39 protein-coding genes, 5 tRNA genes and 1 pseudogene (1 of these 45 cut by a window edge) are annotated in these 57671 nt (G+C 24.3%); 10 read left to right on the top strand and 35 right to left on the bottom strand.

The genetic code is table 11. The annotated features are described in order from the left end of the window. The 11 genes and pseudogenes from nusA to rplU form a co-directional block, all read right to left on the bottom strand. Positions 1–764: the 5' portion of a transcription termination factor NusA gene (gene nusA / locus ABNS14_RS02165; protein ID WP_348666071.1), read on the bottom strand. It extends 757 nt beyond the left edge of the window; the window shows 764 of its 1521 coding nt (coding positions 1–764); it begins with the start codon at positions 762–764; its stop codon lies beyond the left edge, outside the window. 638 nt (positions 765–1402) lie between these two features. After that, positions 1403–1479, bottom strand: a tRNA-Met gene (locus tag ABNS14_RS02170). 67 nt (positions 1480–1546) lie between these two features. After that, a tRNA-OTHER gene (locus ABNS14_RS02175) sits at positions 1547–1634 on the bottom strand. 51 nt (positions 1635–1685) lie between these two features. Next, the gene (secG, locus tag ABNS14_RS02180; RefSeq protein WP_348666073.1) at positions 1686–2030 is read right to left on the bottom strand and encodes a preprotein translocase subunit SecG; all 345 of its coding nucleotides are present in this window, start codon (positions 2028–2030) and stop codon (positions 1686–1688) included. A 282-nt stretch (positions 2031–2312) separates the two neighbouring features. Further along, positions 2313–3650, bottom strand: a complete 1338-nt coding sequence (gene glmM, locus ABNS14_RS02185) for a phosphoglucosamine mutase (RefSeq protein ID WP_348666074.1) — start codon at positions 3648–3650, stop codon at positions 2313–2315. A gap of 2 nt (positions 3651–3652) precedes the next feature. Then, on the bottom strand, positions 3653–4492 hold the full coding sequence (folP, locus tag ABNS14_RS02190) for a dihydropteroate synthase (protein ID WP_348666075.1): 840 nt from the start codon (positions 4490–4492) through the stop codon (positions 3653–3655). Positions 4493–4644: 152 nt separating this feature from the next. Continuing rightward, on the bottom strand, positions 4645–6534 hold the full coding sequence (gene ftsH / locus ABNS14_RS02195; protein ID WP_348666076.1) for an ATP-dependent zinc metalloprotease FtsH: 1890 nt from the start codon (positions 6532–6534) through the stop codon (positions 4645–4647). Positions 6535–7460: 926 nt separating this feature from the next. Beyond that, on the bottom strand, positions 7461–7937 hold the full coding sequence (gene greA, locus ABNS14_RS02200; RefSeq protein ID WP_348666077.1) for a transcription elongation factor GreA: 477 nt from the start codon (positions 7935–7937) through the stop codon (positions 7461–7463). A gap of 851 nt (positions 7938–8788) precedes the next feature. After that, positions 8789–9793, bottom strand: a pseudogene (gene cgtA, locus ABNS14_RS02205) (Obg family GTPase CgtA); the annotation flags it as partial. A 141-nt stretch (positions 9794–9934) separates the two neighbouring features. Then, positions 9935–10192, bottom strand: coding sequence for a 50S ribosomal protein L27 (rpmA, locus tag ABNS14_RS02210; protein WP_348666078.1), 258 nt, complete (start codon positions 10190–10192; stop codon positions 9935–9937). Between the two features lie 21 nt (positions 10193–10213). Then, positions 10214–10522, bottom strand: coding sequence for a 50S ribosomal protein L21 (rplU, locus tag ABNS14_RS02215; protein WP_348666079.1), 309 nt, complete (start codon positions 10520–10522; stop codon positions 10214–10216). 270 nt (positions 10523–10792) lie between these two features. Between rplU and ispB the strand changes: the two genes are divergently transcribed. Continuing rightward, a complete protein-coding gene (gene ispB / locus ABNS14_RS02220) occupies positions 10793–11782 on the top strand; it encodes an octaprenyl diphosphate synthase (RefSeq protein ID WP_348666080.1) in 990 nt (329 codons plus the stop codon). Positions 11783–11886: 104 nt separating this feature from the next. On the opposite strand, the gene ppa is transcribed toward ispB, so the two are convergent. After that, positions 11887–12417: an inorganic diphosphatase gene (ppa, locus tag ABNS14_RS02225; protein ID WP_348666081.1), complete on the bottom strand. Its 531-nt coding sequence runs from the start codon at positions 12415–12417 to the stop codon at positions 11887–11889. Between the two features lie 694 nt (positions 12418–13111). Here ppa and mdh point away from each other — a divergent pair. Next, complete coding sequence (mdh, locus tag ABNS14_RS02230) at positions 13112–14047, top strand: malate dehydrogenase (protein WP_348666083.1); 936 nt, start codon at positions 13112–13114, stop codon at positions 14045–14047. A gap of 137 nt (positions 14048–14184) precedes the next feature. Here mdh and sucD read toward each other — a convergent pair whose 3' ends face one another. The 13 genes from sucD to lpcA form a co-directional block, all read right to left on the bottom strand. Continuing rightward, on the bottom strand, positions 14185–15072 hold the full coding sequence (gene sucD, locus ABNS14_RS02235) for a succinate--CoA ligase subunit alpha (RefSeq protein ID WP_348666085.1): 888 nt from the start codon (positions 15070–15072) through the stop codon (positions 14185–14187). After that, positions 15072–16244, bottom strand: coding sequence for an ADP-forming succinate--CoA ligase subunit beta (gene sucC / locus ABNS14_RS02240; protein ID WP_348666086.1), 1173 nt, complete (start codon positions 16242–16244; stop codon positions 15072–15074). The genes sucD and sucC overlap by 1 nt, the downstream gene beginning before the upstream one ends. Before the next feature lie 136 nt (positions 16245–16380). Beyond that, positions 16381–17628: a 2-oxoglutarate dehydrogenase complex dihydrolipoyllysine-residue succinyltransferase gene (gene odhB, locus ABNS14_RS02245; protein WP_348666087.1), complete on the bottom strand. Its 1248-nt coding sequence runs from the start codon at positions 17626–17628 to the stop codon at positions 16381–16383. A 14-nt stretch (positions 17629–17642) separates the two neighbouring features. Then, on the bottom strand, positions 17643–20459 hold the full coding sequence (gene sucA, locus ABNS14_RS02250; protein ID WP_348666088.1) for a 2-oxoglutarate dehydrogenase E1 component: 2817 nt from the start codon (positions 20457–20459) through the stop codon (positions 17643–17645). A 1051-nt stretch (positions 20460–21510) separates the two neighbouring features. After that, entirely contained in the window at positions 21511–22257 is a 747-nt protein-coding gene (locus tag ABNS14_RS02255) for a Nif3-like dinuclear metal center hexameric protein (protein ID WP_348666089.1), read from the bottom strand. Positions 22258–22413: 156 nt separating this feature from the next. Then, entirely contained in the window at positions 22414–24045 is a 1632-nt protein-coding gene (gene pgm / locus ABNS14_RS02260) for a phosphoglucomutase (alpha-D-glucose-1,6-bisphosphate-dependent) (RefSeq protein ID WP_348666090.1), read from the bottom strand. A 607-nt stretch (positions 24046–24652) separates the two neighbouring features. Then, positions 24653–26209 (bottom strand): glutamate--cysteine ligase, encoded by a 1557-nt coding sequence (gene gshA / locus ABNS14_RS02265; protein ID WP_348666091.1) that lies wholly within the window; start codon positions 26207–26209, stop codon positions 24653–24655. 1030 nt (positions 26210–27239) lie between these two features. Next, positions 27240–27313, bottom strand: a tRNA-Arg gene (locus tag ABNS14_RS02270). Between the two features lie 50 nt (positions 27314–27363). Then, a tRNA-Ser gene (locus tag ABNS14_RS02275) sits at positions 27364–27453 on the bottom strand. 537 nt (positions 27454–27990) lie between these two features. Further along, positions 27991–28176: a carbon storage regulator CsrA gene (csrA, locus tag ABNS14_RS02280; RefSeq protein WP_348666092.1), complete on the bottom strand. Its 186-nt coding sequence runs from the start codon at positions 28174–28176 to the stop codon at positions 27991–27993. Positions 28177–28381: 205 nt separating this feature from the next. Continuing rightward, positions 28382–31009: an alanine--tRNA ligase gene (gene alaS / locus ABNS14_RS02285; protein ID WP_348666093.1), complete on the bottom strand. Its 2628-nt coding sequence runs from the start codon at positions 31007–31009 to the stop codon at positions 28382–28384. 1196 nt (positions 31010–32205) lie between these two features. Continuing rightward, positions 32206–32721 carry a nicotinamide-nucleotide amidohydrolase family protein gene (locus ABNS14_RS02290; RefSeq protein ID WP_348666094.1) on the bottom strand — a complete coding sequence of 172 codons (516 nt, stop codon included), beginning with the start codon at positions 32719–32721 and terminating at the stop codon, positions 32206–32208. A 446-nt stretch (positions 32722–33167) separates the two neighbouring features. After that, the gene (gene lpcA, locus ABNS14_RS02295; protein ID WP_348666096.1) at positions 33168–33755 is read right to left on the bottom strand and encodes a D-sedoheptulose 7-phosphate isomerase; all 588 of its coding nucleotides are present in this window, start codon (positions 33753–33755) and stop codon (positions 33168–33170) included. A 1147-nt stretch (positions 33756–34902) separates the two neighbouring features. On the opposite strand from lpcA, the gene gshB reads away from it, so the two are divergent. From gshB to ABNS14_RS02320, 5 genes are all read left to right on the top strand, one after another. After that, positions 34903–35865 carry a glutathione synthase gene (gene gshB, locus ABNS14_RS02300; protein WP_348666097.1) on the top strand — a complete coding sequence of 321 codons (963 nt, stop codon included), beginning with the start codon at positions 34903–34905 and terminating at the stop codon, positions 35863–35865. Between the two features lie 151 nt (positions 35866–36016). Continuing rightward, positions 36017–36580 carry a YqgE/AlgH family protein gene (locus ABNS14_RS02305; protein ID WP_348666098.1) on the top strand — a complete coding sequence of 188 codons (564 nt, stop codon included), beginning with the start codon at positions 36017–36019 and terminating at the stop codon, positions 36578–36580. Further along, on the top strand, positions 36580–37026 hold the full coding sequence (gene ruvX, locus ABNS14_RS02310; RefSeq protein WP_348666099.1) for a Holliday junction resolvase RuvX: 447 nt from the start codon (positions 36580–36582) through the stop codon (positions 37024–37026). Before ABNS14_RS02305 ends, ruvX begins: the two co-directional genes overlap by 1 nt. A 66-nt stretch (positions 37027–37092) precedes the next feature. Then, positions 37093–37776 carry a YggS family pyridoxal phosphate-dependent enzyme gene (locus ABNS14_RS02315; protein WP_348666101.1) on the top strand — a complete coding sequence of 228 codons (684 nt, stop codon included), beginning with the start codon at positions 37093–37095 and terminating at the stop codon, positions 37774–37776. 648 nt (positions 37777–38424) lie between these two features. Beyond that, the gene (locus ABNS14_RS02320; protein ID WP_348666102.1) at positions 38425–39012 is read left to right on the top strand and encodes a YggT family protein; all 588 of its coding nucleotides are present in this window, start codon (positions 38425–38427) and stop codon (positions 39010–39012) included. An 814-nt stretch (positions 39013–39826) separates the two neighbouring features. Here the strand turns inward: ABNS14_RS02320 and ABNS14_RS02325 are convergent. The 4 genes from ABNS14_RS02325 to mutY all read right to left on the bottom strand — a co-directional run bounded on the left by ABNS14_RS02325 (position 39827) and on the right by mutY (position 42583). Continuing rightward, positions 39827–39899: transfer RNA gene (locus tag ABNS14_RS02325), tRNA-Phe, on the bottom strand. A gap of 156 nt (positions 39900–40055) precedes the next feature. Continuing rightward, the gene (mltC, locus tag ABNS14_RS02330; protein ID WP_431603653.1) at positions 40056–41138 is read right to left on the bottom strand and encodes a membrane-bound lytic murein transglycosylase MltC; all 1083 of its coding nucleotides are present in this window, start codon (positions 41136–41138) and stop codon (positions 40056–40058) included. A gap of 128 nt (positions 41139–41266) precedes the next feature. Further along, positions 41267–41506 carry an oxidative damage protection protein gene (locus ABNS14_RS02335; RefSeq protein ID WP_348666104.1) on the bottom strand — a complete coding sequence of 80 codons (240 nt, stop codon included), beginning with the start codon at positions 41504–41506 and terminating at the stop codon, positions 41267–41269. 24 nt (positions 41507–41530) lie between these two features. Then, positions 41531–42583 (bottom strand): A/G-specific adenine glycosylase, encoded by a 1053-nt coding sequence (mutY, locus tag ABNS14_RS02340; RefSeq protein ID WP_348666105.1) that lies wholly within the window; start codon positions 42581–42583, stop codon positions 41531–41533. A 222-nt stretch (positions 42584–42805) separates the two neighbouring features. Here mutY and trmB point away from each other — a divergent pair, with 222 nt between their 5' ends. After that, entirely contained in the window at positions 42806–43525 is a 720-nt protein-coding gene (gene trmB / locus ABNS14_RS02345; protein ID WP_348666106.1) for a tRNA (guanosine(46)-N7)-methyltransferase TrmB, read from the top strand. Positions 43526–43737: 212 nt separating this feature from the next. On the opposite strand, the gene serS is transcribed toward trmB, so the two are convergent. After that, positions 43738–45033: a serine--tRNA ligase gene (serS, locus tag ABNS14_RS02350; RefSeq protein ID WP_348666107.1), complete on the bottom strand. Its 1296-nt coding sequence runs from the start codon at positions 45031–45033 to the stop codon at positions 43738–43740. Positions 45034–46008: 975 nt separating this feature from the next. After that, on the bottom strand, positions 46009–46197 hold the full coding sequence (locus tag ABNS14_RS02355; RefSeq protein ID WP_348666108.1) for a lipopolysaccharide assembly protein LapA domain-containing protein: 189 nt from the start codon (positions 46195–46197) through the stop codon (positions 46009–46011). 653 nt (positions 46198–46850) lie between these two features. Between ABNS14_RS02355 and ribA the strand changes: the two genes are divergently transcribed. Beyond that, the gene (ribA, locus tag ABNS14_RS02360) at positions 46851–47447 is read left to right on the top strand and encodes a GTP cyclohydrolase II (RefSeq protein ID WP_348666663.1); all 597 of its coding nucleotides are present in this window, start codon (positions 46851–46853) and stop codon (positions 47445–47447) included. A 945-nt stretch (positions 47448–48392) separates the two neighbouring features. Here ribA and cysB read toward each other — a convergent pair. The 3 genes from cysB to sohB all read right to left on the bottom strand — a co-directional run bounded on the left by cysB (position 48393) and on the right by sohB (position 53910). Continuing rightward, positions 48393–49367, bottom strand: a complete 975-nt coding sequence (gene cysB / locus ABNS14_RS02365; RefSeq protein WP_348666109.1) for an HTH-type transcriptional regulator CysB — start codon at positions 49365–49367, stop codon at positions 48393–48395. A 696-nt stretch (positions 49368–50063) separates the two neighbouring features. Continuing rightward, positions 50064–52664: a type I DNA topoisomerase gene (topA, locus tag ABNS14_RS02370; protein WP_348666110.1), complete on the bottom strand. Its 2601-nt coding sequence runs from the start codon at positions 52662–52664 to the stop codon at positions 50064–50066. Positions 52665–52887: 223 nt separating this feature from the next. Then, on the bottom strand, positions 52888–53910 hold the full coding sequence (gene sohB, locus ABNS14_RS02375) for a protease SohB (protein ID WP_348666111.1): 1023 nt from the start codon (positions 53908–53910) through the stop codon (positions 52888–52890). 896 nt (positions 53911–54806) lie between these two features. On the opposite strand from sohB, the gene gap reads away from it, so the two are divergent. Further along, positions 54807–55799: a type I glyceraldehyde-3-phosphate dehydrogenase gene (gap, locus tag ABNS14_RS02380; protein ID WP_348666112.1), complete on the top strand. Its 993-nt coding sequence runs from the start codon at positions 54807–54809 to the stop codon at positions 55797–55799. Between the two features lie 1406 nt (positions 55800–57205). Here gap and ABNS14_RS02385 read toward each other — a convergent pair. Further along, positions 57206–57538 carry a DMT family transporter gene (locus ABNS14_RS02385; RefSeq protein WP_348666113.1) on the bottom strand — a complete coding sequence of 111 codons (333 nt, stop codon included), beginning with the start codon at positions 57536–57538 and terminating at the stop codon, positions 57206–57208. Positions 57539–57671: the final 133 nt, after the last annotated feature.

Genomic DNA, 57671 nt, shown 5'->3' on the forward strand with positions numbered 1-57671 from the left:
CGCATCCCAACGCAAGCACCTATTGGATCAATACGTTTATCATTAGTTTTAACTGCAATTTTTGCTCGTGAACCAGGATCACGAGCAGCAGTTTTAATTTCAATAATTTCTTCGTTAATTTCAGATACTTCAATTCTAAATAATTCAATCAACATTTCAGTACGAGAACGGGTAATAAATAATTGCGCTCCTCTAGCTTCTGGACGTAAAGCATAAAGTACACCACGCAAACGATCACCAGGATGAAAATTTTCACGTGGTAACATATCTTCTTTTAAGATCACACCTTCTGCATTATGACCTAAATCTAATATAATATTGTCACGATTAACTTTTTTTACGACTCCAGTAATAATTTGACCTTTCCGTTCACGAAATTGCTCAATAACCATAGCTCTTTCAGCTTCACGAACTTTTTGAACAATTACTTGTTTTGCTGTTTGAGTGGTAATTCTATCAAAAATTACTGAAGCGATTTGTTCTTCTACATAATCTCCTAAGTTAATTTTTGAATTTTCAAATTTTGCAGCATCTAAAGTAATTTCAAGTGTTGGTTGAGTGACTTCATTTACTACTAACCAACGTCGAAATGTATCAAAATCTCCTGTTTTGCGATTAATATTAGTACGAACATCAATTTCTTGTTCATATTTTTTTTTTGTAGCTGTTGCTAATGCGGTTTCAAGTGCCTCAAATATCTTTTCACGAGGAAGAGATTTCTCATTAGAAACCGCCTCGACAACAGCTAGAACTTCTTTATTCATTCTAGTTGCCTCGAAACTTTATAAAAAGTTGGGTACTAAGTTCACTTTTTAGATATTATTTAATACAAATACTAACTTATGGTCATCTTACAATCATCTATACATAAGTGTAATCATTGCATTATTTAATAGATTTTAGAATATTTTGTCGTTCAAAGGAATGCCATATTACTATTCTAGTAGTATTTCTTTAGCAATAAAACGTTGATAATTTATAAGAGCAAAAAATGGATAACAAAAACTTAGTGCAAACACTTTAAAATCATGGATGACTAATATTATATCTTTGATATTGAATACTACACTTTACTTAATGATTAAAATAATTAACATGCATATGAAAAATCATTGAAAATGATATAATTTTTATGATTAAATATTATAAATAACGTAATGTTTAAATTTTTTTTATAATACGCTCTATAAATACAACAACAAAAAATTTTATCACCGATAATACAATTATGAATTCCATTTCTGCTATAATATATAAAAACCATCCTGTACCAGATAAACCATAAAAAAAAGGGCTATTAGCCCAGTTTTCTTTTGCATTATATTTCTAATAATAAATTTAATCAATGATTATATCATGCTTTAAGAACTACAAATTTTTTCAAAAATTAATATATCATAAATGGTTGCGGGAGTCGGATTTGAACCAACGACCTTCGGGTTATGAGCCCGACGAGCTACCAGACTGCTCCATCCCGCGTCACGTCTAAAAATTTTATGCATTATACTACTATAATAAGAGAAACGCAAGTCCTCTTTTAAAATTTTGCCGAGGGCGGGACTTGAACCCGCACACCTATTTTGTAAGGTACTACCCCCTCAAGATAGCGTGTATACCAATTTCACCACCTCGGCCACAAAAATTCTAATAATAATTTTTATAACATATAATTTTAATCATTTGATTCAAGTTTTAGGAACATCAATGGTCGGTGAAGTAGAGGATAATAGAACTTTATCTGCTCCTTCAACTTTTGAAGATTCAGCAATATTCTCCCACTGATTTACAGTAAAATTTTCCTTAGATGTTAAATTTCCTAAAATCAAACTAATCACAAAAAATAATGTTGCAAAAATTACGGTCATCAATATCATAAATTTATTTAATCCTGATGAGCTAAATAATGTCGCAGAAGTAGCTACATGAAATGCAGGTCCAATATTATCTGCACTTTTTCCTTGTTGTAAAATAATCATAGCAATCAAAGATATAGAAATTAATAAAAAAACACACAAAATAGTTACATACATGACTAACAACCTATTTTTAATAAATACAAACAAATTAATCTATTATTATCTATAAACAAAATGCACTACATTAATAAACAAAAATAGATTTTATCTAAAACATACTTAAGAATCAAGATCATTTTATTTTATTATTGTATTCAAAATACAATATCTATTTTTTTAAAAAAATACAAAAAATTAATTAACTGATAAATTTTAACATTTTCTAATAATTTTAACATTCTCCAATAAATCACAAAAATGATAAGTTAATATTCTATATTAAAAATATATATAAATTTATTTAACTTGATTTACTACATCTGCAATACGATTAGCCATTATAGTAAGTTGTTGTTCATTTTCACCTTCTACCATAATACGAATTAAAGGTTCTGTACCTGATTTACGTAAAAAAACTCTTCCCCTACCTGCTAATTCTTTTTCAACTTGTTTAACAACATTTAAAACATCTTTTCTATCTAATGGATTATGAGTACCAGAAAAATTTATGTTTATTAATACTTGAGGAATTAATTCTATTTCATAACAAAGATCATAAAGACTCATATTATTGCGAATCATTGCACTTAATACTTGTAAACCAGCAATAATACCATCACCTGTTGTTGTCTTATCAAGCAAAATAATATGTCCTGAATTTTCAGCACCAAAACGCCATCCTTGCTCTTTTAATTTTTCAAAAACATAACGATCACCTACTTTTGTGCGAATAAATGGAATATCTAATTGTTTTAATGCTAATTCTAATCCTATATTACTCATGAAAGTACCAACAACACCACCACGTAACTCACCTTGTCTAAGTGCATCACGAGCAATAATGTAAAGAATTTGATCACCATCTATTTTATTTCCTCTATGATCTACCATGATTACCCTATCACCATCACCATCAAATGCAAGTCCTAGATCAGCTTTTTCTTTTAAAACATATTTCTGCAACATAGATACATCAGTTGCACCACAACCATCATTTATATTAAGCCCATTAGGTTCACAAGCAATTGCAATAACTTCTGCATGAAGTTCACTTAAAACATTTGGTGCAATATGATATGTTGCACCATTAGCACAATCTAAAACAATTTTTAATCCATTTAAAGTTTGATTGCTTGGAAAAGTACCTTTACAATATTCTATATAACGTCGTGCAGCATCAACAATACGACTTGCTTTTCCTAATTTTACAGATTTCACACAAATAAGTGGTTTTTCTATTTCTGCCTCGATTGCTTCTTCAATATCATCTGGTAATTTGGTGCCATCAATAGAAAAAAATTTAATACCATTATCATAATAAGGATTATGTGAAGCTGAAATAACAATCCCTGCATCAGCACGACATATACGTGTCAAATAAGCAATTGCCGGTGTAGGAATAGGACCTGTCAATGCAGCTGATAATCCAGCTGCAGCAAGACCTGCTTCTAAAGAAGATTCTAACATATAACCTGAAATACGTGTGTCTTTACCTATTATTATTTTTTGAGAACCATGCCGAGCTAAAACCTTCCCAGCTGCCCAACCTAATTTTAAAATAAAATCCAGAGTAATTGGATTTTCTCCTACTTTTCCACGAATACCATCAGTGCCAAAATATTTGCGTTTATTCATAATTATTTATTTCTTTTTCTGGAAAGAATTTCCTGCACAATCTTTATAGCCTGCACAGTTTCTTTTACATCATGAACCCTAATAATATTTGCTCCTTTAATAGCAGCAATAACTGCACATGTGACACTACCAATTAATCGTTCTTCTAATGGTATATTTAATAATTCCCCAATCATAGATTTACGAGAGAGACCAACTAATAATGGTACTCCTAATTCATGAAATTCATGTAATTTAGCTAATAATTGATAATTATGCTTCATTTTTTTACCAAAACCAAAACCTGGATCAATAATTAAACGTTTTTTTTCAATTCCACCTTCCTCACAACGTTTAATTTCGTTTAATAAATACTTTTTTACTTCTTTAATTACATTTTTATAATGCGCTATTTTTTGCATAATTTTAGGTTGACCTAACATATGCATAATACAAACTGGTAATCCAGTTTCAGCTGCTGCTTTTAACGCACCTTTTTGATGTAATGATCTAATATCATTAATAATATGAACACCAGCTCTTGCTGCTTCTTTCATAACAATAGCTTTAGAAGTATCAACAGAAACCCAAACATCAAATCTAGCAACTACTTTTTCAATTATGGGAATTACACGATCAAGCTCTTCTTGTAAATTTACTTTTTTAGCACCAGGACGTGTTGATTCACCACCAATATCAATAATTAATGCACCATTTTGAACCATAGTAGCAACACGCTGAAGAACATCTTTATGACGATTATATATTCCACCATCAAAAAAAGAATCTGGAGTAACATTTAATATTCCCATAACAACAGGATAATCTATATTAAGATTTATTTTTCTTGCACTAATTTTCATAATTACCATTTAAAATGAATACAACTAAATAAAACCCCAGGTTTTCCCTGGGGTTTTATTTAGTTTTGTGCTCTACATAGAAAACATTTTTAGTCATTAATAATTAAATAATGCTCATTTATAAAAAAACTTTTGAAAATTTATACCTTCTATTAAGTAAAAGAAGGATTATCTGCTTTATCTTTCGGTGAAAATTTTGCAATAGAATTATTCTCATCCCATCCTGCTGGAGCTCTAACAACACGACGATTCATTAAATCATCTATTTGTGGAGCATCAATAGTTTCATATTTCATTAATGCATCTTTCATTGCATGTAAAATATCCATATGATCATTCAAAATTTGACGAGCACGTTTATAATTTCGATCAATAATTTTTTTTATTTCTTCATCAATAAGACGCGCAGTTTCATCAGACATCTGATTGGCTTTCCCAACCGAACGACCAAGAAAAACTTCAGTTTCTTCTTCAGTATAAAGTAATGGTCCTAATCTTTGAGAAAAACCCCATTGTGTTACCATATTACGAGCAAGATTAGTTGCCACTTTAATATCGTTTGATGCACCAGTAGATACTTTATCTGCACCATAAATAATTTCTTCTGCTAATCTTCCACCATAAAGTGTGGAAATTTGACTTTCTAATTTCTGACGACTTATGCTAATTTGATCACCTTCTGGTAAAAAAAATGTCACACCTAACGCACGACCACGAGGTATAATAGTGACTTTATGAACAGGATCATGATCAGGTACAATTCGTCCAATAATAGCATGACCTGCTTCATGATAGGCAGTAGATTCTTTTTGTTTTTCAGTCATAACCATAGAACGACGTTCAGCACCCATCATAATTTTATCTTTTGCTTTTTCAAATTCTTCCATACTAACAACAGACTTATTTGCTCGTGCTGCAAACAAAGCAGCTTCATTAACTAAATTAGCTAAATCAGCACCAGAAAAACCTGGTGTTCCTCTTGCTAAAATTGAAGCATCAACACTCAAATCTAAAGGTACACGTCGCATATGAACTTTTAAAATTTGTTCACGACCACGTACATCAGGTAAACCAACAATCACTTGACGATCAAATCGGCCAGGACGTAATAATGCTGGATCTAACACATCTGGACGATTTGTTGCGGCTATAACAATAATACCTTCATTACCTTCAAATCCATCCATCTCTACTAACATTTGATTAAGAGTTTGTTCACGTTCATCATGCCCACCGCCTAATCCTGCACCGCGTTGACGACCAACAGCATCTATTTCATCAATAAAAATTATACAAGGTGCTGATTTTTTTGCTTGTTCGAACATATCACGTACACGAGATGCACCTACACCAACAAACATTTCTACAAAATCTGAACCTGAAATAGTAAAAAATGGGACTTTTGCTTCACCAGCAATTGCTTTAGCTAACAAAGTTTTACCAGTTCCAGGTGGACCTATCATTAAAATCCCTTTTGGGATTTTACCACCTAATTTTTGAAACCGACCTGGTTCACGTAAATATTCAACTAACTCACTAACTTCTTCTTTAGCTTCATCACAACCAGCAACATCTGCAAAAGTTGTTTTAATCTGATCTTCTGTTAACATACGCGCTTTACTTTTACCAAAAGAAAGAGCACCTTTCCCTCCACCACCTTGCATCTGACGCATAAAAAATATCCAAACTCCAATCAATAACAACATAGGAAACCAAGAAATAAAAATAGTTGCCAAAAAACTTTGTTCTTGAGGAGGTTCACCAATAACGGTGACATGTCTTTCAAGTAATGTATCTAACAATTTAGGGTCTTCTCTAACTGGAATATAAGTTGTATAACGATTATTATCTGTTTTTTTGACATTAATTTCACGATCAGAAATACGTACTTCACGAATCTGATCTTGAATTAATTCATTCATGAATGTAGAATAATCTACCCTACGATTATTAGAATCGTTAGGACCAAAACTCTGGAACAGAGACATCAGGACTACTGCAATGATTACCCATAAAATCAGGTTTTTCGCCATGTCACTCAAAGGATGAACCTCTTTCTTTCAACTATGTTGAATAAATAACGTAAAGAATACTATATTTTATACATACTGTCGCTATAAAAATGTATACTCTTTAATCTACATATAAAGTATTTATTTTACATTTTTTAAAAAAATTCCATAAAATATAAAATATTTTTATAATATTAATTTTAAGACTAATAAACAAAAGGTAAAAAAATATGAAATTAAAAAATTTAATTATATATTAAAATTATTTATATTTAAAATCATATATAAAGTAAAATACTCTTTTATTAAATTATATATATTAACAATATAAATTAATTAAGAGCAATTAATGCATAAAAATTAATTTTTAATCTATCGTTAGAATAAATGGTTGAAATAAACTAGTCTGCAATTTTTTTTGATAAAATTTATTTTAAGAATGAATTATATTAGGTTAGTACACTAACAATAATTTTTTATACTTACAATTAACTAAAATTAAATAACCATTATATCTTAACGTTTATATCTTAAATTTTAATAGTTTATTTTTTGATATTATATTTTTTACATCTACAGTATATAATATGAAATAAAATTTTTCCATCATATGAATTTTAACTTTTATTATTGTTTTTTATTAAAAATCTTTACAGATTTTTAATAAAAAATATTTTTTAAATATCAAAAAAACAAAAAATACAAATTTTTATGTTATTTTTTGTTAAAATAATAACTATAAAATGTGAATTTGTAATTATTAACTAATAAATGTAGCATTCCAATACAATCTTTTAAGAGATTACCATTTAAATATTTTTAAAAAATAGATCTAATTTTTAAAAAAAAATTGACAGATAAAAATAATTATATTAATAAAAAATCTTATGATAAAAAAATATAGATTTTGTTATTTGCTTTTACTTTGTAAAAATTTGATAAATTCAAAAAAAATATCAAATATATTTTACCTTTAAAATTTTATATTCCACTTCACCACCAGGTGTAATAATTCTCACTATATCATTTATAGTTTTGCCTATTAATCCTCTTGCTATAGGTGAATTAACAGAAATAAGATTTTTTTTTATATCAGCTTCATCATCACCAACAATACGATAAGTTTGATCTTTATTAGTAGTAATGTTAAATATAGTAATTGTAGCACCGAATATTATTCTTCCCATATTTTTGATTTTAGTAACATCAATAACTTCTGAATGAGATAATTTAGCTTCAATTTCTTGTATACGCCCTTCACAAAAAGCTTGCTGTTCACGTGCTGCGTGATATTCTGCATTTTCTTTTAAATCACCATATTCGCGTGCTTCTGCAATAGCAGAAATAATTTCAGGACGACGAATATTTTTTAAAAATTCTAATTCCTTACGTAATTTTTTTTCACCATGTATCGTCATAGGAATCTTTTTCATTGAAGTATACCTCTAATTTTTATAAAAAATTACTTATTTAATTTTTTATTCTTAAAGAGAAGAAATCTTATAATAAAATGCATTTTATAAAAAAAAATATATTTTCCTCATCCTCTGTATAATTTTAAATTTATGATTTTTTAATTTTTATAAAAATAATTATAATATATATTTATTTAATATAAAATTATTCTTTGATACTTTTAACAGAAAATTGCAGTACCTTATAGAAGTCTAATTACGTATTTATTAATTAATATATTAAAAATAACAATCTATTATCCAAATTTTATGTCAAATCTAATCTTTATTTTTAAAAAAATATTTTTTTTATAATCTATTTTTTAATAAATTTTCACTAAATAATCTTTAATTTTTAATAAAAAAGTTCAATTAATAAATATTAATTTATATTTAAAAAATCATCGAAAATAAAAAATTTTTATATATTGTTAATATTTTTTATTATTTTATTAATTTTATTAAATGAAATGATTTCAATATTATATGGATTACTTTCATAAGAAATAATTAATCATATAAAATTCTTTATTATTGCAAATTGATATTGATAAAAATATTAAGAACTATTTTATCAATAATTGATATTATTAATATAACATAAAAAATTATTTTTAATCAAAAATATATATGAAAATATAAATAATGACTAATTTAACATAATTATATTTTTAGTGATTTACTGTAAAATTAAAACTAATATCATAAATTTTTGTTTATCTATTTTTAGATTAAAGAATATTTTTAATAAAAATGATCATTATATAAAATATAATATCAGTTTACAAGAATTCTAAAGTATTATTTTTAGATAAATAATTTTGCAAACAATTTTTTTTTATAAACATCATAATATCCCAACAAAGCACTTTAAGACCTAATTGATTTTTTGCAGAAATCATATAATATTTATTTTGCCAATTTAATTTTTTAACAATCGCTTTTACACGTTTATTAGCCTCTTTAGAATTTAATAAATCAATTTTATTAAATACCAAATAGCGTGGTTTTTTTGTCATATCTATATTATATTTTTCTAGTTCATAATCAATGATTTTTATATTTTTAAAAGGATCAGAACCATCAATAGGAAGAATGTCTATAAGATGTAAAAGTACTGAACACCGTTCTAAATGCTTTAAGAAAAAGATACCAAGACCGGCACCTTTTACTGCACCTTCAATTAATCCAGGAAGGTCAGCTAAAACAAAACTATGTTCACTATCCATTCGAACTACTCCTAAACTTGGGATTAAAGTAGTAAATGGATAATTAGCTATTTTTGTTTTTTTTCGAGAAACTGCATTCATAAAACTAGATTTTCCAGAATTTGGCATTCCTAAAATTCCTACATCAGCCAATAACATTAATTCCAGCAATAATTCTCTTGTTTCTCCAGATGTACCCATCGTTTTTTTACGGGGGGTACGATTAATCGATGATTTAAATCTAGTATTACCTAAACCACGTAATCCACCTTTAGCCACTTTTATAAATTGACCATGATATATCATATCAGCAATTATATTTTTGCTTAAACTATCAAATATACGAGTACCAATTGGTACTTTTATAAAATCATCCCGTCCACGTTTCCCAGTACAATTATTACTATAGCCATTCTTTCCATGCTCAGCTCGAAAAATTGTTTTAAATTGATAATCAATCAAAGTATTAATATTTTGATCAGCTACGATATAAATATCACCACCATCACCACCATCACCACCATTCGGTCCACCTTTAGGAACATATTTTTCACGACGAAAACTGATACATCCATTTCCACCATTACCAGCTATCACTAATATTTTTGCTTCATCAATAAATTTCATGATATTTTCTCTTTATATACAAAACATGATCTATCAAATAATAATTTGCAATTAAAAATAATCAGAAAAATAAGATTTATATAATTCATATAACAAAAATCCCCGCAGGTTTTTGCAGGGTGTTTTTTAAAAATAGTTTAACTATTCAACTATTATACTAACATATTTACGATGCTTAGGTCGTTTAATTTCAAATTTTACTTTTCCATTAGCTAATGCAAATAAAGTATGATCACGCCCACATCCTACATTATTACCAGCATGAAATATAGTCCCTCTTTGACGAATAATAATATTCCCGGCTAACACAAATTCACCACCAAAACGTTTTACACCTAATCGTTTTCCCTTTGAATCTCTACCATTACGTGTTGAACCACCAGCCTTTTTATGTGCCATTAATCTAAAACCTCCTGATTTTTAAGCAATACTAGTGATCTTTACTTCCGTAAACCACTGACGGTGTCCTTGTTGTTTACGGCTATGCTTACGACGATTAAATTTAATAATTTTTATTTTTTTGTCACGTCCATGCGCAATAATTTCACCTTTTACTTTTGCTCCCTTGACAAAAGGAGCACCAATTTTAGTATACTTACCATCGCTAATCATCAATATTTTATGAAATTCAAAAATTTCACCTTTGATAATCTCTAGCTTTTCTAAGCGCACCGTTGTATCGAGACTAACTCGATATTGTTTGCCACCACTTCGGAAAACCGCATACATATCAGCTCCATTTAAAAACTATTAGTAGATTTTTATATTAAATCCAAATTTTTTAAATATTTTATTTTAATATTACATCAAAAAACTTTAAAATACAATTTTTAGATTAAATCTAAAAAATCTCACTTTTATAATATGAATATCTTATAATCTTTTATTTATTTTATAATGTATGTTTATAATAAAATATATAATAATATATAAATTTAATCAAATATAATAAATACCTTATTATTTTATGAAAATTTAATTTATAAAAGAATTAAGAATATGAATTTAAAATCAATTATTCAACTAACAGAAAAAGAAATGCAAGCAGTTAATAAAATAATCTCAAATCAATTGAATTCAAATATTCAGATTATTAATCAATTAGGAAACTATATTATTACTAGTGGCGGCAAAAAAATTCGACCAATTATTGCTATTTTAGTAGGAAAAGTTTTAGGATATCAAGGCGGTAAACACATTAATATAGCAGCATTAGTTGAATTTATTCATACCGCAACATTATTGCACGATGATGTTGTAGATGAATCTAATATACGACGCGGAAAAAAAACAGCTAATTCTATTTTTGGTAATGCTACTAGCATATTAGTAGGAGACTTCATGTATACTAGATCATTCCAAATGATGACAGATTTGAATTCTATGACTATTTTAAAATTAATGTCTGATGCAACAAATATCATAGCAGAAGGTGAAGTTTTACAATTAATTAATTGTAATAATCCTGATATTACTGAAAGCACATATATGCAAATAATATATAATAAAACAGCACGTTTATTTGAAGTCGCTGCACATGCATCAGCAATTGTATCTGGAGCAAATAAAAAACAACAAAAGGCCCTTCAATATTATGGGAAATATCTGGGTACTGCATTTCAATTAATGGATGACTTTCGAGATTATGACTCAGATAGTAATAATACTGGAAAAAATATAGGAAATGATTTAAATGAAGGAAAATTAACACTACCATTACTTCATGCAATGAAGGAAGGATCTCCAAAAGAATCTTCACTTATTCGTAATGCAATTGTAAAAGGTAATGGAAGAGCTTTACTTAAAACTATATTAATTACCATGAAACGCTGTGGTTCTCTTGAATACACCAAAGAAATAGCAAAAAAAGAAGCTGAAAAAGCAATTCAAATTATTGATATTTTACCTCATTCCTCTTATAAAGATGCTCTAATAAGTTTACCATACATTTCTATACAACCCACTGCTGAAAAAATTTTATTTAAATAATTTTTTTATATAACAACTGTTATATAAAAATTTTTTATAAAAAAATACATGCAAAATTTTAAAATAATTTTCTTAGTATATTTTGAATATATTAAATCAAAATTTTATTTTTTAATAGCACGATTAAAAGAAGAAATAATCTCTTTTTTTGCTATATCTACATTTCCCCAACCTTTTATTTTTACCCATTTATCTTTTTCTAAATCTTTATAATGTTCAAAAAAATATTCAATTTGACTACGTAATAATTGAGGAAAATCATTAATATCTTGAATACTTGCATACTCTGTTGTTAATTTTGAATGAGGCACAGCAATTAATTTTACGTCTTCTCCTGATTCATCTATCATTTGTAATACACCAATTGGACGACAATGTATTACGACGCCTGATTGTAATGGATAAGGTGTAGGAACTAATACATCAATGGGATCACCATCTAAAGAAATTGTATTATTAATATAACCATAGTTACATGGATAAAACATAGGAGTAGATATAAACCGATCAACAAAAATCACATCAAAAATTTTGTTTATTTCGTATTTTATAGGATGAGAATTGGCTGGAATTTCTATAATGACATAAATATCTTCAGGAATTGCTATACCTGCTGGAACATTACTCACGCTCATAAACTATATCCTTGAATTTTAAAATAATTTGAATTATTATTAGCTGAGTTATAAAATACAATATTATATTTAGTAATTCAATTTAAATATTTTTAATCAAAATATTTAAATAAAAATTTTAAGATTAAATTATAATCTAAACAAAAATTATATTTTTAATTATTTAAACAATAATCTTTAATTTATATTTATAAAAAAAAATTAGTTATCAATATATTTTATTCTTTAAAAACTATTAAAATCTAAAAAAATCTATATTTATTTTTAATGAATAAAACAAATATTTGATAAATTCCAAAGTTAATAATTTTAATTTACATTCATAATTAATTCATACATGGAAATTGATGAAAGTATTTCAAATAAAAATAAAAATTTATGAAAACTTGACTAAAAAATAACAATCATTGTACATTGTTTTTTAAAAAAAAAGAAAATTTTAAATTTTATATAATATGTAAATATAAAGAAAAATTATACATTATTTTCTTTAGTTTTAAAAAACAAAAACTTTAAGTAATTTTTTAAAATTATATATATGTTTTAAAAATGAAGAAAAAATATTTTTGTTAAATAGTTAATTATTATAAAAAATAATTTTTACTATCCAAAAAAATCATTCTATTATTAATTTGAATCTTATTAATTTAAAATAAAAATTATTTCATAGAACATTTCAAAGGAAATACTGAAAATGAAAATAGCTATCTTAGGAGCGGCAGGTGGTGTCGGTCAAGCACTTTCATTACTTCTTAAAAATCAACTTCCATCAGGTTCAAAATTACATCTTTATGATATTACTATCGGAATTTCTGGTATTGCAAAAGATTTAAGTCACATTCCAACAAATGTTACCGTAGTTGGTTTTTCTGCTGATGATATAAAACCTGCACTGCACAATGTCGACATAGTTTTAATTACAGCAGGCATCAGCAGAAAACCAGGAAAATATCGTTCAGAATTATTCAATATTAATGCAAATATCATATATAAACTTATCGAAAATATTGCTCAACAATGTCCTCGAGCACTAATCGGCATTATTACTAATCCTATTAATACGATAGTTCCACTCGCAGCACAGGTACTAAAAAAATATGGTACATATGATAAAAATAAATTATTCGGTATAACAACATTAGATGTTATACGTGCCAATACATTTGTAGCTGAATTAAAAAACAAAGATCCACAAGAAATAGAAGTAAAAGTTATTGGTGGACATTCTAATGAAACAATTTTACCATTATTAAATCAAATCAAAAATATAAAGCTTACAGAAGAAGAAATCAAAACTTTAATTGCACGTATTCAAAATGCTGGTACTGAAGTTATTAATAGTAAAGCAGGTAATGGTTCTGCAACACTTTCTACAGGACAAGCTGCAGCTAGATTTTGTCTATCACTAGTTGATGCTTTAAATGGAAAAAAAAATATTATTGAATGTTCATACGTAGATAGTGATAATCAATATTCTAAATTTTTTGCACAACCAATACTTTTAGGGTGTGACGGTATTAAAGAAAGATTGCCAATTAATATAAATACTATAGATGAAAAAAAACAATTAGAAGAAATATTAAAAAAACTCAAAAAAGAAATTGAATCAGTGAATCACTTTTTTGAATAAATAAAAATAAACATTTTTATAAAGTTATTAATATTAATTAATATCTATTTTTAATATCTATTTTATTTATATGAAAACTCTTAATGAGCTTTTATTCTATAAAATATTTAATAATTATAATTAAAGAATGATAAAATTTACTGAAGTCTTTTAAAATTCATGATTATTTTTTTGATAACATTACCAATCTCAACAAAATTATGTACTATACTTACTCCTGCTTCTTCCAAAACAAAAAACTTTTCTTCTGCTCCACCTTCTCCGCCAGTAATAATTGCACCAGCATGTCCCATACGTTTATCTTTAGGTGCTGTAACACCGGCAATATAAGCAACAACAGGTTTAGTAACATGTTTTTTAATATACATTGCTGCTTCTTCTTCTGCTTTTCCACCAATTTCACCAATCATTACAATCACTTTAGTTTTTGAATCTACATTAAAAAGTTTCAAAATATCAATAAAACTTGATCCAACAATAGCATCACCGCCAATACCAACACAAGTAGATTGACCTAATCCTACATCACTGATCTGTTTGACTACCTCATAAGTTAGTGTTCCGGATCTTGATATAACACCTATTGTACCTTTTTTATGAATATATGCAGGTTGAATACCAATTTTACATTCCCCGGGTGTAATTATTCCAGGACAATTAGGTCCTATCATTTGTACTCCACTTTCTTTTAGCTTAACTTTAATCATTAACATATCTAATACAGGAATACCTTCTGTAATAGTCACAATTAATTTAATACCAGCATTAATAGCTTCTATAATAGAATCTTTACAAAATCTAGCTGGAACATAAACTACTGATGTAGTTGCATTTGTGACTTCTACAGCTTCACGTACTGTATTAAAAACAGGTAATCCTAAATGTATAGTACCTCCTTTACCTGGAGTAACGCCACCAACTATTTTTGTTCCATAAGCAATAGCCTCTTTTGAATGAAAAGTACCTTGATTCCCAGTAAATCCTTGACATATTACTTTAGTATTTTTATCAATTAAAATTGACATTACTTATTTACCTCCGCAACTGCTACTACTTTTTTGACTGCATCTATCAAACTAGTTGCAATAATGATTTTAAGACCGCTAATACTTAATTTTTGAATAGCTAAATCAGAATTATTTCCTTCTAAACGAACAATCACTGGAATTTTCACTCCAATTTCCTTAATTGCTAAAATAATACCATCAGCAATTAAATCACAACGAACAATACCACCAAAAATATTAACTAAAATAGCCTTTACATTATTATCAGATAATATAATTTTAAATGCTTCTTTTACTCTTTCTGTAGTTGCACTACCTCCAACATCAAGAAAATTAGCTGGAACTCCACCATATAATTTAATAATATCCATGGTTCCCATAGCCAACCCGGCACCATTAACCATACAACCAATATTACCATTTAAAGCAACATAATTTAATCCCCATTTTGATGCATAAACTTCACGTTCTTCTTCCTGAAAGATATCACGCATATTGTTTAATTCTTTTTGCCGATAAATAGCATTACTATCAACAATAAGTTTTCCATCTAAACATATTAGATCTCCATTTTTATTAATAACCAAAGGATTGATTTCAATTAAAGTAAGATCGTATTTAATAAAGATTGTTGCTAATTGTATAAAAATATTCACAAATTGCTGCACTTGTTGACTATTTAAACCTAATTTAAAAGCAAGTTCGCGACCTTGATAAAACATAGGACCAATCAAAGGATCAATAATTGACTTATAAATAAGTTCAGGTTTTTTTTTCGCTATTTTTTCTATTTCAACTCCACCTTCCATTGATGCCATAAAAACAATACGGCCGATACTACGATCAATTACCGCACCTAAGTATATTTCTTTATCAATATTAGTTACTTCTTCAATTAAAATTTGATTAACAGGTTGTCCATTTATATCTGTTTGATAAGTTACTAATCGTTTACCTAACCAATATTTAACAAATTTTATAAGTTCTTCTCTATTATAGACAATTTTTATACCACCAGCCTTACCACGACCACCAGCATGTACCTGACATTTTAAAATCAAAGGAATATTATTTCCTAATTTTCTTGTTATTTTTTCTGCTTCTTCTACTGTTTCACACAAATAACTTATAGGTACTGATAATCCATAACGCAAAAAAAGTTTTTTTACTTGATATTCATGTAAATTCATGACATTGCATCCAATTTATTTTAAATAAAAACAATGAATCTTATTTATTTTTACTTCTGTAAAAAATAAAAATAAATTAAACCGTACATAATATATTTCTTACTTAAATATACAAATAATTATTTTAAAATATTATTTATATTTCTAATAATAAACGATTTGGATCTTCTAATATATTTTTTATTATCATTAAGAAACCTACAGATTCACGTCCATCAATCAAACGATGATCATAAGATAGTGCCAAATACATCATAGGTAATATTTCCACCTTACCATCAACAGCCATAGGTCTATCTTTAATAGCATGTATTCCTAAAATAGCACTTTGTGGCGGATTAATGATTGGAGTTGACATTAAAGAACCAAATACTCCTCCATTAGTAATGGTAAAATTACCACCTTTCAATTTTTCAATGGTTAATTTTCCATCGCGTCCCTGACTTGCTAATTCTTTAATATTTTTTTCAATATCAGCCATACTAAGGGTATCAGCATCACGCAATACTGGTGTAACTAAACCTCTTGTAGTTGCAACAGCAATACTGATATCAAAATAATTATGATAGACTATATCTGAACCATCAATCGATGCATTAACTTCAGGATAACATTTTAAAGCTTCAATAACAGCTTTTACATAAAAAGACATTAAACCTAAACGTACTCCATATTTTTTTTCAAAATGATCACCATAAGTTTTTCGTAAATCAGAAACAGCTTTCATATTAACTTCATTAAAAGTTGTTAAAGTTGCTGTACTATTTTTTGCATCTAGTAAACGTTCCGCAATACGTTTGCGTAAACGTGTCATTGCTACACGTTTTTCGCATCTAGCAAAAACAGAAGATTCATCAATCATTGAATAATTCTTATCCTCGATATTTATTGATGTTGTTGATTCTTTTTTATTGACATATTTTTCAATATTATCACGAGTTAAACGTCCTTTTTCAGCACTCTCTTTTATAACATCAGAAGGATTTAAATCATGTTCTGCAATTAAACGACGTATTGCTGGCGTTAAAGAAGAATCATTATTATCTTTTTTAATACTAGAAGCATGAGATTTAAATGAACTGGATTTAATATTTTCTGTAGAATCAATTAATTGTACTTGTTTCACTGAGTTCTGAATAGCATCTGTTACATGAATACGACCTAATAGTTGTTTGGAAGAAACTGTAGAACCTTCTTTTTCTAAAATAGATTCAAGAATACCTGAATCAACAGCAGAAACTTCAAGTATCACTTTATCAGTTTCAATTTCTACTAATACCTCATCACGTTTTACATAATCACCTTGTTTCTTATGCCAACATGCAACTGTAGCATCTAAAACTGATTCAGGAAGATCCGGAACAAGAATTTCTATTCTATTCATTTGTTATCCTTTAATTAATTTATTTCTAATGCATCTCTTACTAAAATTTGTTGTTGAGCTTGATGAACAAACGCATAACCTACAGCAGGCGCAGCAGATTCTGCACGTCCTACATATTTTAATGACGCATATTTAGGAATTATTTTACGAATATTAGGCTTAATAAAGCACCATGCTCCTTGATTAAATGGTTCTTCTTGACACCAAACAAAATCATGCACATGTTCATAAGCTTCTAAAGCCTTTTTTAAATCTTTATCAGGAAATGGATATAACTGTTCAATACGTATAATTGCAATATTTTTTTGTTGATTTTGCATACGCTGTTCAAGCAAATCATAATAAACCTTACCTGAACATAAAATAATACGTTGAATATTTTTAACATCTGTAAGATCAATTTCAGTTATTATAGATTGAAATTTACCATTTGCTAATTCTGATAAAACAGAAATTGCACGTGGATGACGTAATAATGATTTAGGTGACATAATAATCAATGGACGTCGCATATTAGAAATTACTTGCCTACGCAAAATATGATAGATTTGTGCTGGAGTTGATGGAATACAAACTTGCATGTTCTCTTCTGCACATAATTGTAGATAACGTTCTAAACGAGCAGAGGAATGTTCAGGACCTTGTCCTTCATATCCATGTGGTAACAATATAACTAAACCACACATACGGCCCCATTTTTGCTCACCAGAACTAATGAATTGATCAATAACTACTTGTGCTACATTTGCAAAATCACCAAATTGAGCTTCCCACATAATTAAAGCTCGTGGTTCTGCTGATGCATAACCATATTCAAAAGCAAGCACCGCTTCTTCTGATAAAACAGAATCCCAAACACCAAATTTTCCTTGATGATCAGATATATTAGAGAGAGGAATATAAACTGAACCATTATTTTGATCATGAACAACGACATGACGATGAAAAAAAGTTCCTCTACTTACATCTTCTCCTGATAAACGAACATTTATTCCTTTATCTAATAATGTAGCATAAGCTAATGTTTCTGCTGCACCCCAATCAAATGATTTTTTTTCGTTTGCCATTTCAAGACGATCATTATAAATTTTTTTAACCCGTGATTGCATAATAATTTTTTCTGGAATATTATTTAAACGTTTTGCTAAATCTTTTAATTCTTCTTTGTTAATGTTTATAGGGTAAACATCATTCCATTGATGATTCAAATAAGGTTTCCAGATTGAGCGCTGTTGATCAATTGGACAATATTCATCAACAACACAATCACCACGATCTAATTTATCACGATAAGCATCCATCATTAACGTTACTTCATTATCACTAATAATATTTTCTGTAATTAATTTTTTTGTATACAATTTACATGTTGTGGGATGTTTTTTAATTTTTGCATACATAATTGGTTGTGTAACACTTGGTTCATCAGCTTCATTATGTCCATATCGACGATAACAAACCAAATCAATCACCACATCACGTTTAAACTTATGACGAAAATCTAATGCTAAACGAGTAATAAAAACAACAGCTTCAGGATCATCGCCATTAACATGAAAAATAGGTGCTTTTGCCATTTTCATGATATCAGTACAAAATTGTGTTGAACGTGCATCTTCAGGATTAGATGTTGTAAAACCTATTTGATTATTAATAACAATTCGTAATGCACCACCAACTTCATAACCTCTAGTTTGAGACATATTCAACATTTCTTGCACTACTCCTTGCCCACTGACCGCTGCATCACCGTGAATAGTAATTGGCAATACAATATCACTATTATTTACAGTAGATAAACGATCACGACGAGCTCGAGCAGAACCCATAATTACTGGATTAATTATTTCTAAATGAGATGGATTAAATGCCAATGACAAATGCACTTCTCTATCTAATATTTTAAAATTAGAAGAAAAACCTTGGTGATATTTCACGTCTCCAGTACCAATAACGAGTTTATTCTTACCAGAAAATTCATCAAATAAATCTTTTGATTTCTTTCCAAATATATTTACTAAAACATTTAATCGACCACGATGAGCCATACCTAATACAATTTCATGAGTACCATGCTGATTAGCATAACGAATTAATTCCTTTAACATCGGGATTAGTGAATCAGCTCCTTCTAAAGAGAAACGTTTAGCACCAGGAAATTTTATTCCAAGATAACGCTCTAACCCTTCAGCAGCAATTAATTCTAATAAAATATCTCTTTTTTCTTTTTTATCAAATTGCTCACTAATTGAAGTGGTCCTTTCAAGATTTTTTTGTATCCATTTTTTTTCTTCAAATGTAGTAACATCCATATATTCTGCACCAATAGAAGTACAATAGATACGTTTCAATGCAATATATAATTCACTTAATGTTATTTTGATTTTTTTAGAACCAAAAGAAACATTAAATATTTTTTTAAAATCAGAATCATTCAAATCATAAAATTCTGGATATAAATCAGGAATAACATTTTTTTTCCATAATCCTAATGGATCAAGACATGCATTTTGATATCCTTTAAGACGAAATGTATTTATTAATTCAAAAACTTTAAGTTGTTTTATATCTACAGGAAATTCAGTTTGAATAATAGTCTGATAACGAATAGGATTTTTTTTAGCTAATAAACGAAAATGTTCACATATTTTTGAGTGAAAACATTCAGGATTTGAATCTGTAGATGGTAATTGATTAAAAACAATTTGCCAATCTTTATTAACAGAATTAGGATTCACTAAGTATTCTTCATACAATTGTTCAATATAAGATTGATTGTCAGCACTTAAAAAACTTAAATTTGACCAATCATTCATTACGCTGTTGTGCATTTTTATCCCTTAAGCCTTTTCAAAAAAAAGTCTATTTTATAAGACTGTATGCTTTATTTATATCGTATTTAACAAGTAAAGATACATTCTGGTATAGAAAATATAAAAATAAATGTTAATTATTTTTTAAATACACTAAATCATATATTAATATTCCTTATTATAAATATTTTTTACAAATAAATATTTTTTACAAATAAATATTTTTTACAAATAGATTTTAACAATTAAAAAAATATGAAAAACATTCTGTTGATATAAAAATATTTTTAATATTTTTTTAAAAAAAAATTGTAAAACTATTTGTAAATTTTTTACCCAAAAAATATTACATGATTCTTTTTTTGATAAGCATTCTTATATTATTATAGTACATCAACATTATTATAAATATAAAAAACATATAAAATATAACATTAATAATATATTTTTATTATTAATATATCGATTATTTTTTAATAGAAAATATTAAAAAATGAGTAATTACCAAACAATTTCAAAAAACATCACTCTTGCGAGTATTTCAAGAAACACTAAATATTTTTTTATTATATGATTTTAATATTTTGATTACAATTATAACAATTTATAAAAAATTATATTTTTATACAAAAATATCGCCCTTTAAAAATTAAAATATAAAATTCATGGTATACTGTATTTAATTCATAATATATTGTATACTAATAAAGTATTTTTATCTCTCTATAAACTGTTCCATTTTAAATTTTTATTTAATTTTTTATAGATATTTTAAAGATATATAAAAATATTTCATAAATCAGTCATTAAATTATATTTAAAATCAATATTTTTTTTATATTTAATAATATAAATTTTTATTTCATACATCTATTTTTTTATTTTAAAATACGAATACAAAAGTGATTACTGTTAGTCATTTACTTATGTTTTACGTTATTTAAATATAATATTTACAAAATATTTATAATATTTTAATTATATATATCAAAACATCAGAAATTCGATAAATATTAATATTTAAAAAAAATGTAATATTTATTAGTTTAAAAACTTACTTGATTAAGAATTAAGCTGGATTAGGTATATCAATAAAACATACAGAAAAATTGTAATCTTTCTGTAACCATTTCCCTAACATTTTAATACCTGATCGCTCTGTTGCATGATGACCTGCAGCATAAAAATGAATACCCATTTCTCTTGCAATATGAATTGTTTGCTCTGAAACTTCTCCAGTGATAAAAGCATCTGCACCTGCTTCTCCTGCTGCTTGAATAAAATTCTGACCACTACCTGTACACCATGCAACAGTACGAATTTCTTTGACTCCATATTTTCTACCAACATACAAAGGTTGACGTTTCAATTTATTACTTAAACGCAGCATTAAATCATCAGGAGTAATAATTTTTAAAAAATGCCCCATTGGTAGTAAGGGTAAAATATATCTGTCAATCTCAACTTCTAGTAATTCTCCAAATTTGACATTGTTACCTATAATTGGATGCACATCTAGCGGCAAATGATAACCGTATAGGTTAATATCATTACAAAGTAATGTTTTTAATCTTTTACGCTTTATATTAACAATAATATCAGATTCATTTTTCCAAAAAAAACCATGATGAACAATAATTGCATCTACAAATAATTTTACTCCTTCATCAAGTAATGCTTGAGATGCAGTAACACCAGTTAATATTTTTTTTACCTCTGATCTACCTTCTACTTGTAGTCCATTCGGTACATAATCTTGATATTTTTCAACATCGAGATACATATTAATTAATTTTTCTAATTCAATATTGTGCATAACCAACTTATTCCATATGTTAGAAATTTTGTTTATTTTTCTAAAAAAAAATTATATCTTTAAAAGATATCTTTTAGGAATAAAAATATATTTAAATTATTATTTTTATAAAATTTCATAAAAAATTCAAAATATATTTTTTATTAAATCAAATATTTAATCACTAATAATTTTATTAACAATTTCAATAGCTTCTTTTTCAATAATCTTAAGATGATTAGCATCACGAAAACTTTCACAATAAATTTTATACGCTTCTTCTGTACCAGACGGACGAACAGTAAACCAACCATAATTAGTGATTACCTTTAGACCACCAATAGAAGCATTATTACCAGATGCTTTAGTTAATATTGTAATAATATTATCACCTGCTAATATTTTTGTAGATAACATTTTAGCAGTTAATTGTTCTAAAGATTTTTTTTGTTCATAATTAGCCTTACATTGAATACGACTATAATTGTATTCACCAAAAGTTGCAGAAAGTTCTTGATAGAGTTGTTGAGGATTCTTGCCAGTAACTGCTGTCATTTCAGCTGCTAAAAGACATAAAATAATACCATCTTTATCTGTTGTCCAAGGTGTTCCATCAAACTTCAAAAAAGAAGCACCGGCACTTTCTTCACCAGCAAAACCATACTTTCCATGATATAAACCATCAACAAACCATTTAAAACCAACCGGGACTTCCACTAATTTACGGCCTAGATTATCCACTACACGATCAATCATTGCACTAGAAACTAATGTCTTACATACTGCAATATCTTTTTTCCATTGTGGACGATGACGAAATAAATAATCTATAGCCACAACTAAATAATGATTAGAATTCATTAATCCTTCTGGCGTTATAATACCATGACGATCATGATCAGGATCATTAGCAAATCCTAAATCAAATTTATTTCTTAAATCCAATAAACCTTTCATCGCCCAATGAGAAGAACAATCCATACGAATAACACCATCATAATCTAAAGGCATGAAACTAAATGTTGGATCAATTTTTTCATTGACTAACTCCAAATTAAGTTCATAATAATCACTAATACGTTTCCAATAATTTATTCCTGCCCCACCTAATGGATCTACACCTATTTTTAATCCTGATTGTTTAATAGCTACCATATCAATAACATCGTTTAAAGCAACTACATAAGGCTCAACAAAATCTTTTTGATGATAATGAGAATCTTTGATTGCTAATGGATAATTAATACGTTGAACACCTACTAATTGATTGCTAATTAATTGATTTGCTCGATGCTCAATTTCTAAAGTAAGTGACTCATCTGCCGGTCCTCCATGCGAAGAATTATATTTTATACCGCCATATTCTGGGGGGTTATGTGAAGATGTTATAAGTATACCATCAGCTTTTTTTTTATGCTTACGATTATAATCTAATATAGCATAAGAAATAGAAGGTGTCGGTGTAAAACCTTGATCTTGTTGAGTAATAACATCAATTTTATTAGCAATCATTACTTCAATTATTGTCATAAAAGCAGGATCCGATAAAGCATGTGTATCTTTTCCAATTAAACAAGATCCAGTAATACCATGTGATCGACGTACTTCTACGATAGCTTGTACGATAGCTAAAATGTGCTCTTCATTAAAACTATGCCGAGATGCAATACCACGATGACCTGATGTACCAAATTTAACAACATGATCAGGATTTTTTTTTTGAGGTTTTAAAAAATAATATTGTTTGATTAATTCTTCAACATTAATTAAATCACTTGGTTGAGCAAATTGTCCAGCGCGTTTATGCATTAATAATAATTTTTCCACAAAATAATATTTTTGTTTTAAAAACAAAATATTTATAACAATTTATCTATAATAAATATTTTATATATAAACAATATCACAAAAATTCTTTATCAAAAAACTTTAAATATTTCATATAAAATATATGAATACTTGATATTCACAAAAGGTATTAATATGATTATTTTTATATTATATATTGTTAATAATATATAAAGTCATAAACAATCAAAGGTTATTTTTAATAATCTAACTAATAACTTTTTTTATAAAAAATCTCATACTAAATTAAATTTTAACTTTATAAATACTTATATACGCGTATATTATCCATACCTTTATTAAAATAAATATCTTAAATAAGATATAATAATTTTAAATTTTTATATTTTTTATGATCAATTAAATTCTCTAACTTATTTTATTCAATTATACCAATTTCTGCAAACTGTTTAATAAATATGTTTTTTCTTAATTTTTACAAAAAAATCAATTATTTTTAAATAAACACTCAAATGAAATTTTCATTATAATTTAACAAAATTAATGTATATACAAACAAAAAAATATACAATATTAATGTATTACTTAAAAATATTTCAATAACTATTTAAAAATATTGCTTCAAATAAACATCAAAATTTATTTTGTCTTCTTTTTCTATTCTTGATTGTTCTATAATTGAAGCATTACGAACATTTACAAAATCTATATCATTTATTATTTCATAAGGTTCATTTTTTAATTCTTGATAATAAATATTAGCTAACTTTAAACCATATGGAATAATACCTTCTTCAATCATAAGAGGTAATAATTGCCCAGAATATGTTAGCTCTGGATTTTCAATCATTAGTATTAATTGAGAACAAATTTCACGATAATAACTATTACCATTGATATCTAATATATCAGCAATTTTTAATAAATCATCAAATAATTTTTTTCCAATTTTTTTTAAAGTACTGATAGATTTACCATAATTAACAGTAATAATTTGTCCAGGTTTACGGCCTTCAAGAATTACTCTATTCCAATTTTTTTGACATCCAGATAACTCCTTTTTATCCATCATAGGTGCATCTGCTAAAACACACCAAATTAAAAATAAATCAAGAAAATACATCTGTGTTTTATTAATACCAATAGCAGTAAATGGATTAATATCCAACGATCGAACTTCAACATATTCAATGCCTCTTTTTAATAAAGCATCTGATGGAGATTCATCACCAATTGGTAATCTTTTTGGACGAATAGGTGTATATAATTCATTTTCAATTTGTAAAATATTTGTATTAAGTTGTAAATATTGTCCATCTTTATTATACATTCCTAATTTTAAGAACTCTTTGGACGGATTGTTAATTGCTTGCTTAAGATTATCCACATAAGTAATCAAGTCATTAAAAGTGATTGTAAAATTATTTTTAGATTGATTAGTATATCCTAAATCACTCATTCTTAATGATGTTGCATAAGGTAAATAATAAGTTCCTTTCAAAGTTTTTTCAAAAGGCAAATGAAGTGTTTTACCATCTAAAAAAGAACCACAAATTGCAGGTGATGCACCAAATAAATATGGAATCACCCATCCAAATCGATAATAATTACGCATCAATCTAAAATAACCATCAGAAATTTTCTTTTTAGCATCTTGAGAATCTTTAATATTTAAAAAAGCCCTCCAAAAGGATAATGGTAAAGAAAAATTATAATGAACACCTGCAATAATCTGCATTAACGATCCATACCGATTTTTCAAGCCCTCTCTATACAAAGTTTTAAAACGACCAATATTTGAAGCACCATATTGCGCCAGTTTAATATTTTTCTGATGCTCTACAAAACAAGGCATACTAATTGGCCAAATTAATTCATTCTCAAGATGAGATATTGTATACCGATGAAGATCTCTTAAAAATCCTAAGACATATTCAATATTATTATTAGCTGGTGTAATAAATTCTAATAAAGCTTCAGCAAAATCAGTTGTAATCCATGGATGAGTTAATGCCTTTCCTAATCCATAAGGATGTAAAGATGTAGCTAATCTTCCTTCTGGTGTAATTCTTAGTGTTTCACGTTCAATTCCTCGACAAAGACCATACAAAACATTAGGATGTGCTTTTAACCATCCTATCGCTTTTGATATATTCGGGATCAAATTGACCTCCCGTTATTCATTTTAGTAATATTTCTTTTTGAAAAATCATTGTGAATCTACACAATCAAAATTTTTACTATTCAGATTAATATATTACATTAATAATTTTTACGATATAAAAATTATTTAATAATATAAAATAGTAAAAAAATTTTTGTAAAAAAATAATTTTTTATTATTTAGTGTTATAACTTGTAAAAAATACAAAAAATCTAAAAGAAATATTTTTTAATATTTAATAATAATTTCTATTAAAAATAATAACATATACTGAACAGTATTAAATATTTTTATATTCTATTTATCAAATAAAAATTGGCAATTTTTATAAATTTAAATAATATTCTTGATTTCTAATAAAAATAGTTAAAATACAGTAAATCTGTAAAGAACTTTTTTTATCATCAATCTCTTAATCGAAAAATATTAAAAATTAGTGAAATATTTTATGCTAAAAATATTTTTTATTATTACTAAAAAATCATATTTTTAAATAGATTTATAAATAAATCATATTTTTATTGTATATTAAAATATGTCTAATTATGAATATAAGGTTCTAATTTGTGTCTTTTAATGATTGTTATTTAAAACTTTTATAAAAGTTATCAACTCTATATTTAAATAATATTTATAAAAATAAAAAGTTTTATTTTTATGCAAAAAAAGTTTTATTTTTATACAAAAAATTGTGTAAGATATAATCTTAAAATTAAGAAAAAACAAATAAAAAATATGAATACAAAATAATGTTGGCATTTATATAAAGAACAAATTTTAAATATTAATTAATATCGATTTTTTATTAAAAATTATATATCAATATATTTATATCAAATATTTATATATTAAATAAATTTATATATTAAATAAAATTTTTTACAAAAAAATGAGATAATAAAAAATTTATTAAAATTTATTTATCATTTATAATCTGTCTAGAGAAATATTTATTTAAAATTTAGCACATATTTAAAACAAAACCCTGTATTAATTATTTTTTATTAACAGGGCTTTATTACATTTTAAGCGCATCCAGAAGGATTCGAACCTCCGACCGCTCGGTTCGTAGCCGAGTACTCTATCCAACTGAGCTATGGATGCATATTGTATTTTATTAAAATCTAATATTGAATAATTGAATAAAAGAAAACCGGTGAGGGAGGGATTCGAACCCTCGATGTAATAATTAACTACATACTCCCTTAGCAGGGGAGCGCCTTCAACCACTCGGCCACCTCACCCATTTAAAATAAAATGTCAATATTTATAATATTTTTACACTTTAAAATAGATATTACTTTTAAAAAATAAAAAGTCAAATAATTTTAAAATTGTTTTAATACTTGAAAGTATATTTACAATCAAAATAACTAAATTAAATATAAAATAAAACAAAATTATTTTTTAATATCAATAATAAACATCAAATTTAAAAATAATAAAAAAATATATTATATAATATAACTAAAATATTTAATTAATTATTTTAATCTTAAATATAAGATAATTAATCCATTATATTAATAATTAAATAAATTTATACTAAATTATTAATTATGTACAATAATTAATATTATATTTTAATTAATTTCTTTTTTAAGAAAAATAACTTAAAACAATTTTTAATTTTTTGCAATATTTTACATTAAATATATAATAATTATAAATTATAACTATAAAGAATACATAAATAAATTTTATTTCATAAAGATTAAAAGATAATCTTATAAAGATCAGAAACCTTGATCTACAAATATCTACAAATATTTTAGAAAAAATTACTGATTATTTTGTTGAGATTTTTCCGCTTGAATTCTTTGATAAATTTCTTCACGATGAACAGAAACTTCTTTTGGTGCATTAACCCCTATACGTACTTGATTACCTTTTACACCTAACACTGTAACTGTTACCTCATCGCCTATCATGAGCGTTTCACCAACTCGACGAGTCAGAATAAGCATTCTTTGCTCCTTGAAATTTTAAAGAGTCGGGTTTAGGTTTCCTTACTATTATTCATTACACCATAAAAACATAAAGCAATGATATTTCACCTAAAGTGTTTAATTAAATATATTTATTTTATATTAAAAATTATATTTTTAATCAGTTTATTTAAAAAAGTTAAAATTACATAATTTTTAATCTATATAAACAACAGTACTTAACTTATAAGCGTAAATTAATCCATTTTTCAACTGCTGCTAATACAGTAGGAAGCGCTGTTATATTAGATCCACAAGATTCAGCTATTTCATAATTACCACCTCCTTTACCTTTTATTTGTTTTGAGATAAACAGAATTAAATCATTGGCTTTTATTTTGATACTCAAATCTTTTGTAACACCAACAATTAAAGTAATTTTGTTGTTATTCGTAGTTGCAAAAACAATAATTGCTGATTTTAATTGATTTTTAAATTCATTAACTAAAATACGTATTTTTTTAACATCAATAATATTTACTTGACTAATTAACAAATTAATGCCTTTAATAATTTTCACTTTTTTTTTCAAATATTCTTTTTCTTTAATTAGTGCTTGTTTTTCAAATACATTTAAAGACATTTTTAATTTTTTTATTGTATCTAAAATAACTTTAAATTTTATAATTATATTCTTTTTATCACATTTTAAAACTTCACAAATATCAATTAACAGATTATTTTCTCGATGAACATAATCTATTGCAACTTGACCTGTTATTGCTTCTATTCTACGCACACCAGCAGCCATACCACATTCACTCTTAATGCGAAATAATCCAATATCGCCAGCACGAACCACATGTGTGCCAACACATAACTCACTAGAAAAATCCCCTATACTCAATACACGCACCTCTTTATCATATTGCTTATTTAAAAACATGATAACACCGTTTTTTTTTGCGTCATTTATGTTCATTAATGTTTTCATAATAAGATGATTTTTACGGATTTGATAATTTACAAGATCTTCAATTTTATTTATTTCTGATAAGTTTAATGCTTTAAAATGTGAAAAATCAAACCGCAAATATTTATTATTGACTAAAGATCCTTTTTGAATAACATGATCTCCTAATACAATACGCAAAGCTGCATTTAATAAATGAGTTGCTGAATGATTCATTTGAATTGCACAACGATGTGTAACATTGATTTGTGCATTGATTAGCTGATTAACACTTATTAAACCAGAATTTAACTTACCAATATGTCCAATTGCTTTAGCATATTTTTGTGTATCAGTTACAAGAAATTTACAATCCTTATTTTCCAATATTCCTATATCACCAATTTGTCCACCTGATTCAGGATAAAAAACTGTTTTATCAAGAAAAATAATTCCTTCTTGATCTTTATTTAATACATTGACAAACTCACCATTACAAAAAATAGCTTTTACTATGGCATTTGTTTTATTATTTTCATAACCTAAAAAGTGACTATCAAAATCTACTTTAATTATATTATCATCAGCAAGAAAATTATTACACTCTCTTGCTTGAAACCTTTGTTTTTCTAAAAAAATATTAAAACCTAATTTATCAAATTTAATATTACGTTCACAACAAACATCATCAATTAAATCAAATGGAATACCATAAGTATCATAAAGACGAAATGCTATTTTTCCGGATAAAATATTATTATTTAATTTAGATAATTCATTATCTAACAACTGTAACCCACGTATTAAAGTTTTATGGAACTGTTCTTCTTCATTTTTTAAAATTATTTCGATAGTATTTTTTTTGTTTTTTAATTCATGGGATATTGCACTCATAATTTTAATTAAAGGTTTAACTAATTTATAAAAAAAACTCTTTTTAACTCCTAATTTATATCCATGAAGAACTGCTCTGCGAATAATACGACGTAATACATAACCACTTCCTTCATTAGAAGGAAATACACCATCGCTAATTAAAAAAACACTTGATCGAATATGATCTGCAATTATTAACAATGATTTATTATACAAATCTGAAAAATCTATTATTTCAGCAATATAGGAAATTAATTGACGAAATAAATCAATTTGATAATTTGAATTAACAGATTGTAATACAGAAACAATACGTTCAAGCCCCATTCCTGTATCAACAGCATGATTTGGCAACATTGTAAGATTTCCATCAGCATGACGATTATATTCCATAAAAACAATATTCCAAATTTCAATATAACGATCGCCGATATTCTGCTTTGAATTAGGAGGACTACCAAAAATATGTTCACCATAATCATAAAATATTTCAGTGCAAGGACCACAAGGTCCAATATCTCCCATTTGCCAAAAATTAGAAGAAGAATAAGGTATGCCTTGAATATCACCTATCCGAATAATACGTTTTGATGAAATACCAATTTCTTTATGCCAAATATTGTAAGATTCATCATCGGAATTATGAACAGTAATCCAAAATCTTTCTTCTGGCAAATCAAACCATTTCTTACTGGTAAGCAACTCCCAAGCATATTTTATTGCATCTTTTTTAAAATAATCACCAAAGCTGAAATTTCCTAACATTTCAAAAAATGTGTGATGACGATTAGTATAACCAACATTTTCCAAATCATTATGTTTACCTCCAGCTCGAACACAACGTTGTGCTGTAGCTACTTTAGAGTAGTTAATTTTTTCTAATCCTAGAAAGACATTTTTAAATTGATTCATTCCTGCATTAGTAAAAAATAACGTGGGATCATTATTTGGAACTAACGAACTGCTAGGTACAATTTTATGCCCCTTGTTACAAAAAAAATCGAGAAACGCTTGACGGATCTCATTTGTACTTTTACTACTCATAATTATCCTAAAATCAAGCCAAAAACAAATAAATACACTATTTTAAGAATATAAAGCAATTTTATTGTATATCAATAAAAGAATTTTAACAGTATATCCAAAAACCTGAAAATTTTTATATTTTTCAAAAAGCAAATTGATATTTTAAAAATTAATAAATAATTAATATCAATAATCATATGTTAATCTTTAGATACATTACAAAATTAATTTTATTGATATCTTTATAGAACTTTATAATAAAAAAAATTATATTGTATATATAGCATTTTATCATATGGATATTATTTTATTTTTTATACAGAAATCAAAAATTTCTATCTTTAAAAGCTAAAAATAATATCCACTAGATACTTTATGTAATTTGATTACACAAATATGATAATTTTTATTTATATATAATGTATAAGATGAATTAAAATGATTTTGAAGAATATGATTCTAACATAATTTTTTAAAAAAATTATTAAATATATTAATTCAATAATAACAATTTATTATATATAATAATAAAAAATAATTTTTATATTTTCTCAATTATTTTAATCGGTATAAAACCGAATAATATATTTGTAAATCATAAAAAATATATTAAAAATCATGAAACTTACCTCATTTTCATATAAAAATATGACTAATTATTATATAATTATTAAAATATTGTAATAAAATAAATTATACAAATATTTCACAAAATAAAAATTTTTATTTTTATAAAAAAAAGAAAAAATTTCAAATTTTATAATATTTCTAATTATAAAAAATCAAATGTTATATATATTACTTATAAAAGGTATAAATTTTAAATTATAATTAATTAATGTATATATATACCATAAAATTTTTCATAAAAACTAATGAAGATTCATTAATAAAACAAAAATTGTATAATTTTTTAAAAAAAATTAAATTTTTAATCATTTTTCTCAAAATTTTTTTACATCATATAAATCACAGCTATAATTATTAATTATTAATTATAATATTTATACATGTTTTAATAATTGCTAATATCAATTATATAATTTATTGTTTTTTATAAAATAATTAAATAATACAAAAATATTTAAATATTTTTTTAAAAAAAATAATGTTTTTTAAAATATGTTTTATAAGTATTTCAATAAAAAATCTGTAAAAAATAATAAAACGGTATGATATTTATTATATTATAAAAAAAGTAAATTGGACACACATCAGATATCGAATTGTTTTTTTATTTCTTTTATTAAAGTTTCAAGTGAAAAAATCACGGCTTGACGCCGTATTTGTAAACGATTTCCTTCAAAATAACAACAATATGTCATTACTTGATTATTCAAGAAATTTTTACTAGAAAAAGCAAACCAAACTGTACCAATCGGTTGTAAATCAGTGGCACCATTTGGACCAGCAATACCACTAACTGCAAGTGCAAAATCGGCATTTGCTAATATCAATGCTTTTTTTGCCATATCTATTACAACTTGTTCACTGACAGCACCATATTTACTTAAAATTGTTTGATCAATACCTAATATATCATGCTTAGCTTTATCACTATAAGTAATAAAAGCTTTTTGAAAATAAGAAGAACTTCCTGCAACATCAGTAATAACTTTGCTTATCCATCCTCCTGTACATGATTCTACTAAAGTTATTATTTTACGTGTTTTTTTAAGATTATCACCCAAATCTTTACTTAATTTATAAAATAATTGTTCGGTATTCATGAAAAATATTTCCTTTTTAAAAATATTTTCTGTTGATTATTATCAAATTTTTATGATTTCTAGATTAAAGCATAAAAATTATAAAAAACAAAAATATATTTAAAAAATAAAAAAAAATCACAATGTTTGTTTTATCCCATACACTTCTTTAAATAAAAGTTTATCATCTTTTAATATTTTTTTATCATTAATTATTAAAATAAGCAATATATAAAATCTTAAACAAAATACTTTTTAAAATATATTTCTTAATTTAAATTTTTTTTAAAAAATCTATTTTTTATGAGATAATTAAAAAATTTCTAAAAATCTTAAAATGTCATATCATATTTTAATGCTCAATTTATTATAGATGATACTTATAAATCTGTAACAAATTTCTACAAAACATAAAAATTAGAATTAATTAAATATAATTATTATCTATTCATATTAAATAAATAATATTATATATATTTTTTTTTCATTTCTTTTTCTATGATTTGAATTAAAATATGTATCACTTTAATATGCATTTCTTGAATTCGATCAGCATACCCAAAATGAGGTATCCGAATTTCAAGATCAGTTATTTTTGCAATTTTTCCACCATTATTACCTGTCAATGAAATAATTTTCATCTTTTTAGCACGCGCAGCTTCTATAGCATAAATAATATTTCTAGAATTACCAGATGTTGAAATTGTAAATAATATATCGCCTTCCTTACCAACTGTCTCTACATAACGAGAAAAAACATAATGATAACCAAAATCATTAGCAACACAAGATAAATAACTAGCATCTGCAATTGCAATAGCAGGATAACCTGGACGATTTTCACGATATCGTCCAGTTAATTCTTCTGCAAAATGCATTGCATCACAATGAGAGCCACCATTTCCACAAGATAATACTTTTCCTCCTGATTTAAAAGATAAAGATAACATAATTGCTGCTTCTTCAATCAATTTAATATTTTTTTTAGTATTTAAAAAATTTTTTAATGTAATACTAGCTTCTTCTAATTCAAGAGAAATAAGATTTTGATACATTTTTTAATTCCTACAAAATATGTTTAGTACTTTTAAAATCAAAAAATAAAATTCTAGATATATAATAATATTTTATAATTTTTAAAAGGTTAAAAACATTATAAATATCCAAAAATATATGACATACCAAAATATTTTTTGATAAAGTATAAAACACGATCATCAAAAAAAATCTTAAAAATAATATAGCATATTTTGTAATATTACATATTTAAAACAATATTTTTCAATTTTTATCAAAAAACTATTTTTTAATAGTAATTATTTTTTATATTAAATAATATATTTTAATATATAAATTTTACAAATAACTAATGTAAGTATGATATACATAATATAAATAAAATCTTTCTAATTATTACTTATATGAATAAATACCATTAACTAAGTGGTTTATTTTAATTACAATCTTTTAAATAATTGATCATTTTATAAATAATCTTAAAAAACAAAAAACTAAAATCAAAAAAATATAAACAAAATTTGAAACACAATATTAAAAAATATTTTATTTTTTAGTATTTCTTTTGTAATTTATATTTTTCAATAAAAATTTTTTGTCAAAATAATTTAAAACATAAGAATATCAAAAAAAATTATTTTAAATAATACAGCAATAAATAAAAACAATCATTTTAAAATATCAAAAAAAATAAAAAAACAAATTTTATTTTATAAATATTTATAAAATAAAAAATTACTAATACAATATAATATATATTTTTTTATAGATATGTTTTAAAAAAAAAGTATATTATCTTTGTATTATTTAAATATTTAAATTTTTTTTATTCTTTAAAACATAAAATTTAATATAAAAGCAATAAAATAAAATATATACTAATATCAAATCTTTGATTTAATAATAATAAAAATACTTACATAATTATTTATAAATATTTTTTTATCTATCTTTATTTTTTAATATACCTTAAAGAGTGGTATAAAAAATAACATAAATATGTATAAATAATTAAAATTAATTTACAGATATAACCTTTATTAATAAAATTATATTTTTATCTACTATACATTTTCATTCAATAAACCGAAATTGCAATTGAAGCACAAAATATCCACAATAGTCATTATTAATAAATGAATTATAATTATTACTTTTATTCTTTCTATGCATTAAGGATATAAAATGATTAAATTAGGTATAATTATGAATGCAATTGCAAATATAAACATAAAAAAAGATAGTAGTTTTGCGATGTTATTAGAAGCACAACGTCGTAAATATGAAATTTACTACATGGAAATAAACGATTTATATTTATTAAATGGTGAAGCATATGCATATACAAAAAAAATCAAAAAAATTCAAGAAAATCCTAAAAAATGGTATCAATTTGGAAAAACAAAAAATATTGCACTTAAAAAATTAAATATTATTTTAATGCGACAAGACCCTCCATTTAATACTGAATATATTTATGCTACTTATATTCTTGAAAGAGCAGAAGAAAAAGGTACTTTAATTATTAATAAACCACAAAGTCTTCGAGATTGTAATGAAAAAATTTTTGCATTATGGTTTTCTAAATTAACCCCTAAAACATTAGTCACAAGAAGCAAAAAACAACTATATGCATTTTATAAAAAATATCAAGATATTATCTTGAAACCACTAGATAAAATGGGAGGAGATTCTGTTTTTCGCATACAAAAAAATGATCCTAATATTAATGTCATCATAGAAACATTAATCAAAAATGAAGAACATTTTTGTATGGCTCAAAAATTTTTACCTGAAATTAAAAAAGGTGATAAACGCGTATTAATGATAGATGGCGAACCAATTCCTTATTGTTTAGCTAGAATTCCACCTCAAGGAGAAATAAGAGGAAATTTAGCAATTGGAGGATATGGTGAAGTAAGAAAATTAACAAAAAATGATTGGAAAATTGCAAAAAGTGTTTCATATATTTTAAAAGAAAAAAAATTAATATTTGTCGGATTAGATATTATTGGTGATCGTTTAACTGAAATTAATGTTACTAGTCCAACATGTATAAGAGAGATTCAACTAGCATTACCGAATATATCTATTACTAGTATTTTATTTGATGCAATAGAAAAAAGATTAACTATAAAAAATACATAGATTATATTTTATAATATTGCAAAATATAAATATCGTATAAAATTAAATCCTGTGATAAAATTTATATATTCTTAGTTATATTTTATTAATTATTTTACCCTTAATTCAGGCATATATCATTGATCTAATTAAGTCAAATAAGTTTAATAATATGAATTTACAAAATCACTTTCTCATTGCAATGCCAAAATTATTAGATCCGTATTTTCAAAAATCGGTGATTTATATTTGTGAACATAATGAAAAAGGTACTATAGGTCTTGTTATAAACAGACAAATAAAATGTATTTCAATTAATAAAATTTTAAAAAATTTAAACATTAAAACAAAAGAAAACAATCAAATAAGTAACTTTAAACAACCAATTTTTTCTGGTGGTCCAATTGCAGAAGTTCATGGTTTTATTTTACATTCCCCCCATCATAGATTTAATTCTACTTTACAGCTTTCTGATGAAATCATGATCACAACATCAAAAGATATTCTTCAAACATTAGGTACTACAAACCAACCAAAACAAACACTTATTGCTTTAGGATATTCAAGCTGGAAAAAAGGACAACTTGAAAAAGAAATGATGGAAAACAATTGGTTAACAGCAAAAGCAAATAGCCATATAATTTTTCATACTCCAATTTCAGAACGTTGGAAAAAAGCAGCTGCTTTAATTGGTATTGATATTTCTAATATTTCAAATCAAGTAGGTCATTCATAATGAAAAATAGTCGAACAATTATCGCTTTTGATTTTGGTACAATTAGTATGGGTATTGCTGTTGGACAGGAAATAATAGCAATCGCTCATCCTCTGACTACATTAAAAACAAAATGGGGGCAGCCAAACTGGTTAGATATAAAAAAAATATTACAAGAATGGGAACCTAAACTTGCTGTTGTTGGACTTCCTCTTAATATGGATGGCACAGAACAACCAATAAGTAAGCAAGCACGCAAATTTGCTAAATTTTTACATCTACGTTTTAATATTCAAGTTATACTATATGATGAACGCTTAACAACAAAAGAAGCTCGTACTTATCTTTTTAAGAATGGTGGTTACAAAGCATTAAAAAAAACTAAAATTGATGCTATTTCTGCTGTTATTATTTTAGAAAATTGGTTAGAAAACTCTTTAATTAAAAATAAATTAACAACAAAATAACATCTTATTATATAAATATCATCAAAATAAAATTTGATTGATTTATTCTTATAACAAAACATGAATATGAATATAATTCAAAAAAATATAATTAATATAAAACACCAAATCATAGAAACTGCTAAAAAATATCATCGTCTTCCAGAAGATATTCAGTTACTAGCTGTTACTAAAAAAAAATCATGTTATGATATTCAAAATGCTATTTATGCAGGTCAATATAAATTCGGTGAAAATTATGCACAAGAAGGAATAAAAAAAATTTTTTATTTTAAAAATCAATATAATTTAGAATGGCATTTTATAGGAACTGTGCAGACTAATAAAACTAAATTAGTAGCAAAATATTTTGATTGGTGTCATACTATTGATAAATTTACAATCGCTGAACGTTTAAACAAGCAACGCCCTTTTGATAAAAAACCATTAAATGTACTTATACAAATCAACATTACCAATGAAATCAGTAAATCAGGTGTTATGGCAAATAATGTATATACATTAGCAAATAAAATTTTTTTACTACCAAAATTAAAATTACGTGGTTTAATGGCAATTTTTTTTTCTAATACAGAAAGCATGAAACAAGTATCACTTTTTTATACTATAGAAAAAATGTTTCAGGAACTAAAAAAAAGATATCCAAATATTGATACACTTTCAATAGGTATGACAAATGATTTTGATATTGCTATCGCTTTTGGTTCAACATTATTAAGAATTGGTCAGGCTATTTTTGGTGATCGATAAATTTTATGTGTGCTATAAAATAAAAACATCAAAAATAAACATTTGGATTTATTTTCATAAGTTTAATTTAAAAATAATTTAATATAAATACAAAATAATATTTTTATGCATAAATTTTAATTTTTACTAAAAGATTTATTTTATAAAATATTTCTAAAAAATATTATAATATTTTAAAATAATATGATATATGTAAAAATTACAAAAATATTTCTATTAACTATTAAACTTATTAAAAATTAATTACAAGTAATTATATTAAAAAAATAAGATATTTATGTCTTTTGATTTTTATAATATAAAAATATAATGATCAACATTATTAATTTTAAATATTTTTAAAAAACTATTTCATATTCATACGATTGTTATTGTATCTAAAAAATAATTAATGTTAAATATATAGATTTACAAAAAAATATCGATTTATACAATATTGATTTATATTAATAAATCTCAAAATTTTTAAAAAATGATCAAAAATCATAATGATAATCAAACATAACATATTTTTAAAAAAAATATATCAAAAATTTCAGGTAATTTCACATAATAAATCTTTATTAATTACTAAAACAGAATAAAATATTTGCTTTTACTGTTTTCTAGAAATTAAAAAACATTTTTTTGATCACAAGGTAATCAAAAATGCAATTTTTAAGTTTTATTATACCAACCATTATTCAACTATATATCATTATATTAATTCTAAGAATCTGGATGCAATGGGTAAAATCTGATTTTTATAATCCATTTGTACAATTTGTGATTAAAAGTACTCAACCAATTATAGGTCGAGTAAATCATTTTATTCCCTCTATTCGTTCTATTGATACAGCAAGTTTATTAGTAGCTTATATTATTACATTAAGTAATATTCTTTTTATTATGTGGGCAACTAACTCTCTGAGTTTAATAAGTATTACCTTATTACCTATTAGCATCATACAATTATTTAATTATATCGGAAAATTAATTTTTTGGTTAATATTAATTCGATCTCTTCTTACTTGGATTAATCAAGGAAATCATCCTATTGATTATATGCTTATTGAATTGACAGAACCTTTAATTATACCTATTCGTCGTATGATTCCTCCTTTTTTTGGATTAGATTTCTCATCAATGATAATCATATTAATTTTAATAGCCTTAAATTATTTACGTTTAGATATTTTACTATTTCTTGATGAAAAACTTACCAATACACTCTATTCTATGGGTTATTTAATGTAATAAAAATCAATTTTTATATCAAAAATTAGCACATAAAAACAAAAAAATATTTTGAACTTTATTTAAGATAATTTTCTTCTTGGTAGTAATTTAAAGAATATATTAATATATGAACCTCTGAAATGTACCAAATTTTTCTTTGTAAAAATTTAAAAAATAATATTTTGTAATAAAAAATCACAAGAAATTATTTTTATAATATTTATTATTAATATAGTATATTTTTTAATAAAAAATTAAAATAATAGGAGTACTCCTTTCTTAATAAAGAAATGAAGTTTTCTGATTGATAGATAACAAAATATTTTTATATATAACCAAAAATATTTTTTTATAAAAAAGATTAAAATTAAAATAATTTAATGAATTTAAGATTTTTTTATAAAAGAAAATATATTTATATCCATAAAATTAATTCATAACATTATGTGATCGCTATATGTGTAATTTATTAAAAAACTTATTTACTATTTTAAAAATTATACAAAAAATAAAATAAATATGTTTTTTAGCAAAATTAGGAAAAAATTATTTTTTTATAAAAAATAATTTTTATATTTTAAAAAAAACATATTAAATTTTTCGTAGCAAAAACAGTAATTTACACCTCATTTTTTTATTTATATTTTGATAATTTTATAATTATTTATCTATTTTTTGCATATAATTCAAAAAATGAAAAAATTGATTGCATAATAATATTGGACCATCTTCTTTAAAAAAACTGTTATATTTATATTTATTATTAAATCAGATATACATTATTATGAATAATACAATATATATTATGCAATATAAAAATTATAAATTCATATGCCCGGAGGAGGTATTGAACCACCGACACAAGGATTTTCAGTCCTCTGCTCTACCAACTGAGCTATCCGGGCAATTGATATATTAAACCTGATTATAGTATCTTCGTCAATTAAATTTATTCAATAAAAAAAGTTATAAAACAATCCTTAAAAATAAAACAATACATAAAAAATCTTCAAAGAAATATAATACAACTTCTTTTTTGGATAATCTAGTCAATTAAAATTTTAATTGATTTCTTTAAAATAATTTCTTTGAATATTATTTACTTTTATTAAATAATGACGCGCTTGAATAAGCGGATGTTTTGTTACTAATATATGATAAACATCCCTTGGTCGCATTTGATTAATAATTTTTAGTGCTTGTTTTTTATTATTATGAAATACCTTTAATAAACTACCAATTCCCCCATTGTAAGCAGTAATAAGTGCATAACGACGTGATGTAATATTACTAATTTTTGATAAATATGTATTTTGTAATAATGATAAATAAGCAGTTCCTACATCAATATTATAAGCAGGATCTAATAAATCATTTCTATTTGGTATACCAGTTTTTCCTTGTACACGAAAAACATCTCGACCTGCACTATTTTGCATTATTTGCATTAAACCTAAGGCGTCAGCATGACTGATAGCATAAGGATCAAAACTAGATTCTATTTGCATAATAGACAAAATAAGAGACATATCAATACCATATTTTTCTGCTGCTTGTCGAATATACGGCAAATACTTTTGAGCTCGTTGATCAAAATTATTGGGTATTAATTTAATAGTAATTGACCAAATAATATTAAATCTCGATCGACGCTTTTTTAATTTATATTGCAATAGTGAATAGTCAAGGTTTTTTTTGATATTACAAACTGATTTAATATTTTTATATTTATCGTCAAAATCTTGTGAAGATAAATAATAATTTTTAGCACATCCTTCGAGTTTAAAATGACTATTAACAAACTTTAGTTTATTATTAACAAGTAAACTCGAAAAAAATGCTTTTTTTAAAAATTTATGAGGTTCAGTATTAATAATAGTTTCAATTGTAAAATTTCCAATATCAAAATTAATATGAGCACGAGTTTGATAATGATCAATATATTCAACATAATCTTGTGGTCCAACAATCAAAAGCTCATCTATTCCCCAAATACTTTCAATATTATATACAAGTTGCTGCACTAAAATATCTAATCCATTAGTATTTCTGATAGTTTCCGAATTTGTCAAAAGAATTTCTTTTTTTGAAGTACAAGCAGGTAAACCTTGAATTACAAAAAAAAGAAGTATCAATTTTTTTATATTATTTATAATTTTTATCAACTTTATGTTTATTTTATTATTTATTATATAAAATTTGATCAAAATTATGATATTTACATCGATAATAACAGATCAAATCAAAAATTTATCTTTAGCATTTTTAGCATTTAAATATTATCTTCAAAAAAAAATTTAATCATCTCTCTTTCTAAAAACTTTCTATCTTCAATATTCATTGAATTAAGTTTTTTTTCATTAATAAATATAGTTTGTTTATTCATCCATTGTTTCCATGCTTCTTTAGATATTTCATTAAAAATACGCTTACCTATTTCACCTGGATAACATTGAAAATCTAAACCTTCAGCTTCACACTTTAAAAAAGTACAAAAAATCATTCTACTCATAAAATTTTCCATAAAAATAAAAAATTAATCACTTAATTGTTGTAACAACCTTTTAACAGGAGCTGATAATCCAATTTTACAGTTTTGTTGTAAATTATACCACAATCCTTTCATTTTTTTTTTAATTACATTCAAAGAAGATGGGAATTGATTAATAGTTATTAATATTGGTGTAATATTTAAATGCAAATGTGTGAGATTATGACGAAAAGACATTAATTCCTCTATTTTCTCATATTGAATACCTGATTTATTAAGCCAAATATTTAGTATATTAAATGATTGAAATTCTGGAAAGACAAATAAACCTGTCCAAATTCCAGGATAAATTCTTTTTTCTAGCCAAAAGAACTTTTTATACTGCAAAATTAAAAACCAAATATTTTTTTCAAAAATATTATTTTTTGATTTTTTAGATGGAAAATTTTTCCAACAATTATTCTTAAAAGCATAACAACCTTCTTGAACAGGACAAATAAGACATTTAGGTTCATTTCGAGTACAAATAATAGCACCTAAATCCATCATCCCTTGATTAAAATATTGATTATCATGTTTGGGGGTTAATATACTAATTATATTCCATAATTGATTTTCAATATTTTTTTTACCTGGCCAACCTTTTATACCATAATACCGAGTTAAAACACGTTTTACATTACAATCTAAGATTGGAAAATTTTGATTTTGTGATAATGATAAAATTGCACCAGCTGTAGACCGCCCAATCCCAGGAAGTGATATTACTTCTTCAAATTTATATGGGAAATTTCCATCATATTTTATAAGAATTTCTTTTGCTGCTTTATGTAAATTAAGTGCTCTAGTATAATAACCAAGACCACTCCACAATGATAATATTTCATCCTGAGATGCATTTGCTAAAGAAAAAATATCAGGAATATAATGAATAAATTTTTTAAAATACGGAATTACTGTACTAACTTGTGTTTGTTGAAGCATCACTTCAGATAACCAAATATGATAAATTGATTTTTTTTGTTGCCAAGGCAGTGTTTTACGACCAAACCGATGGTACCATTTAAATATAGCATTAGAAAATTGTAATTCATTCATATAAAAGTATATTATTAACCTTAATTTTTAATGAAAATAATATTCATATATTTATGTTATTTTAAATATTGATATTTACATTTTTTTCTACAATATAATATTATCTTTACAAAAAATAAATACTATTAACAAAAATACTTTTTATACTAATTTTATATCTTAATAAAGTAGAAGAAATTACTAATATATTATTTATTATTACTTAACATCATTTTAAGAAGCATGACAAAGAATATTTTTACTGAAAACATCAATACAAAAAAAAAAATAAAACATAGAATACGTAGTTTTGTGCGTCGTCAAAGCAGATTAACTAATAATCAAAGACATGCATTAGAAATTTTATGGCCTCAAATTGGATTAAATTTTTTTTCACAACCCTTAGTATTTTCTAAAATATTTGGAAATCGCGCTCCAGTAATTATGGATATCGGATTTGGCATGGGAATTGAATTAGTGACAATGGCAAAAAAAAATCCAAACAAAAACTTTTTAGGAATAGAAGTGTACAAACCAGGTATCGGAGCTTGTCTGATAGCAGCTACAGAAATGCAAATTACTAATTTACGTATTATGTATTATGATGCAGTAGAAATATTAGAAAAAATGTTAACAAATAATACATTAAATATGATACAACTTTTTTTTCCTGATCCATGGCCTAAAAAAAAACATCAAAAACGTAGAATTATACAAAAAAATACTGCTAAACTTATATTAGATAAATTAGAAATAGGAGGTATATTACATATAACGACAGATTGTCAATCGTATGCAGAACATATATTAAAGATTATCACTGAAATTCATGGTTACAAAAATTTATCAACAACAGATAATTATATCGAAAGACCACATTCACGACCTTTTACTAAATTTGAAAAACGTGGAAAAAAACTAGGAAATACTATCTTTGATATTATGTTCAAAAAAATAAAATAATAAAAAATATATAAATATTATTTAAGCACATATTTTTAATTATAAAAAAAATCTCTTTCAAGACAGAAACTAAAATGGTAACAAACAATTATTTGTTATTTATTATTTTTCAAAAAAAAATTCAGAATTTGAATTTTAATAAAAACTTATCTTTTTAAAAAGTAAAAACTAGTTCTTTTCTTAAAAAGAATTATTAAAAATAATAAATAATATTAATCAATATACTCCAATCCGTTAATATATGGACGTAAAACTTTTGGTATTTCAATACGACCATCATTTGTTTGATAATTTTCCATCACAGCAACTAATGTACGACCAACAGCTAAAGCAGAACCATTTAATGTATGAACGAACTGTGTTTTTTTATTATCTTTATGACGACGAAAACGTGCCTTCATACGACGTGCTTGAAAATCCCATGTATTAGAACAAGAAGAAATTTCCCTATAAGTATTTTGTGATGGTAACCATACTTCTAAATCATAAGTTTTACAAGAAGAAAATCCCATATCTCCACTACATAAAATCATTTTACGATAAGGTAATTTTAAAAGCTGTAATACTTTTTCTGCATGTCCTGTTAACTCTTCTAGTGCTTCCATTGATTTTTCTGGCTCTACTATTTGTACTAATTCCACTTTATCAAATTGATGCATGCGAATTAAACCGCGAGTATCACGTCCATAAGAACCAGCCTCTAATCGAAAACAAGGTGTATGTGCTGTCAAGCGAATAGGCAAAATATCTGCTGTTAAAATTTCATCTCGCACTAAATTAGTTAAAGGTACTTCAGCAGTGGGTATCAAAGTATATTCCTGATTTGATAATTGTTCTGTTAAGAATTTAATATGGAAAAGATCTCTACCAAATTTCGGTAATTGACCAGTACCGTACAGTGTATTCTCATTTACCAGATAAGGAACATAAGTTTCTATATAACCATGCTGCTCGATATGTAAATCTAACATAAATTGGGATAAGGCTCGATGCAAACGTGCTATTTTACCTTTCATAACCACAAAACGAGAACCTGCAATTTTAACTCCTAAAGAAAAATCTAAACCATCTATTAATTCACCTAATGTAACATGATCTTTAACAGAAAAGGCATATTTTTTAAACTCCCCCCACCGACTTATTTCAACATTATTTTTTTCATTTTTACCTTCTGGTACACTATCATCTGGTAAATTAGGTAAACTTAAGGTAATATCAAGAATATCATGCTGTAATTGAGTTAACTTATTTTTAAGAAAATCCAGTTTTTTATTTAAAACATGAATTTCTTTAGTTTTACTTGTAATAGTTTTATATCTTATTTTTTCTTCAGCAATTTTTCTAGAACGATAATTTCTTTCTGCTTGCAAATTTTCTTTTTCAATTTGCATTTTTTTGCGTTTTTTTTCTAATTGACGTAATTTATTGACATCAAAAATAAATCCTCTACGAGCTAATTTTTTAGCGATCATATCTAACTCTGCACGAAGCAAATGGGGATCTAACATATTTATCCTATATACTACTAATGATGATTTAATAATAATATACCAAAACATAAAAAATAAATAATGCTGAACAAATTTTCATTCCTAACAAAAAAATCCATAAATAATTCTTTATCGAGTAATGATTTATAAAAAATAATTTTTATATATTTAATTTATATTTTAATTTCCATTAAAATACATTATAAAGAAGAAAAGAAAAATAAAGAATCACATGCTATTTTATATCATTCTCATGATACTAAAAATTTATTTATTAGATATATGTTAAAAAATATTTATGATGTTTTACAATTCAACACAAAGTTATAATATTATTGAACATATTTTTCACAATTATTATGAGTAATACAATCACATAAAGAAAGTTACAAAAAAAAATCAAAAAATTACATAAATATTTGCAAGAAAAATTATAAAAATAAAAAAATGATAATTTAACTACAATTTTAACTAGTATCAAATTTTTTTTGATTTTAAAAACTACTTCATAATAGAAAATTATTTTTTTTAAAAAATAAAAATACATTTTGAAAAAAAATTTTAGAAATCTTATTAAAAATATCATTCTTAAAATTATTTCAATAAAAATAAATCTATATAACTTTTTCTCAAAATTAAAGAAAAATATTTTTATATACAATTTAAAAAATCATGTAAAAATTTTAATAAGTTTTGTCAAATATTCTATTCAAAAATATTGCATTTTCAATCATTGCTTAAAAAATTTTTCAGCGCATCACATCATTTATAATAAAAATTATATAATTGATATATTATAAGTATAGATTTTTACAGATTAAAAATAATTCGTATTATTATAATGCGATCAGTAAAATACTGCATATAAATTACAAACATTGATATGTATTATATTTTTAATATAAATATTTAAATAAAAAATATAAATAATTATAAAAAATATAAAAAATTTTTAAGATTATCTATAAAATATTTCTATATTAATTTATAATTCTAAATTACTTTAACTAATTTATTTTCTAATCTTCTAATTTTACGTATTGCATATGATAACGTAATTAAAGTCTTAACATAAAAAACTCCAGTAAGAAAAAAACCTAAAATAAATCCAATACAAAAAATAGTTGCTAATAATGTCAATACTGAATAATTACCTTTATCGATTAAATAATTAAATGTCACGATCTGATTTTCATTTAATAAAACTATTACAGAAATAATAGATATTGCTATAAAAAGCAAAAAAATTATAAAATACTTCACATTTTTCCTATTATTGTTATATTACACTAAAGATTTAAAGTTATTTTTAAAAAAATTTTAAAACATAATAAAAAAAATATAAAAAAAAGTAAATTTTTATTTTTAAAATATTTTTATCTCAATAACAAAAGTAATTATTCAAAAAATTACATAAAAAATTACACAATATAAAAACATATCTTTTATATTGTTTTTCATCCTAACTTTATCAAGTATATAAAAACAAAACTTAATGATAATATTACATTAATTCTAAAATTAATTCTAAAATAACATTAAAAAATAAATTCTATACAAAATCAAACCTTATATACTCTAAAATAGAGTATTTAAAAAATAACTTAATCTTTATCTAATTAAACAATTTATCTAATTAAACAAAAATATCTTTAAAAAAAATCTATTCAATATTTTTTGTAGTAATTTTTAATAAAATATATTTTTTTCTTCTAAAAACATCTACTAATCTAGTAAAATATATCAGAAGATATAAACATATATATATATTTAACATGTTAAAAAATAATTTTAAATTTATAAAAAAGAGGTTTTAATTTATGATCTATAATACAATGCATATCAAACGTATAGCTGAAGCAAAATTACCAACACTATTCGGAGATTTTTTACTTGTTGGTTTTGAGGAAATAACAAATGGAAATAATCATATAGCACTTATTTATGGAAACATTTCAAGCAAGAAACCTGTTTTATCTCGCATACATTCAGAGTGCCTAACCGGAGATGCGTTATTTAGTTTACGTTGTGATTGTGGTTTTCAATTAAAAGCAGCAATGAAGCAAATTGCAAAAGAAGGTAGTGGAGTATTACTATATCATCGTCAAGAAGGTCGCAATATAGGACTATTAAATAAAATCCGCGCCTATTTTCTTCAAGATCAAGGATTAGATACTGTTGAAGCGAATCTAAAACTGGGATTCAAACCTGATGAACGTGATTTTACTGTATGTGCAGAAATGTATAAATTACTTGCTATAAATGAAATTAAATTATTGACTAATAACCCTAAAAAACTAGCAATCATAAAAGAAGCTGGAATAAATATAGTAGAACGCGTTCCTCTAATTGTTGGACGTAATCCAAAAAATAATAATTATTTAAATGTCAAAGCTCAAAAACTAGGTCATATATTACCTGATAATTCTTAAAAAATAATTATATTTTAAAATAGTTTTAATTTTTTAAAAAATACTTTTTGTTACATAATGGTTATTAATAACACAAATATTCAAATAAATTAATTTTTTAATTTATATAAATTAAAATTTTTAATACAAGATTTTTATATCATTTAAATCAAATTAATAATTAAAAACAAATAATATTGTATTATTTTATCTATATAAATTAACTCTAAATTCAATAAAAAATCTAATTTCAAAAAATATTTTTTATAATAAAATTTTTATAAAGAAATAAATTTTATCAAAAAAAATAAAAAATTACAAGATAGATAATTTATTACAATACAATGATTAATTTTATTACAAAAAATATAATAAATAGTTTTTTTCTTTAAAAAAAAATAAAAATATGTATCTATATTGATATCAATATGCTTCACTAAATTATAAAAATATTTTTTAAATAAATTTATAAAACAAATACTTTATCTTAAAAAATATTAAAATTTTCTATATTTGTTGTTATAATCACATTTTTATAAAAAATCATTTCATTTATAAAAATTAATTGATCAATACTAATATCAACAAATAAATATCTCATAAAAAATTTAAAATATATCAAAAAATAGCTTATTGATTAATCAATAAGCTTAATACTTCAAAAGTATTAAGACATAACAATATTCAATACTAAAAAAATATTAATTTTGATAAATTTTTTAAAAAATACTGAATTGATTGATAGAATATATCCATTTTTTATTTTTTTTCATTGAAAAATGTATTTTTATCAATAAAAAAAATATTTCTATTATCTTGTAATCATTAATTAAAAAAAATGAAATCTTAGTTTTTGAGATATTTTATTCAAATATTTTACTATATGAAAGAATATTTAGTGTATATTAAAATAAATATTCACAATAAATTACTAATTAATGCAAAAAATTCAAAAAAACAAAAAAATTATATTGTTGGTAATTTTATATCCTTAAACATTTCTTCAATATCTTCATTTGAACGCAAAGAAATTGCCTTATCAATAATATCAGAAGTTAAATGTGGTGCAAAAAGTAAAATAAAATCATACATATAAGTACGTAAAAAACTATTACGATGAAATCCAATCTTTGTAGTACTATAACTAAACTTATCTCGCATATCGATCACAACTAAATCTTGATCTTGTTGAGGATCTACTGCGATATTAGCAATAATACCTATACCTAATCCTAATCTAACATAAGTTTTAATAACATCTGCATCAGTAGCTGTAAAAATAATTTTGGCTTGCAAACCTAATTTTTTAAACTCTTCATCTAATTCAGAACGTCCAGTAAAACCGTGAGTATAAGTTACAATAGGGTACTTAACCAATTCATTAATCGTCACATTGTTTTTATTTGCTAAAGGATGATCAGCTTTTACAATAATAGATCGATTCCAATGATAACAAGGTAACATCACTAAATCTTTATAGAGATGTAATGCTTCTGTTGAAATAGCAAAATCACTGTTTCCTTTAATTACATCTTCTGCAATTTGTGTTGGCGAACCTTGACTCATGTGTAATGAAACTTTTGGATATTGTTTAATAAATTGCTCAATAACAGAAGGAAGGGCATATCTTGCTTGAGTATGTGTTGTAGCAATCGCTAAAATACCACGGTCAGGATAAGTATGTTCAGCAACAACTGCTCGAATAGTATTGATTTTTGTCATTACTTCTCTTGAAATTTTGATTATTGCTTTACCTGCTGGAGTAATATGAGTTAAATGTTTACCGCTACGACCAAAAATTTGCACTCCTAATTCAGCTTCTAACATACGAACCTGCTTACTTATACCTGGTTGTGATGTATATAAATTTTCAGCTGTTGATGAAACATTTAAATGATGATTTTCGATCTCTACAATATAACGTAATTGCTGTAATTTCATATTATTCAGCATCCTTAATAAAATTAAACAAAAAATGAACTATTATATAAATAATAGAAATATAATAATGGAAATATTAAGCTTCTTTATTATAAGCAAGAATATATATAATTGGAAATATTATAATATAAAAAATTACTGTAATATTTTATTTTTAGTAAAGATGCAGTTATAACAAATTAGTTATAAATATAAAAGTTTTATAAAACTTATTAATCTAATAAATATCACAATCTAATAAACATCACAATCAAAATACAATGTTTATTTACTAACTATTGATTTGATATTTTAAAAACCATATTGAAAAGTAATTATTATTTAATACAATATAACACATAATAATATATAAAAATAATATTATATAAAATACTCTATTATATAAAATACTCTATTATATAAAATACTCTATTATATAAAATACTCAAAACCACCTAATTGATATATTAATTTTTATAATACTAATGTAACTTTAAGATCATGTAATTTCAAATTTTTATTCAAAATATTCCTTATAGTAAATATTTTTAAATAACTTATAGTGAATATTTTTAAATAACTTAATTATAAAAAACGAATATTTTTTATTCATAAAAAAGGTTTTAATATAAATATACAATGCATATATAAATTATATCACAATATAAAAATCACAATATAAGAACATTACTCCAATTGCATAAAAATAAACAATATTTATTCACTATTTGCTACCCATTGATTATTAATATAAATTGCACTCCAACCAGTACTTTTTCCATTTTTTTCTGAAGTAATATATTGCTCCTTAGTTTTTCGATTAAATTTAATAATTGTTTTATTCCCTTCAGGATCAAGAATTGGTGCTTTTGTTAGATAAATAAATTTAGATGGTAAACGTTTTTTAAATCTAATTAATTCTTCCACTAATGGTGTACGAGTTTCTTTTGATTTAGGAAAATTACTAGCAGCTAAAAATATTCCAGCAGAACCATCTTTTAACACAAAATAGGTATTGGTTTTTTTACAAATTAATTCTGGTAATGGAATTGGTAATTCTTTCGGTGGAGAAATTTCACCATTAATTAATACCTTACGTATATTTTTACAATTTCCATTCACACATCTCATATATTTCCCAAACTTACCTATTTTTAAATACATTTCAGAATTACATTTATCACATGAAATTATTGTATCATTATAACCTTTAATAGAAAAATCACCTTTTGTAATCTTATAACCATTACATGTCGGATTATTACCACATATATATAATTTAGATTTATTATCAATAAAATAACTATCCATTGCCGTACTGCATTTAATACATCTATGGCGTGCTCGTAAAGCATCTGTCTCAACATCTTCTACTGAAGTTGTCAAAAATGTAGATAATTCATCTTCAGGAATCAAATTAATAGTATATCTACAATATCCTGATAATGAAAATTGATAACCAGAACATCCTAAAAAAACACCAGTTGCAGCGTTTTTTATTCCCATTTTCCTATTGCAATGTGGACATAAAATTGATGTTAATACCATCGGATTTAATCGCATACCACCTTCTTCTGGACTCTGATTCGCAATTTCCAGCTGCTGAACAAAAGAAGAAAAAAAAGCATCTAAAACACTCTTCCATTCAATACGACCTGTTGCTATCAAATCTAACTGATTTTCCATTTTAGCTGTAAAATCACAATCCATTAATTCTTTAAAATTTTCATTTAATCGATCAGTAACTATTTCACCTATTTTTTCAGCATAAAAACGACGTTGTTTAATTCTTACATAACCACGATCTTGAATATTAGAAATAATAATGGGATAAGTTGATGGTCTACCAATTCCACGTTTTTCTAATTCTTTAATCAAAGAAGTTTCGGTAAAACGTGCAGGTGGCTTAGTAAAATGTTGACTAAAAAATAATTCCTTTAATTTTAATTTTGCAGTAACTGAAATATTTTGCAAAATTTTTTCTACATTATTTTTATCTAAAAGAGGCATCACTTTCATCCAACCGTCAAAATTTAAAAAGCGACTCTTTGCTTGTAATAAAAAATCTCCAGCTGTAACAGTTAATATTTTTAAAGAAAATTTTGCTGATTTCATTTGACAAGCAACAAATTGATTCCAAATAAGTTGATATAATTTTTTACTATCAGGTTCTAAATCTTTTAAATCTTCAGCATTAACATGAATATTTGAAGGTCGAATAGCTTCATGTGCTTCCTGTGAACTTTTTGTATTCATATAAACATTTATTTTTTCTGATAAATATTCTTTACCAAATTTATCATGAATATAATCACGTACCATATTTATTGCATCTAAACTTAAATTAGTAGAATCAGTACGCATATAAGTTATATAACCTGCTTCATATAACATTTGCGCCATCATCATAGTTTTTTTTACACTAAAATTCAGACGTGTACTTGCTACTTGTTGAAGAGTGGATGTAATAAAAGGAGGATTTGGTTTACTAAAAGTGTTTTTTTCTTTACATTCTAAAACTTGATAATCTGTATTTTTTAATAACAAAATAGCATTATCAATTTCTATTTTTTTTTCAGGTTTAAATATTTTACCTTTTTTGTTAACTACTTTCATTGGAAGTAATTCAGTATTATTAAAATATATATTTGCATGAAGCTTCCAATACTCTTTAGAAACAAATTGTTTAATTTCACGTTCTTTTTTTACAACAAAACCTACAGCTACTGATTGAACGCGTCCAGCAGATAATCCACGACCAATTTTTTTCCATAATAAAGGAGAAAGCATATAACCAAAAACACGATCCAAAAAACGACGAGCCTGTTGAGCTTGAACCCGATGAATATTTAACTCACATGGATTATCGAAAGCAGTTGTAATTGATTTTTGAGTTATTTCATTAAATACTACACGACTAAAACGCTGAACATCACCACCAATCACTTCTCGTAAATGCCATGCAATTGCTTCTCCTTCACGATCAAGATCTGTTGCTAAATATATATGCTCTGAATTAATAGCTAAAATTTTTAATTCAGAAACTAATTTTTCTTTTCCTGGTAAAATTTGATAATTAGCTTTCCATCCATGATATGGATCAACTCCCATACTAGTGACAAGTAGCTCTTGTTTATTTTTAATAACTTTCTGGCATTTTTTTGTTACATTTCTTTTTTTTTGTGAAACAAGCAAACTGCTTTTCAATAAATCGCGAATATGCCCAACACTGCTTTTAACGATATAGTTATCACCTAAATATTTATTGATCGTTTTAGCTTTTGTCGGAGATTCTACAATAACAAGAGCTTTGCCCATATATTTTTTCTCTTATCTAAAATTAAATCATATAGAATTTTTTAATCAAACAAAATTTTTATATCATATTTATTATTTTTTTAAAAATAAGCATAAAAAAAGAATTATTTTTAAAAATCTTAATTTTTAAATTATTATTTAGATTTAGTATAAAACCGATCATTGCATGCAATATATTATACATTACTCATAAAAAATCTATAAAATAAACATTACCTATAATTTATAGCTTACGTTTTAATACTTGATCTATATTTTCCATTATACTACCCATTAATCGATCAACAAAACGTTTAGATGGAATATAGCTTACTTCAATAATTTCACTACTTTCTATTTGTTTTAAAATTATATCATCACTCACTCCTATATCATCAATTAATCCCTTGTCTTTAGCTTGAATACCATACCAAAATTCTCCTGTTGCAACAGCATTAATATCCAAAGAAGGCCGATTTTGATGAACAAAATCTTTAAAAAGTTGATGTGTTTCATTTAAATCTTCTACAAACTTCTTACGTCCATGTTCATTATTTTCACCCAAAACAGTCAATGTTCGTTTATATTCCCCAGCTGTATGTAATTCTATATCAATATCATTCTTTTTCAATAAACGATGAATATTAGGTACTTGCGCAATAACCCCAATAGATCCAATAATAGAAAAAGGAGCTCCTATAATATGATCAGCAACACAAGCCATCATATAACCACCGCTTGCAGCTACCTTATCTACAGAAATAATTAATTTTAATCCTTTTTTCCTTAATCGATATAATTGAGAAGCGGCTAAACCATATCCATGTATTACCCCACCTGAACTTTCAAGCCTAAGCAAAACTTCATCTTTTTTATCAGCAATTGACAAAATTGCATTAATTTCTTCACGTAATGCATAAACTTCATGAGCATTAATACTACCTTTAAAATTAATCACAAAAAGACATGGTTTTCTTATTGTTTTTTTGCCTATTTTAAGAAGTTTTTTTTCTTTTTTTTTCTTATTTTTTAATTGTTTTGTATGAGCTTTTAACCAAACTTTATATGCAACATCACCCATTTTTACTTGTCGAATTTCCCGTTGACGCTCACGATAATTTTCACTTAAATTAATAATTTTTAAATCACCTTTTTTGTTTTTTTTATTAGATATAACACTAAAAAAAACGAATAAAATCAATATAAAAGCAATTACAAAAGTAAGTGTCTTGGCAACAAATAATGAATATGATAAAATAAATTCCACAATTCTATCCTTCTTAAAAACATATCAATCATTTTGTGAAGACATTCTAAAATACCAGATGTACTTTTCACTTTTATGAATAAGTAGAATTAAAATCAAAAAATATCATAATATATTATTAACGTAAATCTAATTATTTTTAATAAAAAATTATGATAACTTTAATTTAATCTAAAAATTAAAATAATAATTTTCATTAAATTAAGAAACTAATAATTAAAAAACTAATATTTCAAATTATTTATTTCAAATATTAATATTTGAAATAATATTAAATATTAATATGATATAGTTAACAACCAATAAAAATTATATTTTTATATTAATATAATAAAATATACATAAAATTATAAAAAATATAATTTTTAAAAAATGAACTTATAATTTTTTTGTACTATTTAATTTTAATTAAGATAAAAATTATTTTTCATTTCTTTAAAATAAAATAACATGTAAAAGTTAAAAATAACACATAAAACTATTTTCATAAAATCTATTTTTTTTAAAATTATCATATATATAAATTATTTTTTATATAAAAATAATAATTAGATTCCTTTTAATATTTGACTTAATCTTTGATATAAAAATAAATTTAATTTATATTATTTTTATATTTTCAAAAAAATAAAAATATTTACTATATAACTATCAGTTCCTAGTATATAAAAAATAATTTATAGATAATATAAAATATTTTAGTACAATTTCAATTTAAAGATTATAAAAAACAAAAATATAATTAAGAAAGAATTAAAACTTAAAATATCGTTTTTTAAAAAAATATATAAAAATTTACTTAAAATACTTAAAAAAAATAATTTAAAAGATTAATATCATTCTGATTATAACAAAATAACAATAAAACGTTATTAGATATAAAAAATGGGGAATTTATGAGTATAAAAGTAGGTATTAATGGTTTTGGCCGTATTGGACGCATGGTCTTTCGTGCTGCTCAAAAAAGAAAAGATATTGAAATCGTTGCAATTAATGATATATTAGATATTAATTATATCGCTCACATGCTAAAATATGACTCAACTCATGGACGTTTTAACGGTATAATTGAAGTAAAAAATAATTATTTATTAGTTAATGGTAAAAGTGTTTGGTGTACAGCAGAAAAAAATTTAGATAACTTGTACTGGAATACGGTCGACGTCGTTGTTGAATCTACAGGAGTTTTTTTAAATGATAAAACAGCACGTAAACATATTATTTGTGGTAAAGCTAAAAAAGTAGTATTAACTGGACCATCTAAAGATGAAACACCTATGTTCGTTATGGGAGTAAATCACAATACTTATAATAATCAAGATATTATTTCTAATGCTTCTTGCACTACAAACTGCTTAGCACCGTTAGTTAAAGTAATTCATGAAAAGTTCGGGATCATTGAAGGTCTAATGACAACTATTCATGCAATAACCGCAAATCAAAAAACAGTCGATGGAGCTTCTTATAAAGATTGGAGGGGTGGACGGGGTGCTTTGCAAAATATAATTCCTTCATCTACCGGTGCTGCTAAGGCGATCGGTAATATTATTCCTGCATTAAATGGAAAATTAACTGGGATGGCTTTCCGTGTGCCCACTCCTAATGTTTCAGTTGTTGATTTAACTATTCGATTAAAACAATCAGCTACTTATGAAAAAATTTGTCAAAAAATTCAAGAAGCAGCAAGCGGTGAGTTACAGGGGATATTAGGTTATACCGAAGATGAAGTAGTTTCTACAGACTTTAATGGTGAAAAATTAACATGTATTTTTGATGCAAAAGCAGGTATTGCTTTAAACAATAATTTTGTAAAATTAATCGCTTGGTATGATAATGAAACTGGATATTCTCACAAAATTCTAGATTTAATTGCACATATTAGTAAATAAAAAATAAAAAAAATTTCAAATTTTATTATTTTGTAACTTATAATAAAATTTATATATTTAACATTAAAAAATTTAATCAAATATTTAATGTTTTATTACAAATTTATATAAAATTTATAAAATTCTTAATTTTATAGAATACAAGATTATCATAAATATTTACATAAAAACAAATATTATATAATACTATAAAAAAAAGATGAAATAAAAAATTACATTAAATCATATTTATTAAATTAATTTTACATATTATACATAATAATGTATTTATGAAAAAATTATAATTTTTTTTAAAAACAAAACATAAAATTCTTGATATCATCAATAATTAAAATATTTTTTATATTATACAAAATTATTATTACTGTAAAAGATTAAGAAATAACGCATCATAGTCATATATAAATTTTTATCGATAATTAAAAATTAAAACTTTTTTAGTAACAATATAAAATCACTTTGTACATAAAAATATTATTTTTATTTTACCTAAAAAATACAACAAAAATAAAAAACACAAAAAAATAAAAAAACAATATTCTTCTAAAAAGTAGTGTAAATTATTCAAAAAAATATTTTTACACTCTCAAATTTAAATTATTTATTTTTGATAATATAGACTCTCTTAAGAAGAGTCGAGGTTTTTATTTACAATATTAAATACAATATTAAACCGGTAGAAAAATAATAATTCAAAAATACTTTTCTTTAGAAAACATTTCTTTATAAAATTAGTACTAATTTTTTCCCTTATAATTATATAGTCATTATTTAAAAAATAGTACAAAAATATCAAGATAAAAAATAATATAATTACAGTAACTATAAAATTATTAAAAATATATAAAATTATTTTTTCAGATATTAAAATTTACTATTAAAATAGCAAAACATATTTTATATATTTATTTAAAAAAATAAAAATAAGATTTTATAAAAATATTTTTTATATTTCATTTATTACTCATATTTTTATTTAAAATAACTTAAATAATATATCCATCTTAATCAAGATACTTATCCAATAAAATTAATTATTAATTTATTTATACATACAAAATAAATAATATTCTTTTTTATTTATAAAAATAAAACATTGAATATTAATTCAAATATTATAAATTTAATGCATCAAAATTTTTATACACATTATGTAATATTCAAAATTATTATTATTTTTTCATAAAAAATTATAAATCATCTATTTTCTTTTATTCGTCTTAACTTTTATTTTTTTGGATTGATTAATATAGCAGATTAATATTTATAAAAATAATTTATTATTTGAATAATTATAAATATACTTATAATTATTTTATTTAAAATAAATAATATACAATCATTAATAATGATAATTATTATTTACTCATTACACAAATAAATTACAAAATTAAATATATTAGTAATTAATAAAAAATACTATTAGAAAATAAATTAATAACTAAAACACCTGAAATAATTAATAAAATACCTATCATAGCTGGAAAATCTAATTGCTGATCATAGAAGAATATAGCTGCTAACGAAACTAATACAACACCTAAACCAGACCAAATTGCATAAGCAATACCTAATGGCATCATTTTGACTACTTGAGATAAACCAAAAAATGAAATACCATAACCAAGAATAACAATAATAGATGGTAATAAACGTGTAAAACCATCTGCAGCTTTTAATGAAATTATTGCAATTACTTCAGCTATAATAGAAATTAACAAATAAGTTAATGCATTCATTATTTACTCCTATATAAAATAACCATTTCAATATTCAGATAATATCTGTATCATTTATAATAATATCTTTTTTTAAAAAAAAGATTATTAAAAAATATTTTTTATTGCTTTATTTTTAAAATATTCTTTTAAA

It is taken from the genome of Arsenophonus symbiont of Ornithomya chloropus (assembly GCF_964026495.1).
In the GTDB taxonomy this organism is placed as follows: Bacteria; Pseudomonadota; Gammaproteobacteria; order Enterobacterales; family Enterobacteriaceae; genus Arsenophonus.

Coding starts and splice junctions, on each gene's coding strand:
- greA (WP_348666077.1), bottom strand. CDS start 7,937: ATGAAAAAGATTCCTATGACGATACATGGTGAAAAAAAATTACGTAAG.
- ABNS14_RS02255 (WP_348666089.1), bottom strand. CDS start 22,257: ATGCACAATATTGAATTAGAAAAATTAATTAATATGTATCTCGATGTT.
- gap (WP_348666112.1), top strand. CDS start 54,807: ATGAGTATAAAAGTAGGTATTAATGGTTTTGGCCGTATTGGACGCATG.
- lpcA (WP_348666096.1), bottom strand. CDS start 33,755: ATGTATCAAAATCTTATTTCTCTTGAATTAGAAGAAGCTAGTATTACA.
- secG (WP_348666073.1), bottom strand. CDS start 2,030: ATGTATGTAACTATTTTGTGTGTTTTTTTATTAATTTCTATATCTTTG.
- cysB (WP_348666109.1), bottom strand. CDS start 49,367: ATGAAATTACAGCAATTACGTTATATTGTAGAGATCGAAAATCATCAT.
- ribA (WP_348666663.1), top strand. CDS start 46,851: ATGCATATCAAACGTATAGCTGAAGCAAAATTACCAACACTATTCGGA.
- trmB (WP_348666106.1), top strand. CDS start 42,806: ATGACAAAGAATATTTTTACTGAAAACATCAATACAAAAAAAAAAATA.
- ABNS14_RS02315 (WP_348666101.1), top strand. CDS start 37,093: ATGAATATAATTCAAAAAAATATAATTAATATAAAACACCAAATCATA.
- sucD (WP_348666085.1), bottom strand. CDS start 15,072: ATGTCAATTTTAATTGATAAAAATACTAAAGTAATATGTCAAGGATTT.
- gshB (WP_348666097.1), top strand. CDS start 34,903: ATGATTAAATTAGGTATAATTATGAATGCAATTGCAAATATAAACATA.
- ABNS14_RS02335 (WP_348666104.1), bottom strand. CDS start 41,506: ATGAGTAGAATGATTTTTTGTACTTTTTTAAAGTGTGAAGCTGAAGGT.
- mdh (WP_348666083.1), top strand. CDS start 13,112: ATGAAAATAGCTATCTTAGGAGCGGCAGGTGGTGTCGGTCAAGCACTT.
- serS (WP_348666107.1), bottom strand. CDS start 45,033: ATGTTAGATCCCCATTTGCTTCGTGCAGAGTTAGATATGATCGCTAAA.
- ppa (WP_348666081.1), bottom strand. CDS start 12,417: ATGAGCGTGAGTAATGTTCCAGCAGGTATAGCAATTCCTGAAGATATT.
- sucA (WP_348666088.1), bottom strand. CDS start 20,459: ATGCACAACAGCGTAATGAATGATTGGTCAAATTTAAGTTTTTTAAGT.
- sucC (WP_348666086.1), bottom strand. CDS start 16,244: ATGAATTTACATGAATATCAAGTAAAAAAACTTTTTTTGCGTTATGGA.
- ruvX (WP_348666099.1), top strand. CDS start 36,580: ATGAAAAATAGTCGAACAATTATCGCTTTTGATTTTGGTACAATTAGT.
- ABNS14_RS02385 (WP_348666113.1), bottom strand. CDS start 57,538: ATGAATGCATTAACTTATTTGTTAATTTCTATTATAGCTGAAGTAATT.
- ABNS14_RS02305 (WP_348666098.1), top strand. CDS start 36,017: ATGAATTTACAAAATCACTTTCTCATTGCAATGCCAAAATTATTAGAT.
- alaS (WP_348666093.1), bottom strand. CDS start 31,009: ATGAGTAGTAAAAGTACAAATGAGATCCGTCAAGCGTTTCTCGATTTT.
- ABNS14_RS02320 (WP_348666102.1), top strand. CDS start 38,425: ATGCAATTTTTAAGTTTTATTATACCAACCATTATTCAACTATATATC.
- rplU (WP_348666079.1), bottom strand. CDS start 10,522: ATGTATGCGGTTTTCCGAAGTGGTGGCAAACAATATCGAGTTAGTCTC.
- ABNS14_RS02290 (WP_348666094.1), bottom strand. CDS start 32,721: ATGAATACCGAACAATTATTTTATAAATTAAGTAAAGATTTGGGTGAT.
- pgm (WP_348666090.1), bottom strand. CDS start 24,045: ATGCATAAACGCGCTGGACAATTTGCTCAACCAAGTGATTTAATTAAT.
- odhB (WP_348666087.1), bottom strand. CDS start 17,628: ATGAATAGAATAGAAATTCTTGTTCCGGATCTTCCTGAATCAGTTTTA.
- csrA (WP_348666092.1), bottom strand. CDS start 28,176: ATGCTTATTCTGACTCGTCGAGTTGGTGAAACGCTCATGATAGGCGAT.
- ispB (WP_348666080.1), top strand. CDS start 10,793: ATGAATTTAAAATCAATTATTCAACTAACAGAAAAAGAAATGCAAGCA.
- glmM (WP_348666074.1), bottom strand. CDS start 3,650: ATGAATAAACGCAAATATTTTGGCACTGATGGTATTCGTGGAAAAGTA.
- topA (WP_348666110.1), bottom strand. CDS start 52,664: ATGGGCAAAGCTCTTGTTATTGTAGAATCTCCGACAAAAGCTAAAACG.
- folP (WP_348666075.1), bottom strand. CDS start 4,492: ATGAAAATTAGTGCAAGAAAAATAAATCTTAATATAGATTATCCTGTT.
- mutY (WP_348666105.1), bottom strand. CDS start 42,583: ATGAATGAATTACAATTTTCTAATGCTATATTTAAATGGTACCATCGG.
- rpmA (WP_348666078.1), bottom strand. CDS start 10,192: ATGGCACATAAAAAGGCTGGTGGTTCAACACGTAATGGTAGAGATTCA.